At 68.1% G+C, this 42,111-nt stretch carries 40 protein-coding genes and 1 pseudogene; 29 read left to right on the top strand and 12 right to left on the bottom strand.

All coding sequences use genetic code 11. The features are described from left to right. From A5624_RS16145 to A5624_RS16080, 15 genes are all read left to right on the top strand, one after another. On the top strand, nucleotides 1–650 hold a 650-nt coding region (locus tag A5624_RS16145; protein ID WP_156749046.1), incomplete at its 5' end, for an amino acid permease. 102 nt (nucleotides 651–752) lie between these two features. After that, complete coding sequence (locus A5624_RS16140; RefSeq protein WP_066868082.1) at nucleotides 753–1,985, top strand: alkane 1-monooxygenase; 1,233 nt, start codon at nucleotides 753–755, stop codon at nucleotides 1,983–1,985. Beyond that, nucleotides 1,982–2,155, top strand: a complete 174-nt coding sequence (locus tag A5624_RS27490) for a rubredoxin (protein WP_082990585.1) — start codon at nucleotides 1,982–1,984, stop codon at nucleotides 2,153–2,155. Before A5624_RS16140 ends, A5624_RS27490 begins: the two co-directional genes overlap by 4 nt. Further along, the gene (locus A5624_RS16135) at nucleotides 2,152–2,337 is read left to right on the top strand and encodes a rubredoxin (protein ID WP_066868080.1); all 186 of its coding nucleotides are present in this window, start codon (nucleotides 2,152–2,154) and stop codon (nucleotides 2,335–2,337) included. The genes A5624_RS27490 and A5624_RS16135 overlap by 4 nt, the downstream gene beginning before the upstream one ends. Before the next feature lie 50 nt (nucleotides 2,338–2,387). After that, nucleotides 2,388–2,984, top strand: coding sequence for a TetR family transcriptional regulator (locus tag A5624_RS16130; protein ID WP_066868098.1), 597 nt, complete (start codon nucleotides 2,388–2,390; stop codon nucleotides 2,982–2,984). Between the two features lie 125 nt (nucleotides 2,985–3,109). Beyond that, nucleotides 3,110–4,597, top strand: coding sequence for an adenosylhomocysteinase (ahcY, locus tag A5624_RS16125; RefSeq protein ID WP_066868077.1), 1,488 nt, complete (start codon nucleotides 3,110–3,112; stop codon nucleotides 4,595–4,597). A 61-nt stretch (nucleotides 4,598–4,658) separates the two neighbouring features. Beyond that, on the top strand, nucleotides 4,659–5,291 hold the full coding sequence (locus A5624_RS16120) for a dTMP kinase (protein ID WP_066868074.1): 633 nt from the start codon (nucleotides 4,659–4,661) through the stop codon (nucleotides 5,289–5,291). A gap of 80 nt (nucleotides 5,292–5,371) precedes the next feature. Next, nucleotides 5,372–6,058 carry a two-component system response regulator MtrA gene (mtrA, locus tag A5624_RS16115; protein ID WP_007168097.1) on the top strand — a complete coding sequence of 229 codons (687 nt, stop codon included), beginning with the start codon at nucleotides 5,372–5,374 and terminating at the stop codon, nucleotides 6,056–6,058. A gap of 13 nt (nucleotides 6,059–6,071) precedes the next feature. Then, entirely contained in the window at nucleotides 6,072–7,748 is a 1,677-nt protein-coding gene (gene mtrB / locus A5624_RS16110; RefSeq protein WP_082976000.1) for an MtrAB system histidine kinase MtrB, read from the top strand. Beyond that, entirely contained in the window at nucleotides 7,748–9,502 is a 1,755-nt protein-coding gene (lpqB, locus tag A5624_RS16105) for an MtrAB system accessory lipoprotein LpqB (RefSeq protein WP_156748944.1), read from the top strand. The genes mtrB and lpqB overlap by 1 nt, the downstream gene beginning before the upstream one ends. Before the next feature lie 41 nt (nucleotides 9,503–9,543). After that, nucleotides 9,544–10,176, top strand: coding sequence for a ComF family protein (locus A5624_RS16100; RefSeq protein ID WP_066868068.1), 633 nt, complete (start codon nucleotides 9,544–9,546; stop codon nucleotides 10,174–10,176). 333 nt (nucleotides 10,177–10,509) lie between these two features. After that, entirely contained in the window at nucleotides 10,510–11,175 is a 666-nt protein-coding gene (gene hpf, locus A5624_RS16095; protein WP_066868063.1) for a ribosome hibernation-promoting factor, HPF/YfiA family, read from the top strand. Nucleotides 11,176–11,326: 151 nt separating this feature from the next. Further along, on the top strand, nucleotides 11,327–14,155 hold the full coding sequence (gene secA / locus A5624_RS16090) for a preprotein translocase subunit SecA (RefSeq protein ID WP_066868061.1): 2,829 nt from the start codon (nucleotides 11,327–11,329) through the stop codon (nucleotides 14,153–14,155). A gap of 131 nt (nucleotides 14,156–14,286) precedes the next feature. Further along, entirely contained in the window at nucleotides 14,287–15,837 is a 1,551-nt protein-coding gene (locus A5624_RS16085) for an HD domain-containing phosphohydrolase (protein ID WP_066868058.1), read from the top strand. Between the two features lie 65 nt (nucleotides 15,838–15,902). Continuing rightward, nucleotides 15,903–16,712 (top strand): adenylate/guanylate cyclase domain-containing protein, encoded by an 810-nt coding sequence (locus A5624_RS16080; protein WP_066868053.1) that lies wholly within the window; start codon nucleotides 15,903–15,905, stop codon nucleotides 16,710–16,712. A 92-nt stretch (nucleotides 16,713–16,804) separates the two neighbouring features. On the opposite strand, the gene A5624_RS16075 is transcribed toward A5624_RS16080, so the two are convergent. Next, complete coding sequence (locus tag A5624_RS16075; RefSeq protein ID WP_082990584.1) at nucleotides 16,805–18,526, bottom strand: ATP-binding cassette domain-containing protein; 1,722 nt, start codon at nucleotides 18,524–18,526, stop codon at nucleotides 16,805–16,807. Nucleotides 18,527–18,689: 163 nt separating this feature from the next. Between A5624_RS16075 and mddA the strand changes: the two genes are divergently transcribed. The 3 genes from mddA to A5624_RS16060 all read left to right on the top strand — a co-directional run bounded on the left by mddA (nucleotide 18,690) and on the right by A5624_RS16060 (nucleotide 21,163). Continuing rightward, on the top strand, nucleotides 18,690–19,454 hold the full coding sequence (gene mddA / locus A5624_RS16070) for a methanethiol S-methyltransferase (RefSeq protein ID WP_066868050.1): 765 nt from the start codon (nucleotides 18,690–18,692) through the stop codon (nucleotides 19,452–19,454). Nucleotides 19,455–19,521: 67 nt separating this feature from the next. After that, nucleotides 19,522–20,004, top strand: coding sequence for a cation:proton antiporter regulatory subunit (locus tag A5624_RS16065; RefSeq protein ID WP_066868047.1), 483 nt, complete (start codon nucleotides 19,522–19,524; stop codon nucleotides 20,002–20,004). Between the two features lie 4 nt (nucleotides 20,005–20,008). Further along, a complete protein-coding gene (locus A5624_RS16060) occupies nucleotides 20,009–21,163 on the top strand; it encodes a cation:proton antiporter (RefSeq protein ID WP_066868044.1) in 1,155 nt (384 codons plus the stop codon). Between the two features lie 63 nt (nucleotides 21,164–21,226). On the opposite strand, the gene A5624_RS29525 is transcribed toward A5624_RS16060, so the two are convergent. Beyond that, nucleotides 21,227–21,796, bottom strand: coding sequence for an Rv3235 family protein (locus A5624_RS29525; RefSeq protein ID WP_066868040.1), 570 nt, complete (start codon nucleotides 21,794–21,796; stop codon nucleotides 21,227–21,229). Nucleotides 21,797–22,005: 209 nt separating this feature from the next. Here A5624_RS29525 and A5624_RS16050 point away from each other — a divergent pair, with 209 nt between their 5' ends. The 5 genes from A5624_RS16050 (at nucleotide 22,006) to A5624_RS16030 (ending at nucleotide 27,523) form a co-directional block, all read left to right on the top strand. Continuing rightward, a complete protein-coding gene (locus A5624_RS16050) occupies nucleotides 22,006–23,427 on the top strand; it encodes a wax ester/triacylglycerol synthase family O-acyltransferase (protein ID WP_066868037.1) in 1,422 nt (473 codons plus the stop codon). Nucleotides 23,428–23,468: 41 nt separating this feature from the next. Further along, entirely contained in the window at nucleotides 23,469–24,329 is an 861-nt protein-coding gene (ppk2, locus tag A5624_RS16045) for a polyphosphate kinase 2 (RefSeq protein ID WP_066868034.1), read from the top strand. Between the two features lie 5 nt (nucleotides 24,330–24,334). Further along, nucleotides 24,335–24,847 carry a hypothetical protein gene (locus A5624_RS16040; RefSeq protein ID WP_066868031.1) on the top strand — a complete coding sequence of 171 codons (513 nt, stop codon included), beginning with the start codon at nucleotides 24,335–24,337 and terminating at the stop codon, nucleotides 24,845–24,847. A gap of 110 nt (nucleotides 24,848–24,957) precedes the next feature. Continuing rightward, nucleotides 24,958–26,145 carry a ferredoxin reductase gene (locus A5624_RS16035; RefSeq protein ID WP_369806940.1) on the top strand — a complete coding sequence of 396 codons (1,188 nt, stop codon included), beginning with the start codon at nucleotides 24,958–24,960 and terminating at the stop codon, nucleotides 26,143–26,145. A 97-nt stretch (nucleotides 26,146–26,242) separates the two neighbouring features. Beyond that, complete coding sequence (locus A5624_RS16030) at nucleotides 26,243–27,523, top strand: fatty acid desaturase (RefSeq protein ID WP_066868026.1); 1,281 nt, start codon at nucleotides 26,243–26,245, stop codon at nucleotides 27,521–27,523. 114 nt (nucleotides 27,524–27,637) lie between these two features. On the opposite strand, the gene A5624_RS16025 is transcribed toward A5624_RS16030, so the two are convergent. Then, nucleotides 27,638–28,501 carry an ABC transporter substrate-binding protein gene (locus A5624_RS16025; RefSeq protein WP_066868024.1) on the bottom strand — a complete coding sequence of 288 codons (864 nt, stop codon included), beginning with the start codon at nucleotides 28,499–28,501 and terminating at the stop codon, nucleotides 27,638–27,640. 29 nt (nucleotides 28,502–28,530) lie between these two features. After that, a complete protein-coding gene (locus tag A5624_RS16020; protein WP_082990587.1) occupies nucleotides 28,531–29,274 on the bottom strand; it encodes an SDR family NAD(P)-dependent oxidoreductase in 744 nt (247 codons plus the stop codon). A gap of 86 nt (nucleotides 29,275–29,360) precedes the next feature. On the opposite strand from A5624_RS16020, the gene A5624_RS16015 reads away from it, so the two are divergent. Then, the gene (locus A5624_RS16015) at nucleotides 29,361–30,434 is read left to right on the top strand and encodes an AraC family transcriptional regulator (protein ID WP_082990586.1); all 1,074 of its coding nucleotides are present in this window, start codon (nucleotides 29,361–29,363) and stop codon (nucleotides 30,432–30,434) included. Nucleotides 30,435–30,552: 118 nt separating this feature from the next. Further along, nucleotides 30,553–32,058 carry an NAD(P)/FAD-dependent oxidoreductase gene (locus A5624_RS16010; protein ID WP_066868021.1) on the top strand — a complete coding sequence of 502 codons (1,506 nt, stop codon included), beginning with the start codon at nucleotides 30,553–30,555 and terminating at the stop codon, nucleotides 32,056–32,058. A gap of 15 nt (nucleotides 32,059–32,073) precedes the next feature. On the opposite strand, the gene A5624_RS16005 is transcribed toward A5624_RS16010, so the two are convergent. Both A5624_RS16005 and A5624_RS16000 read right to left on the bottom strand, forming a co-directional pair. After that, nucleotides 32,074–32,898, bottom strand: a complete 825-nt coding sequence (locus A5624_RS16005) for a hypothetical protein (RefSeq protein ID WP_066868019.1) — start codon at nucleotides 32,896–32,898, stop codon at nucleotides 32,074–32,076. Next, the gene (locus A5624_RS16000; protein WP_066868014.1) at nucleotides 32,895–33,503 is read right to left on the bottom strand and encodes a TetR/AcrR family transcriptional regulator; all 609 of its coding nucleotides are present in this window, start codon (nucleotides 33,501–33,503) and stop codon (nucleotides 32,895–32,897) included. The genes A5624_RS16005 and A5624_RS16000 overlap by 4 nt, the downstream gene beginning before the upstream one ends. Before the next feature lie 150 nt (nucleotides 33,504–33,653). On the opposite strand from A5624_RS16000, the gene A5624_RS15995 reads away from it, so the two are divergent. After that, nucleotides 33,654–34,754 (top strand): hypothetical protein, encoded by a 1,101-nt coding sequence (locus A5624_RS15995; RefSeq protein WP_066868011.1) that lies wholly within the window; start codon nucleotides 33,654–33,656, stop codon nucleotides 34,752–34,754. Nucleotides 34,755–34,760: 6 nt separating this feature from the next. On the opposite strand, the gene A5624_RS15990 is transcribed toward A5624_RS15995, so the two are convergent. From A5624_RS15990 to A5624_RS15980, 3 genes are read right to left on the bottom strand one after another with little or no spacing between them, the layout of a single operon-like run. Continuing rightward, nucleotides 34,761–35,261, bottom strand: coding sequence for a DUF302 domain-containing protein (locus A5624_RS15990; RefSeq protein ID WP_066868007.1), 501 nt, complete (start codon nucleotides 35,259–35,261; stop codon nucleotides 34,761–34,763). 3 nt (nucleotides 35,262–35,264) lie between these two features. Next, a complete protein-coding gene (locus A5624_RS15985) occupies nucleotides 35,265–36,350 on the bottom strand; it encodes an NmrA family NAD(P)-binding protein (protein ID WP_066868086.1) in 1,086 nt (361 codons plus the stop codon). Nucleotides 36,351–36,358: 8 nt separating this feature from the next. Then, nucleotides 36,359–37,531 carry a thiolase family protein gene (locus A5624_RS15980; RefSeq protein ID WP_066868005.1) on the bottom strand — a complete coding sequence of 391 codons (1,173 nt, stop codon included), beginning with the start codon at nucleotides 37,529–37,531 and terminating at the stop codon, nucleotides 36,359–36,361. Nucleotides 37,532–37,628: 97 nt separating this feature from the next. Here A5624_RS15980 and A5624_RS15975 point away from each other — a divergent pair, with 97 nt between their 5' ends. Then, the gene (locus tag A5624_RS15975; protein WP_066868001.1) at nucleotides 37,629–38,105 is read left to right on the top strand and encodes a helix-turn-helix domain-containing protein; all 477 of its coding nucleotides are present in this window, start codon (nucleotides 37,629–37,631) and stop codon (nucleotides 38,103–38,105) included. On the opposite strand, the gene rsgA is transcribed toward A5624_RS15975, so the two are convergent. Next, nucleotides 38,089–39,084, bottom strand: a complete 996-nt coding sequence (gene rsgA, locus A5624_RS15970; protein ID WP_066867998.1) for a ribosome small subunit-dependent GTPase A — start codon at nucleotides 39,082–39,084, stop codon at nucleotides 38,089–38,091. The genes A5624_RS15975 and rsgA overlap by 17 nt on opposite strands. Next, nucleotides 39,081–40,388 (bottom strand): 3-phosphoshikimate 1-carboxyvinyltransferase, encoded by a 1,308-nt coding sequence (gene aroA / locus A5624_RS15965; RefSeq protein WP_066867995.1) that lies wholly within the window; start codon nucleotides 40,386–40,388, stop codon nucleotides 39,081–39,083. The genes rsgA and aroA overlap by 4 nt, the downstream gene beginning before the upstream one ends. A 44-nt stretch (nucleotides 40,389–40,432) precedes the next feature. Here aroA and A5624_RS15960 point away from each other — a divergent pair, with 44 nt between their 5' ends. Together A5624_RS15960 and A5624_RS15955 are read left to right on the top strand one after the other, a co-directional pair. Continuing rightward, complete coding sequence (locus A5624_RS15960) at nucleotides 40,433–41,197, top strand: SOS response-associated peptidase (RefSeq protein WP_066867992.1); 765 nt, start codon at nucleotides 40,433–40,435, stop codon at nucleotides 41,195–41,197. Nucleotides 41,198–41,312: 115 nt separating this feature from the next. After that, the gene (locus A5624_RS15955; protein ID WP_066867989.1) at nucleotides 41,313–41,744 is read left to right on the top strand and encodes a TIGR03618 family F420-dependent PPOX class oxidoreductase; all 432 of its coding nucleotides are present in this window, start codon (nucleotides 41,313–41,315) and stop codon (nucleotides 41,742–41,744) included. Nucleotides 41,745–41,782: 38 nt separating this feature from the next. Here A5624_RS15955 and A5624_RS15950 read toward each other — a convergent pair. Further along, nucleotides 41,783–42,111, bottom strand: a pseudogene (locus A5624_RS15950) (hypothetical protein); the annotation flags it as partial.

The following is a 42,111-nucleotide window of genomic DNA, read 5'->3' as shown; positions in this document are numbered from 1 at the left end:
CGGTGGTGCTGTCGGGCATGGTGTCCTACACCGAACTCAAGACGGTCCGCGGCCGCGGGCAGGCGAACCTGGCCACCGCCTTCACCGCGAACGGCATCCACTGGGCGAGCAAGATCATCTCCATCGGTGCGTTGGCGGGCCTGACCACCGTGGTGATGGTGCTGATGCTCGGCCAGTGCCGGGTCCTGTTCGCGATGGCGCGCGACGGCCTGTTGCCCCGGTCGCTGGCCAAGACGGGTGCGCGGGGCACGCCGGTGCGGATCACCGTGCTGGTCGCGCTGGTGGTGGCCGTGACCGCGTCGGTGTTTCCGATCACCAAGCTCGAGGAGATGGTGAACGTCGGAACCCTGTTCGCCTTCGTGCTGGTCTCGGCCGGCGTGATCGTGCTGCGCCGCACCCGGCCGGACCTGGAACGCGGTTTCAAGGCGCCGTGGGTGCCGTTGCTCCCGATCGCGTCGATCGCCGCCTGCCTGTGGCTGATGCTCAACCTCACCGCGCTCACCTGGGTCCGGTTCGGGGTGTGGCTGGTGGTGGGCACGGCGATCTACGCCGGCTATGGCTACTGGCACTCGGTGCAGGGACGGCGGGAGGAAGGGGAGGCCGAGCCCAGCGACTCGCTCGAGGTCGATCCGCACAGCCCGGTGCCCTAGTCGCAGCTGCTTTACAAAACCGCGGTGTTTGTCTAGACAGAAGACGCAAACAGCGGTATTGTCCAACCTCAACGTGGCGTGACTCACAAGGAGGTTTGGCAGATGACCACATTCGAAGCGCAGCTGGGACAGGAAGCCGACCCGCTCGCCTGGCGGGATAAGAAGCGTCGCCTGTGGCTGATGGGGCTGATCGCGCCGACGGCGCTGTTCGTGATGTTGCCGCTCATCTGGGGCCTCAACACGTTGGGCTGGCACGCCGCCGCGCAGGTGCCGCTGTGGATCGGGCCGATCCTGCTCTGGGTCGTGTTGCCGATCCTCGACCTGCGTTTCGGTCCCGACGGGCAGAACCCGCCCGACGAGGTCATGGAGCGGCTGGAGAACGACAAGTACTACCGCTACTGCACCTACTCCTACATCCCGTTCCAGTACCTCAGCGTGGTGATGGGCGCCTACCTGTTCACCGCCTCGGACCTGGGCTGGCTCGGCTTTGACGGCGCGCTCAGCTGGGCGGGCAAGCTGGGCCTGGCCGTGTCCGTCGGCGTGCTCGGCGGCGTCGGCATCAACACCGCGCACGAGATGGGCCACAAGAAGGACTCGCTGGAGCGCTGGCTGTCCAAGATCACCCTGGCGCAGACCTGCTACGGCCACTTCTACATCGAGCACAACCGCGGCCACCACGTGCGCGTCGCCACCCCGGAGGACCCCGCGTCGGCCCGCTTCGGTGAGACCTTCTGGGAGTTCTTGCCACGCAGCGTCATCGGCAGCCTGCGCTCGTCGCTGAAGTTGGAGGCGCAACGGATTCGCCGGCAGGGCGCCAGCCCCTGGAACCCGAAGACGTACGCGTCCAACGACGTCCTCAATGCGTGGCTGATGTCGGTGGTGCTGTGGGGCGCGCTGATCGCGGTCTTCGGCCCGGGCCTGATCCCCTTCGTCGTGATCCAGGCCGTCTTCGGGTTCAGCCTGCTCGAGTCGGTCAACTACCTGGAGCACTACGGGCTGCTGCGGCAGAAGAATTCGAGCGGCCGCTACGAGCGGTGCACCCCGGCGCACAGCTGGAACTCCGACCACGTGGTGACCAACCTGTTCCTGTATCACCTACAGCGGCACAGCGACCACCACGCCAACCCGACCCGGCGCTACCAGACGCTGCGCAGCATGGCGGGTGCGCCCAACCTGCCGAGCGGGTACGCGTCGATGATCTCGCTCACCTACTTCCCGCCGCTGTGGCGCAAGGTGATGGATCACCGGGTGCTGGCGCACTACGACGGCGACATCACCCGCGTCAACATCGCGCCGCGGCTGCGCGAGAAGCTGCTGGCGAAGTACGCCGCATGACCGCCTACCGCTGCCCGGGTTGTGACTACGTCTACGACGAAGCGAAAGGCGAACCGCGGGAAGGCTTTCGGCCGGGCACGCCCTTCGCCGACATCCCCGAGGACTGGTGCTGCCCCGATTGTGCGGTGCGCGAGAAAGTCGATTTCGAACTATCAGGAGTGACCCGATGAACGAGGACTACAAGCTGTTCGTCTGCGTGCAGTGCGGATTCGAGTACGACGAGGCCAAGGGCTGGCCGGAGGACGGCATCGCCCCGGGGACCCGCTGGGACGACATCCCCGAGGACTGGAGCTGCCCGGATTGCGGTGCGGCGAAGACCGACTTCGAGATGGTGGAGATCGCCCGTTCGTGATCGCCGCCAACGCGGCGGCCAAAGCCGCTATTGTCGCGCCTGTGAAGCGGATGCCGTACGCCGAGGCCTCGCGCGCCCTGCTGCGCGACTCGGTGCTCGACGCGATGCGGGATCTGCTGCTGACCCGCGACTGGTCGGCCATCACGCTGTCGGACGTCGCCCGCGCCGCGGGCATCAGCCGGCAGACGATCTACAACGAGTTCGGCTCGCGCCAAGGCCTGGCGCAGGGGTACGGCCTGCGCCTGGCCGACCGGCTGGTCGACGCCGTCAACGCCGCGCTGGAAGCCAACGTCGGCAACATCTATGAGGCGTTTCTGCGGGGCTTTCGCGACCTGTTCACCGAGCTGTCGGCCGACCCGCTGGTGATCTCGCTGCTCACCGGCGTGGCCAAACCCGACCTGCTGCAGATCATCACCACCGACAGCGCGCCCATCATCAACCGCGCCTCCGAGCGGCTGACCAACGCGCTGACCCACAGCTGGGTGGCCACCAGCGACGAGGACGCCGGCGTGCTGGCGCGGGCCATCGTGCGGCTGGCGCTGAGCTATGTGTCGATGCCGCCCGAGGCGGACCACGACGTGGCGGCCGATCTGGCCCGGTTGATGACGCCGTTCGCCGAGCGGCACGGCGTCGTCAACGTCCCCTGAGCCCTTCCCTGCGCCGAGGTCCGCGCCGACCCGCGACTACAGTGGCGCAAGAACATACCTAAGCTAATTACCGCTTTCATCCGAGCGAGCCACAGGCGAGCGAGCCGAAAAAGGAAGAACACGCTATGACGACGACCGAAAACGCACTCACCCCCGACGTTCGAAACGGCATCGATTTCAAGGTCGCCGATCTGTCGTTGGCGGATTACGGTCGCCGGGACATCGAGCTCTCGGAGCAGGAGATGCCGGGTCTGATGTCGCTGCGCCGCGAGTACCACGACGTGCAGCCGCTCAAGGGCGCGCGCATCTCCGGTTCGCTGCACATGACCGTGCAGACCGCGGTGCTGATCGAGACTCTCGTCGCGCTGGGCGCCGAGGTGCGCTGGGCGTCCTGCAACATCTTCTCCACCCAGGACCACGCCGCCGCCGCGGTGGTCGTCGGCCCGCACGGCACGCCCGAGGAGCCCAAGGGCGTCCCGGTGTACGCGTGGAAGGGCGAGACGCTCGAGGAGTACTGGTGGGCGGCCGAGCAGGTGCTGACGTGGCCCGATAAAGACGGCGCCGCCGCGCCCGCGAACATGATCCTGGACGATGGCGGCGACGCCACCATGCTGGTGCTGCGCGGCGCGCAGTACGAGAAGGCCGGCGTGGTGCCGCCGGACGACGAGGACGACTCGACCGAGCACCGGGTGTTCCTGAACCTGCTGCGCAAGCGCTTCGAAACCGATAAGGACAAGTGGACCAAGATCGCCGCGTCGATCAAGGGTGTCTCGGAGGAGACCACCACCGGCGTGCTGCGGCTCTACCAGTTCGCCGCCGCCGGCGACCTGGCGTTCCCGGCGATCAACGTCAACGACTCGGTCACCAAGAGCAAGTTCGACAACAAGTACGGCTGCCGGCATTCGCTGATCGACGGCATCAACCGCGGCACCGACGTGCTGATCGGTGGCAAGAAGGTGCTGATCTGCGGCTACGGCGACGTCGGTAAGGGTTCGGCCGAGTCGGTGGCGGGCCAGGGCGCGCGGGTGACCGTGACCGAGATCGACCCGATCAACGCCCTGCAGGCGCTGATGGAGGGCTTCGACGTCAAGCGCGTCGAGGATGTGATCGGCGAGGCCGACATCGTCATCACCACCACCGGCAACAAGGACATCATCACCCTCGAGCACATGAAGGCGATGAAGGACAAGGCGATCCTGGGCAACATCGGCCACTTCGACAACGAGATCCAGGTGGCGCGGCTGGAGAAGTCGGGCGCCACCAAGACCAACATCCGCCCGCAGGTCGACCTGTGGACGTTCCCGGACACCGGCAAGTCGATCATCCTGCTGTCCGAGGGCCGGTTGCTGAACCTGGGTAACGCCACCGGGCACCCGTCGTTCGTGATGAGCAACAGCTTCTCCAACCAGGTCATCGCCCAGATCGAGCTGTGGACCAAGAACGACGAGTACGACAACGAGGTCTACCGGCTGCCCAAGCACCTCGACGAGAAGGTGGCCCGCATCCACGTCGAGGCACTCGGCGGCAAGCTGACCAAGCTCACCAAGGAGCAGGCCGAGTACATCGGCGTCGACGTCGACGGCCCCTACAAGGCCGACCACTACCGCTACTGAGCCGGCGCTTCGGCCGAACGCCCGGCCAGCCGGGCGCTCGACAACGGGCTAGGCTCGCGCCGTGCTGATCGCGATCGAGGGCATCGACGGCGCCGGCAAGCGGACGCTGACCGACAAGCTGCGCAAGCTGTTCGAGGCGGACGGCAAGTCGGTGGCCTTGCTGGCCTTCCCGCGGTACGGGCAGTCGGTGACCGCCGACATCGCGGCCGAGGCCCTGCACGGCGAGCACGGCGATCTCGCGTCGTCGGTGTACGCGATGGCGATGCTGTTCGCGCTGGATCGCGCGGGGGCCGTCGGCGACATCGAGGCGCTGCGCCGCGAGCACGACGTGGTGATCATGGACCGCTACGTCGCCTCCAACGCGGCCTACACCGCCGCCCGTCTGCATCAGGACGCGGCCGGGCCGGCCGTGGCATGGATACACGCGCTGGAATACGGGCGCCTCGGCCTGCCCGCGCCCGACTGGCAGGTGCTGCTCGCGGTGCCGGCCGAGCTGGCCGGGCAGCGGGCCCGCAGCCGGGCCGAGTCCGATCCGGGCCGCGCGCGGGACAGCTACGAACGCGACGACGGGCTGCAGCAGCGCACCGGCGCGGTGTACGCCGAACTGGCCGCCGCGGCTTGGGGCGGCCCGTGGCTGGCCGTCGACGCGGACGTCGATCCGGCCCGGCTGGCCGCCGATTTGGCCGCCGACTAGCACAGATTTGTCACGATTCGGCCCTTTCGAAGAAGAAACGCCCGTGTGATGTCCGAGTTTTGTCCCGATCTGGTGACACCATGGACTCCATGAGGCAAAGGATTCTCGTCGTCGATGACGACGCTTCGCTCGCCGAGATGTTGACCATCGTGTTGCGGGGTGAGGGTTTCGACACTGCGGTCATCGGTGACGGCACCCAGGCCCTGACGGCGGTGCGCGAACTGCGCCCCGATCTGGTGCTGTTGGACCTGATGCTGCCCGGGATGAACGGCATCGACGTGTGCCGGGTGTTGCGCGCCGACTCCGGCGTGCCGATCGTCATGCTGACCGCCAAGACCGACACCGTCGACGTGGTCCTGGGCCTCGAGTCGGGCGCCGACGACTACATCATGAAGCCGTTCAAGCCCAAGGAGCTGGTGGCGCGGGTGCGGGCGCGGCTGCGGCGCAACGACGACGAGCCCGCCGAGATGCTGTCCATCGCCGACGTGGAGATCGACGTGCCGGCGCACAAGGTCACCCGCAACGGCGAGCAGATCTCGCTGACACCGCTGGAATTCGACTTGCTGGTGGCGTTGGCGCGCAAACCGCGGCAGGTGTTTACTCGTGATGTGCTGCTCGAACAGGTGTGGGGCTATCGTCACCCGGCGGATACCCGTCTGGTGAACGTGCACGTCCAGCGTCTGCGCGCCAAGGTTGAGAAGGATCCCGAAAACCCGACCGTAGTGTTGACCGTTCGAGGAGTTGGGTACAAGGCCGGACCTCCGTGACCGGTAGGGACACGTGATCTGGGGCTCTCGGCGACGCACTCGGAGCCGTTGGGGACGCTCCGGTCCCATGACTCGTGGCATGGGCGCGGTGAGTCGCGCCGTGGCCATCGCCTGGCGGCGCTCGCTGCAACTGCGGGTTGTGGCGCTGACCCTGGGGTTGTCGCTCGCGGTCATCCTGGCGCTCGGTTTCGTGTTGACTTCTCAGGTCACCAACCGGGTGCTCGACGTCAAGGTCAAGGCCGCCATCGAGCAGATCGAGCGGGCGCGCACCACCGTCGGCGGGATCGTCAACGGCGAAGAGGCGCGATCCCTGGACAGCAGCCTGCAGCTGGCGCGCAACACGCTGACCTCCAAGACCGACCCGGCCTCGGGCGCGGGGATGGCGGGGGCCTTTGACGCGGTGTTGATGGTGCCGGGCGACGGCCCGCGCGCGGCGACCACCGCCGGGCCCGTCGACCAGGTGCCCGCTTCGCTGCGCGGCTTCGTCAAGGCCGGGCAGGCGTCCTACCAGTACGCCACCGTCCACACCGACGGGTTCTCCGGACCGGCGCTGGTCATCGGCACGCCGGCGTCGTCTCAGGTGGCCAACCTGGAGCTCTACCTGATCTTTCCGCTCAAGAACGAGCAGGCCACCATCCAGCTGGTGCGCGGCACCATGATCACCGGCGGCGCGGTGCTGCTGGTGCTGCTGGCCGGGATCGCGCTGCTGGTGTCGCGGCAGGTGGTGGTGCCGGTGCGGTCGGCGTCGCGCATCGCCGAACGCTTCGCCGAAGGGCATCTGTCCGAACGCATGCCGGTGCGCGGCGAGGACGACATGGCCCGGCTGGCGATGTCCTTCAACGACATGGCCGAGAGCCTGTCGCGCCAGATCACCCAGCTGGAGGAGTTCGGTAATCTGCAGCGCCGCTTCACTTCCGACGTGAGCCACGAGCTGCGCACCCCGCTGACCACCGTGCGGATGGCCGCCGACCTGATCTATGACCACAGCGCCGACCTGGACCCCACGCTGGCGCGCTCCACCGAGCTGATGGTCAACGAGCTGGACCGGTTCGAGTCGCTGCTCAACGACTTGCTGGAAATCTCGCGGCACGACGCCGGCGTCGCGGAGCTGTCCGTCGAGGCGGTCGATCTGCGCACCACGGTGCGCAGCGCGCTGAGCAACGTCGGGCATCTGGCCGAGGACGCCGGCATCGAGCTGAAGGTCGACCTGCCGACCGAGGAGGTGATCGCCGAGGTCGACACCCGACGGGTGGAGCGCATCCTGCGCAACCTGATCGCCAACGCCATCGACCACGCTGAGCACAAGCCGGTCAAGATCCGGATGGCCGCCGACGAGGACACGGTGGCCGTCACCGTGCGCGACTACGGCGTCGGGCTGCGGCCCGGCGAGGAGAAGCTGGTGTTCAGCCGGTTCTGGCGGGCCGACCCTTCGCGGGTCCGGCGGTCCGGGGGCACCGGGCTGGGCCTGGCCATCAGCATCGAGGACGCGCGACTGCACCAGGGCCGGCTGGAGGCGTGGGGCGAACCCGGCGACGGCTCGTGTTTCCGGCTGACGTTGCCGCTGGTGCGTGGCCACAAGGTCACCACCAGCCCGCTGCCCATGAAGCCGATTCCGCAACCCGCTCCCAGCGGCCCGCAGCACGCGAAAGACCGTCCGCGCCAGCGTGAGCACGCCGAGAGGACCCTGTGATGCGGCGGCTGTTGGGCCTGCTGATGCTGGCCGCGCTGCTCGCCGGCTGCGCGGGGGTGCCCAGCTCGTCGGCGCCGCAAGCCATCGGCACCGTCGAGCGGCCGGCGCCGTCGAACCTGCCCAAGCCGACGCCGGGCATGGACCCGGACGTGCTGCTGCGCGAATTCTTCAAGGCCACAGCCGATCCCGCCAACCGCCACCTGGCCGCGCGGCAGTTCCTCACCCAGTCGGCGTCCAACGCCTGGGACGACGCCGGTAGCGCGCTGCTGATCGACCACGTGGTGTTCGTCGAAACCCGTGCGGCCGAGCGGGTTTCGGCCACCATGCGGGCCGACATCCTGGGTTCGCTGTCCGACGTGGGGGTGTTCGAAACCGCCGAGGGGGTGCTGCCCGACCCCGGGCCGATCGAATTGGTCAAGACCTCCGGCGGTTGGCGCATCGACCGGTTGCCCAATGGGGTGTTCCTGGACTGGCAGCAGTTCCAGTCCACCTACAAGCGCAACACCCTGTACTTCGCCGACCCGACCGGCAAGACGGTCGTCCCCGACCCGCGTTACGTCGCGGTGCCCGACCACGACCAGTTGGCCACCGAGCTGATCTCGAAGGTGATCGCCGGGCCGCGGCCGGAGATGGCGCACACCGTGCGCAACCTGCTCGCCCCGCCGCTGCGGTTGCGCGGGCCGGTGACCCGCGCCGACGGCGGCAAGAACGGCATCGGTCGCGGTTACGGCGGCGCGCGGGTCGAACTCGAGAAGCTGTCCACCACCGATCCGCACAGCCGGCAATTGCTTGCGGCGCAGATCATTTGGACGCTGGCCAGGGCCGACATCCGCGGCCCCTATGTGATCAACGCCGACGGCGCGCCGCTGGACGACCGGTTCCGCGACGGGTGGACCACCTCGGATGTCGCGGCCACCGATCCCGGCGCCGCCGACGGCGCGGGCGCGGGGCTGCACGCCCTGGTCAACGGCTCACTGGTGTCGCTGGACGGCCAGCACACCGTCACGGTGCCCGGCGCGTTCGGCCGCGTGGGCGACCAGACCGGCGCCGCGCTGTCGCGCTCCGGCCGGCAGGTGGCCTCGGTGGTGACGCTGCACCGCGGCGCCCCGGACATGGCCGCGTCCCTGTGGATCGGTGATCTGGGTCAGGAGGCCGTGCAGGCCGCCGACGGGCACAGCCTGTCGCGGCCGACGTGGTCGCTGGACGACGTGGTGTGGGTGGTCGTCGACGGCAACAACGTGTTGCGGGCGATTCAGGAGCCGGCCTCCGGGCAGCCCGCCCGGCTGCCGGTGGATTCCGTGGCGGTGGCCACCCGGTTCCCGGGGCCCATCACCGACCTGCAGCTGTCCCGCGACAGCACCCGCGCGGCCATGGTGATCGGCGGCCAGGTGATTCTGGCCAGCGTCGAGCAGACCCAGGCCGGGCAGTACGCCCTGACCTTCCCGCGCCGGCTCGGATTCGGGTTGGGCAATTCGGTGGTGTCGCTGTCGTGGCGCACCGGCGACGACATCGTGGTGACCCGCACCGACGCCAGCCATCCGGTGTCCTACGTGAACATCGACGGGGTGAACTCCGACGCGCCGCCACACGGTCTGCAGATGCCGGTGACCACGGTGGTCGCCAACCCGTCGACGGCCTACGTCGCGGGACCGCAAGGGGTGCTGCAGTATTCGCCGTCGGCCGACGGTCAGCAAGGCTGGTCGGAGGTGCCCGGACTCACGGTGCCCGGGGCGGCACCGGTGCTGCCGGGGTAGCGCACAAGCTCGGTGTCACACCCACCCGCCACACTGACGCCATGCTCGACCTGTTCCTGCCGGCCGAATGCGGCGGTTGCGGGGCGCCGTCGACCCGCTGGTGCGACGCGTGCGCCGCCGAGCTGTCGGTGCCGGCCGACCAGCCGCATGTGGTGACCCCGCGCATCGACCCGGAGGTCCCGGTGTTCGCGCTCGGCCGCTACGCCAACGCGCGCCGGCACGCGATCCTGGCGCTCAAGGAGCGGGGCAGGGCGGACCTGGTCGAACCGCTGGCGCGGCCCCTGGCCGTCGGCGTGCACCGGTTGCTGTCGTGGGGGATCGTGCCCACCCCGCTGACCGTCGTCCCCGCGCCCACCCGGCGCTCGGCCGCGCGGCGGCGCGGCGGTGACCCCGTCGCCCGGCTGGCGCGCGCCGCGGTGGCGCGGCATCCGGAGATCGCCGTCGTCGCGGCGTTGCGGCTCAAGGCGCTGACCCGTGACTCGGTGGGCCTGGGCACGGCCGCGCGCGAGCGCAACATCACCGGCCGGGTGGTGTTGCGCGGCCCACCGCCGCGCACCGAAGTGATGGTCGTCGACGACATCGTCACCACCGGTGCGACCGCGCGCGAGTCGGTGCGCATCCTGCACGCCGCCGGGGTCCGGGTCGCCGCGGTGCTGGCGCTCGCCGCCGTGTGAACCTCACCGCCGCCACGCCGAGCCCGTGAGCCGGCCAAGAGGTTGTGAAGAACTCGCAACAGCCGGACCAAATTAGTGGCTCGGCAGGCGAACACGAGCTAACGTCGAGAACAACGAAGAACGACTCATCGGTCTGACTCACTGGTCGCGATTTTCCAGGTGGGACCCATCCGCGGGAAGGGGTGAGTAATCGACACCTTGCACCGGCGGGCAGCCTGCGGCGGTAGCCAGTCTCGAACCGCTCTCACCTCGTCGGCGCATCAAGCAGCCGGGCACGCAGGGCGCGTGCGACGTGAAAAGAGAAACGAGTTGTCACGTATGTCAAGGCTATCCGTGGATTCCGGTCAGATTCTGGACCAACCGCCCATCATCGATGAGCAAGCCCCACCGACAACCACCGCCGATGTTGTGTTCAAGGGCCGCAACGTTGAAATCCCCGATCATTACCGTCTGTACGTCTCGCAAAAACTCGCCCGGCTCGAGCGGTTCGACCGCTCCATCTATCTCTTCGATGTCGAGCTCAAGCACGCGCCCAACCGGCGCCAGCGCAAATCCTGTCAGCGCGTGGAGATCACCGCCCGCGGCCGCGGCCCGGTGACCCGGGCGGAGGCTTGTGCCAACAGTTTCTACGCCGCGTTCGAGTCCGCTGTCGACAAGCTGGAGAACCGGCTGCGCCGCGTCAAGGACCGGCGCAAGGTCCACTACGGGGACAAGACCCCGGTGTCACTGGCCGCGGCCACCGCGGTGCCACCCGTCCCGCCGGACAGCGCGCCGCAGCCCGCGCCCGCCGAGCGCGACGGCGTGGAACCCGACCACGAGCCCGGACGGATCGTGCGGACCAAGGAGCACCCGGCGACGCCGATGACGGTCGACGACGCGCTCTACGAGATGGAGCTGGTCGGACACGACTTCTTCCTGTTCCACGACAAGCAGACCGAACGGCCCAGCGTGGTCTACCGGCGGCACGCCTACGACTACGGCCTGATCAGGCTGTCCTGACGGGGCTGGTTGGGCGGCGACCCGCTACGCCCGGCGTTGCCGCGCTTGCGATCGCCGCTACGGCGGTACCCACGGGGTCGTCGCCTACCATGGGAGTCGCTCAAGAAAAGACTCCTACCAACAGGGGCACATCCCAAAAGGGGACAACACCGTGCTGTCGAAGTTGCTGCGCCTTGGCGAAGGTCGCATGCTCAAGCGTCTCAAGCGGGTGTCTGACTACGTCAACACCTTGTCCGACGAGATCGAGAAGCTCACCGACGCCGAGTTGCGGGCCAAGACCGACGAGTTCAAGAAGCGGCACGCCGACGGCGAAAGCCTCGACGACCTGCTGCCCGAGGCGTTCGCCGTCGCCCGCGAGGCCGCGTGGCGGGTGCTCGACCAGCGGCACTTCGACGTGCAGGTGATGGGCGGTGCCGCACTGCACTTCGGCAACGTCGCCGAGATGAAGACCGGTGAGGGCAAGACTCTGACCTCGGTGCTGCCGGCCTACCTCAACGCCATTGGCGGTAAGGGTGTGCACGTCGTCACCGTCAACGACTACCTGGCCAAACGTGACAGCGAGTGGATGGGCCGCGTGCACCGCTTCCTCGGCCTCGAGGTCGGGGTGATCCTGGCCCAGATGGCGCCGGACGAACGCCGGGTCGCCTACAACGCCGACATCACCTACGGCACCAACAACGAGTTCGGCTTCGACTACCTGCGCGACAACATGGCGCATTCGCTCGACGACCTGGTCCAGCGCGGGCACAACTTCGCCATCGTCGACGAGGTCGACTCCATCCTGATCGACGAGGCCCGCACCCCGCTGATCATCTCGGGCCCCGCCGACGGCGCCTCCAACTGGTACCTCGAGTTCGCCCGGCTGGCGCCGCTGATGGAGAAGGACGTCCACTACGAGGTGGACCTGCGCAAACGCACCGTCGGCGTGCACGAGCTGGGTGTGGAGTTCGTCGAGGACCAGCTCGGCATCGACAACCTCTACGAGGCCGCCAACTCGCCGCTGGTCAGCTACCTCAACAACGCGCTGAAGGCCAAGGAGCTGTTCAACCGCGACAAGGACTACATCGTGCGCGACGGCGAGGTCCTGATCGTCGACGAGTTCACCGGCCGCGTGCTCTACGGCCGCCGGTACAACGAGGGCATGCATCAGGCCATCGAGGCCAAGGAGCACGTGGAGATCAAGGCCGAGAACCAGACGCTGGCCACCATCACGCTGCAGAACTACTTCCGGCTCTACGACAAGCTCGCCGGCATGACCGGTACCGCCCAGACCGAGGCGGCCGAGCTGCACGAGATCTACAAGCTCGGCGTGGTGCCGATCCCGACCAACAAGCCGATGATCCGCGCCGACCAGTCCGACCTAATCTACAAGACCGAGGAAGCCAAGTACATCGCGGTGGTCGACGACGTCGTCGAGCGCTACGAAAAGGGTCAGCCGGTGCTGATCGGTACCACCAGCGTGGAGCGCTCGGAGTACCTGTCCCGTCAGTTCCAGAAGCGCCGCGTGCCGCACAACGTGCTCAACGCGAAGTTCCACGAGCAGGAGGCGACCATCGTCGCCGTCGCCGGCCGCCGCGGCGGCATCACCGTCGCGACCAACATGGCGGGCCGCGGAACCGACATCGTGCTCGGCGGCAACGCCGACTTCCTCACCGACCAGCGGCTGCGCGAGCGCGGCCTCGACCCGGTCGAGACGCCCGAGGAATACGACGCCGCCTGGCACGAGGAACTGCCGAAGGTCAAGGAGGAGGTCGCCGCCGAGGCCGCCGAGGTGATCGAGGCCGGCGGCCTGTACGTGCTGGGCACCGAGCGGCACGAGTCCCGGCGCATCGACAACCAGCTGCGCGGTCGCTCCGGCCGGCAGGGCGACCCGGGCGAGTCGCGGTTCTACCTGTCGCTGGGCGACGAGCTCATGCGCCGGTTCAACGGCGCCGCGCTGGAGGCGATGCTCAACCGGCTGAACCTGCCCGACGACGTGCCGATCGAGGCCAAGATGGTCACCCGGGCGATCAAGAGCGCCCAGACCCAGGTGGAGCAGCAGAACTTCGAGGTCCGCAAGAACGTCCTGAAGTACGACGAGGTGATGAACCAGCAGCGCAAGGTGATCTACGCCGAGCGCCGCCGCATCCTGGAGGGCGAGAACCTCAAGGAGCAGGCGCTGGACATGGTGCGCGACGTGGTCACCGCCTACGTCAACGGCGCCACCTCTGAGGGCTACGCCGAGGATTGGGACTTGGAAGCGCTGTGGACGGCGCTCAAGACGCTGTACCCGGTGGGCATCGACCATGCGACGCTAACGCGCCGCGACGCCGACGCCGACCTCGACGACCTCACCCGCGAGGAGCTGCTCGAGGCGCTGCTCAAAGACGCCGAAAACGCTTATGCCATAAGGGAAGCCGAGCTCGAGGAGATCGCCGGCGAGGGCGCGATGCGCCAGCTGGAGCGCAACGTGCTGCTCAACGTGATCGACCGCAAGTGGCGCGAGCACCTCTACGAGATGGACTACCTCAAGGAGGGCATCGGGCTGCGCGCGATGGCCCAGCGCGACCCGCTCGTCGAGTATCAGCGCGAGGGCTACGACATGTTCATGGCGATGCTCGACGGCATGAAGGAAGAGTCGGTCGGGTTCCTGTTCAATGTCACCGTCGAGGCGGTGCCCAGCCCGCAGGTCGCGCCGGTACAAGCCCCGGAGGGGCTGGGTGAATTCGCCACCGCCGCGGCCGGCAAGCAGGGCGGCGCGGCGACGGCCGTGCGCGAAGAGGCCCCAACCCAATTGCGCGCCAAGGGCATTGACAACGAAGCGCCGGCCATGACCTACTCCGGACCGGCGGAGGACGGCTCGGCGGCGGTCCAGCGCAACGGCGGCGATTCCAAGACGCCGGCCGGGGTTCCCGGGGGTGCCAGCCGGCGCGAGCGGCGCGCCGCGGCGCGGCAACAGGGTCGCGGCGCCAAGCCACCCAAGTCGGTCAAGCGCCGCTAGCCGCGCGCCCAACCTCGCCAAAACGTTTCTCGGCCCGGCAGCAACGCCAATGCCCTAGGCTTAGCAGGCATCGGCTTGTGTGTGGCTACAGTGACGCCGCGCCGGTGAGGGTCGGGAAAGGGGCGAGTTCCATGCCCTTCGACGGAGCCGTGTCCCGGACGGACATTCTGGCCGCGCTATCTCTGGCGATCGACCTCGGGCTCGGGCAGCCGATGGATCACATGCTGCGGTCGGCGGCGATGGGCTCGCGATTGGCGATGCGGCTCGGACTCGACGAGCGCGAGCGCGGGACGGTTTTTTACACGGCCCTGGTGATGTGGATCGGCTGTCACGCCGACTCGCACGAATATGTGCAGTGGTTCGGCGACGACATCGCGGTGCGACATGACAGCCACTACATCGACTGGTCCGGCGCGCCATACCGCCGCTTCCTGATGAGCAATCTGGGCCGTGGGTCGACGTTGCCGAAACGAGCCCGGTTGGCGGCCAAAGTTTTCTGGGACGCACGCGGGAATCTCGGCGGGTTGGTGCACTCCCATTGCCTCTCGGCGGCATTACTCGCCGAGGAGATCGGCTTGGGCGCCGATGTGTGTCAAGCCCTGCCTTATGCATACGAGCGATGGGACGGCAGCGGTCTTCCCGCCGGGGCCGCGGGAAACCAGATACCGATGGCCATGCGGGTGGCGCAGATTTGCGACATCGCCGAAGTGCACCATCGCGCTTACGGCGCCAGCGCCGCGATCGCCGAGATTCGCCGCCGTAGCGGCAAGCAGTTTGACCCGGATATCGTCGCGGTGTTCACTGCGGCCGCCGACGACCTGCTGCTCGAGCACGAAGATGTCTGGTCGACCGCTGCCGGCTTGGCTCCGGATCCGGGCGAAGCGCTGAGCGGTCCCGCGCTGGACCGGCTGCTGTGCGCGATGGGTGACTTCGCGGATCTGAAATGCCCGTTCACTCTTGGTCATTCACGCGCCGTCGCGCAGCTGGCCGAGAGTGCAGGGAAATGCGCCGGGCTGCCGCAAGACGAAATCGATATCTTGCGTCGGGCCGGCTACGTTCACGATCTCGGTCGCATCGGGGTGTCGAACCGGGTGTGGGAAAAGCCGGGCGCGTTGACCCACGTCGAACGCGAGCGGGTGCATTTGCATCCCTATCTGACCGGCAGGATTTTGGCCCGGGTCGGCGGACTGAAGGCGGTCCGGGAGGTCGCGGTGAACCATCACGAGCGACTGGACGGCTCGGGCTACCCGAACGGTCTGCGCGGTGATGACCTGTCGGTTCGCGACCGGCTGCTCGCTGCCGCCGAAAGCTATTGCTCCTCAATGGAACCGCGTCCGTATCGCGATGCGCGCGACGAAGCCGCCGCGGCCGGGAAACTGCGAGACGAAGCGGTCCGCGGCCACCTGGACGGCGACGCGGTCGAAGCCGTGTTGCAGGCCGCGGGCCATCGGCCGTCGCGCAGAGCCGCCAGGCCGGCGGGGCTGACCCGGCGCGAGGCCGAGGTGTTGCTCCATGTCGCACAGGGACACTCCAACAAGGAGATCGCCTCGGCGCTGTGGATTTCCGAGAAGACGGTTCGTAATCACGTCGAACACATCTACGCCAAGATCGGGGTCTCGAACCGGATCGGGGCCAGCCTGTACGCGACCCGGCACGGCTTGGCCGGCGGGGCACCAAACTGAGCCGCTGCGATGTTTGGGGTGAATGCCCCATGTGCCGGTGAGCGAATCTGGGCGAATATTTCCGCATGATCAGCAATGCCACCGGCCCAGCCGCCACGGCCGTCCCGTTGGAACCGCAACCGGCGCCCTCGTCGGCGCTGTGGAACCGGGTGCTCACCGACGGCCACGCGTCCCTGGTCAGGGCAAGGCACGCGTTTCGCTACCTGCCCTCGGCGCCGCGATGCAAGCTGTGCAACAACCCGTTCGGTGGACCCGTCGGTCGGCTCTTCGCCGTAGCCGGCTTCCGCCCGTCGCGCAAGAATCCCAACCTGTGCATGCGCTGCTGCGATGCACTGCCGCAAGGCGGAGCCGAGGTCGACATCGCGGTGCTGTTCGCTGATGTTCGCGGCTCCACGGCGCTGGGACACTGTAGGGCCGCCGCGGACTTCGCTGCGATGCTCAACCGGTTCTATTGTGCCGCAACGCAAACCCTGCTGCGCCATGACGCGGTGATTGACAAACTCATCGGTGATGAGGTGATGGCGTTTTTCGTGCAAGGCATCAGCGGCCCCACCTATCGTCAACGGGCCGTCGAGGCGGGCGTCGACCTGCTCGAAGCGGTCGGGTACCGCACTGCGGGTGGACCCTGGCTGGACGTCGGCGTCGCCGTGCACGCGGGTGTCGCGTACGTGGGCAACGTCGGCGAGGCCGTCGTCGATTTCACCGCACTCGGTCGTCCGGTCAACGCCGCGGCCCGGATGCAACAACTCGCCGCCGGTGGCGAGTTGTTGATCGCCGGTGGGGTCGCCGACGAAATGACGGCCCACCTGGCGCGGCGCACGCTGAACCTGCGGGGACACGACGAGCCGATCGACGCCTTCGTCCATCAAGCCTGAGCCGGTGCCGAATTCAACCTTGTTGTGCCCCTTGGACTTACAGACAGCCGAGCCCGCGGTCCCGCACCGGGACCGCGGGCCCGGCGTGGCCGTCATCGCGTGGCTGCACCGGGCCGGGATCGCCGGTCCAGCAACCACGCGGTGGCCAGCGTGAGGACGACGGCGAATGAGGCGAGCGCGATGAGGCTGACCGCGTTGCCGCCCGCAAAGGTCTGCCGGTAGGCGGACATGGCGGGCAACGTGGCGGTGTAACGGTCGAGTTGCAGGTCGCGGCCCAACGCATCGAAGGCGTGCCGGTTGGACAGCACGAGGCTCATCAGGCGCCCGGGCGTGGCCATCTGGTCGACGGGGACGATGGCGCCACCGAACAGCACCTGCGGGAAGCACAGCATCGGCAGGGCAAGGGCCGCCTGCGCGGCGTTGGAGACCGCGGCCGAGGCGAAAAGGCCAAGCGCCAGTGCCGAAATCGCTTCGATCACAATCGTGGTGAACAGCAAGGCGTACACGTGCCACCCGAGCGCGGGGAGCCGACCAAGCGCGCGCAGCACTATCAGCAACACCGCGCTCACTCCGGCCAGAAGCGGAAGCAGCGCCGCCACCTTCGACCCCACATAGGCGCTCACGCTGAGGCCGGCCAGGCGCTCGCGCCGGAAGACGGCCATCTCGCCGACGAGCTGAAGTAGACCGTAGGTCAGCCCGAAGAAGAAGCCGTCGAACGCAATCCAGAACACGATCTGGGCCGGGCCGACGCCGGCGGCGTCACCCGGATCGAAGGCGCCCCGTTTGAACAAGGTCGCCATCATTGCGGTCACCAGCACCGGCGAGCCGAGCAGGATCGCCAGGGTGAGCCGATTACGGACGAGAACATCGACGTTGCGCCGGGTCAGCAGCCACCATTGTCGGATCATGCCCGTGCCGTTGGCATTAGGCGCCGCGGCGGCGACTGCCGGAAGAGTGAAGCCGGGCCGGGCGTCTATTGCCTTGCGGCTCTGCGCGAATCGCTCCGCCCAGGTCCGCGGCGCGCGCTCGGCCGCCAGGCGCTCGTACACCTCGGTGAGGTTTTGCACGCCGAAATAGCGGCGGGCCGCGTCCGGGCTGCCGGTGAAGGCCAGATGGCCGTCGCGGGCCAGGAAGACCACCCGGTCGCACTGGTCGATGGCGGCCGGTTCGTGGGTGGTGAGGACGACGGTGACACCGCGCTGGCTGAGCCGGCGCAGCAGCCGCATCACCTCAGCGGCGGTCGAGGGATCGAGCCCGGAGGTGGGTTCGTCGAGGAAGAACAGGCGTGGCCGGGTCAGCAACTCCACCGCGATGCTGGCCCGCTTGCGCTGACCGCCGGACAGCTGACGTACCGGCACGTCGGCTCGATCGGCCAGGTCGAGGCTGTGCAGCGTCTCCTCGACGATCCGTTCCGCTTCCCGTGCGGTGGTGCCGCCGGGAAGCCGCAGTAGCGCCGCGTAACGCAGGGTGCGGCGCAGCGGCATTTCGAGATGGATGATGTCGTCTTGGGGCACGTAGCCGACTTTCGCGACGGCCCCCACGCCGGCGCGACGCGCGACGCCGCCGTGGCGAAGTTCTCCGGTCGACGGAGGTTGCAGCCCGGCGAGGACCTCCAACAAAGTGGTTTTGCCCGCTCCGCTGCCGCCGGCGATGGCGACCAGTTCGCCCGGCTCCACCGACAGCGACATGTTGTGCAGCAGTTGGCGGCCACTGACGCGCCGGCTGACGTCCACGGCGTCGATCCGTGCGCCATCCGGCACCCGCTCCGGTTGATCACCCAGCAGCGCGATCGCTGGGCATGTCGATTCGCTCATGATCTGGTCTCCGTACTTTCTCGAGGTTGGCCTGTCACCGGTAATCGTCGGTCCACCGCGTGCGCCGCCACATGAGGCGTTTGCCCCAAATGGAGGGCACTATGGCTGAAATTGAGGCAAATGCCCTATATGTGTGGGCGTCGACTAGGCGCACAATCAGCTAATGAGGCGTTACCTGACGGTCGGCTACGGCGCCGCCGCTTATCTGCTCTTTCTCGCCGTATTCCTCTATCTCGTCGCGTTCCTGGGCAACTTCTGGGTGCCGCGAACGGTCGATCACGGGCTCTCGGCGCCCGTCGGCCAGGCGGTGTTGGTCAACATGATCCTGCTCGGCGTGTTCGGCCTCCAGCACAGCGTCATGGCGCGGCCGGGGTTCAAGGCGAGGTGGACGCGGCTGGTGCCGCCGTCGATAGAGCGCAGCACCTACGTGATGCTGTCCAACGTCGTGCTGGTGCTGCTCTATTGGCAATGGCGGACGATGCCGGCCGTCCTCTGGAAGGTGGAGCTGCCGGCCGGGCGCCTGGCGCTGTGGACGCTGTTCTGGCTCGGCTGGGCCATCGCGCTGGCGTCGACGTTCATGATCAACCATTTCGACCTGTTCGGGCTCCGGCAGGTCTATTTGGCTTGGCGCGCAAGGCCTTACACCAACCTCGAATTCCGCGTCAGGTTCTTCTACCGCCTGGTGCGCCACCCGCTGATGCTCGGCTTCGTCCTCGCGTTCTGGGCGGTACCCACCATGACCGCCGGACATCTGCTCTTCTCCATCGTGATGACGGGCTACATCCTGATCGCCACGCAATTCGAAGAGCGCGACCTGGTGGCCGCGCTGGGCGATGACTACCGCGACTACCGCCGACAGGTGCCGATGCTGCTGCCGCTGGGGCGCCGGTCGCGCGGTGGCCCCACCCAACCGGCCGAGCTGCACTAACTTTCGGGCGGCAAAAAGATCCGCGCCCGGCGACACCGGCGGCGCGCGACCTGTCAGGATTGACGGTATGGACGTCAAGGAGGTGCTGCTCCCCGGGGTCGGTCTGCGCTACGAGTTCACCGACCAGAAGGGCGACCGCATCGGCATCATCGCGCGGCGCAGCGGCGATTTCGACGTTGTCGTCTATGCCCGTGACGACCCGGACGAAGCCAGGCCGCTGCTGCACCTCAGCGACCAGGAGGCCGAAGCCGTGGCCCAGATCCTGGGGGCGCCGCGGATCGCCGAACGGTTCACCGAGCTGGCCCGCGAGATCCCCGGGCTCGAGACGGGCCAGGTGCACATCCTGGCCGACAGCCCGTTCGTCGATCACCCGCTGGGCGACACCCGGGCGCGCACCCGCACCGGGGCATCCATCGTGGCGATCGTGCGCAACGAGGAGGTGCTCGCCTCACCCGGGCCCTCCGAAATGCTGCACGTCCAAGACGTTCTGATAGTCATCGGCACCGAAGACGGAATCGCGGGCGTCGAGAAGATTATCGACAAAGGCTGAGCCGGTGCAGATTTCGGGGACGCTGCTGCTCCAACTCGGCGCCCTCCTGGCCACCCTGGCCGTATTGGGCGCCGCCGCACGCCGATTCGCGTTGTCGCCCATCCCGGTGTACCTGCTGGCCGGCCTGGCCCTGGGCAACGGCGGCATCCTGCCGGTGGCGGCCGGCGGGCAGTTCATCACGACCAGCGCGCCCATCGGCGTCGTGTTGCTGCTGCTGACCCTGGGCTGCGAGTTCTCGGCGGCCGAATTCTCTGCCAGCATGCGCCACCATCTGCCGTCGGCGGCCGTCGACATCGTTCTCAACGCCGCGCCCGGCGCGATCGCCGGCTGGCTGCTGGGGCTCGACGGCGTGGCGATCCTGTGCCTGGCCGGCGTCACCTACATCTCCTCGTCGGGCGTCATCGCGCGGCTGCTCGAGGACCTGCACCGGCTCGGCAACCGGGAGACGCCGGCCGTGCTGTCGGTGCTGGTGCTCGAGGATTTCGCGATGGCCGCCTACCTTCCGCTGTTCGCGGTCCTGGCATCCGGCGGCGGGTGGCTGCACGCCGTCGGCGGCATGGTCGTGGCGGTGGGCGCCCTGGTGGCCGCGTTCGCCGCGTCCTACCGGTGGGGCCACCACGTCGACCGGCTGGTGGAGCACCCGGACTCCGAACAGCTCATGCTGCGGGTGCTGGGCATCACCCTGATCGTGGCGGCCATGGCCGAGTCCCTGCACGCCTCGGCCGCCGTCGGCGCGTTTTTGGTGGGCCTGACCCTGACCGGTGAGACGGCCGAGCGGGCCCGCCAGGTGCTGGGCCCGCTGCGGGATCTGTTCGCCGCCATCTTCTTCCTGGCCATCGGGTTCTCGGTGGACCCGCACGAGTTGGTTCCGATGCTTCCGGCGGCGCTGATCCTGGCCGTGGTGACCGCGGCGACCAAGGTGGCCACCGGGGTGTTCGCGGCCCGGCACGACGGCGTAGCGCGGCGCGGGCAGCTGCGCGCGGGCACCGCGCTGATCGCCCGGGGCGAATTCTCGCTGATCATCATCGGTTTGGCCGGCAAGTCGTTGCCCGCGGTCGCCGCGCTGGCGACGTCCTACGTGTTCATCATGGCGATCGTGGGGCCGGTGCTCACCCGCTACGTCGGCGGCCCGCGGCCGGCCGGCGCCGCACCGGCCTGACCCCGGCCGGGTCAACCCATCCGGTCAGCCCCTCCAGTCAGGCCCTCCAGTCAGCCCCTCCAGTCAGCCGATGTGCAGGGCCACCACCATCCACCGGGTGCTTCCCGCCGCGCTGACCTGTTCGACGCGGCAGGCGATGGCATGGATTCGGTTGCCGCGGCTATAGGAACCGAAGACTTCGGCCGCCGAGTCCGGGTCCCGGTGACCGGCCGCCTGCAGCCGCGTGCGGCGCAGCACCGCCGCACCGCGCCGAGCGCCCGCCTGGCCCGCCGCCGAGCGGGCGACCGCGGCCACGGAATCCACCAGGCTCGGGGCCAGCAGCGGATTCAGCTGGACGGCCGGACGGCGCCGGTCGATGACTTCCAGCACCCGGCGCAGCGCGGCGTCGGCGAAGACGGCCGCCTGACGCAGCCGCGCGGACATGACCGGGTCGCGATCCGGTGCGGCCGCCCTGCTGGGCGGGCCGGTATAGGGCCGCGGCGCTGCGTGGCTGCTGCGGCGGCGCAACGGGGGCCGCGAGGGTTGACGGCACTGCGGGGCGGGGTGCGACACGTCCTGCGTCGGCGGTTCGTAATCGACGACTGGTATGACGGTGAAAGCGTCAGCTGGATTAGCAACCGGATTGGTGTTCAACGCGCACTCTCCAAGTCTTCGGCCGGACCGCAAGCCTGCTGGAGAGGGGCAGACAGTGGTTAGTCAGTGGTCATCATGGCACAACTCGTCCGCACGCGTACCCACGCGGAGTTAGCGCGGCGGCGCCCGGTTACCGTGGGCGGGACGGGGCCCCCAGGGCCCGGGGCCCCCGCACACGGGCGACGAACTGACCAGGAGGACAGCGCCGCATGGTGAGTCGCTTGTCCCCGCCGGACGCATCGTTTTTTCGGCTGGAGAACACCGCCACCCCCATGTACGTCGGATCGCTGGCGATCCTGCGCCGCCCCCGTTCGGGCTTGAGCTACGAAACGCTGCTCGCCACCGTCGAGCAGCGGCTGCCGCAGATACCGCGCTACCGGCAGAAGGTGCGGGAAGTGCGGGTCGGCACGGCCCGGCCGGTGTGGCTCGACGACAACGACTTCGACATCACCTATCACGTCCGGCGTTCGGCGTTGCCCTCGCCGGGCAGCGACGAGCAGCTGCACGAGCTGATCGCGCGCCTGGCCGCGCGGCCGCTGGACAAGTCGCGCCCGCTCTGGGAGATGTACCTGGTCGAGGGCCTGTCCAAGAACCGGGTGGCCCTGTACACCAAGTCGCATCAGGCGCTGATCAACGGCATGTCCGCGCTGGAGATCAACCACGTGATCGCCGACCGGACGAAACGCCCGCCACCGTTTCCCGAGGACATCTGGGTACCGGAGCGCGATCCCGGCGACACCCGGCTGATGTTGGGCGCGGTCAGCGAGTGGGTCACCGGCCCGGGCGCCCAGCTGCAGGCCGTCGGCTCGATGATCGGTGGCCTGGTGACCAGCCACACCGAGCTGCTCGACGCCGGTCGCCGGGCCGTCGACTTCGTACGCACCGCGGCCCGACGCGCCGCGCCCAGCAGCCCGCTCAACGCCACCGTGTCACGGCATCGGCGCTTCACCGTCGCCCGCGGCAGCCTCGAGGACTACCGCGCCGTGCGCGCGCGTTACGACTGCGACGTCAACGACGTGGTGCTCGCCGTGATCGCCGGCGCCCTGGGTAACTGGCTGATGTCGCGCGGGGTGGCGGTGTCGCCGACCGCGACCGTGCGGGCGATGGCGCCGCTGCCGGTGTATGACGACGGCGACCTCGACGCCAGCGGCCCCGGTCAGGCGATCAGCCAGGTGATGCCCTTCCTCGTCGACCTTCCGGTGGGCGAGCCCAACGCCGTGGTGCGACTGTCGCAGATCGCCCACGCCACCGAGTCGAACCCGACGGCCGCGCATCTGGTGGACGCCCGGACCATCGTCACGCTGTCGGGTTTTGCCCCACCGACGTTGCACGCCATGGGCATTCGGGTGGCGACCGGTTTCCCGAGCTTCTCCAGGCGAACGTTCAACCTGCTGATCACCAACGCGCCCGGCGCCCAGTCGCAGATGTACATCGCCGGCACCAAATTGCTCGAGACGTACGCGGTGCCCCCGCTGTTGCACAACCAGGCGCTGGCCATCGGGGTGACGTCCTACAACGGCGAGCTGTACTACGGAATCAACGCCGACCGCGAGGCCATGAGCGATGTCGAGCTGCTGCCCGGCCTGCTGCACCAAGCGCTCGAAGAACTGCTGGAGGCTTCCCGGTCCTAGTCTGCGGTGAAAACCCCTGCGTGGGGCTATCATTCGTTGCTGTGAGCACCGCGAAAAGCGACGGAGCGCCGTCGAAGCCGAACAAGAAGAAGTCGGCTTCCCCGCCCGTGCGCAAGATCACCGACGAGGTCTACGAAGCCGAATTATTCCGGCTGCAAACGGAATTGGTGAAGCTGCAGGAATGGGTGCGCTATTCCGGGGCGCGGGTGGTGGTGCTCTTCGAGGGCCGCGACGCCGCGGGCAAGGGCGGTGCCATCAAACGGATTACCGAGTACCTCAGCCCACGGATCGCCCGCATCGCCGCGCTGCCGGTGCCCTCGGATCGCGAACGCGGCCAGTGGTATTACCAGCGCTACATCGCCCACCTGCCCACCAAGGGCGAGATCGTGCTGTTCGACCGGTCCTGGTACAACCGGGCGGGCATCGAGAAGGTCATGGGTTTCTGCACGCCGCAGGAGTACGCGTTGTTCATGCGGCAGACGCCGATCTTCGAGCAGATGCTCATCGACGACGGGATATTGCTGCGCAAGTACTGGTTCTCGGTGTCGGAGGCCGAGCAGCTGCGCCGGTTCAAAGCGCGACTGAACGACCCCGTCCGGCGCTGGAAGCTGTCCCCGATCGATTTGGAATCGGTATACCGGTGGGAGGATTATTCACGCGCCAAGGACGAGATGATGGTGCACACCGACACCCCGGAGAGTCCGTGGTACGTGGTGGAATCCGATATCAAGAAACACGCGCGACTGAACATGATGGCCCATCTGTTGTCCACGATTCCCTACCGCGAGGTCGAGACGCCCAAGGTCAAGCTGCCCCGGCGTCCCGTCGTCAGCGGCAACTACCAGCGCCCGCCGCGTGAGCTGTCGACGTACGTCGCCGACTACGCGGCCACGCTGATCTAGCCCCCATGACCGTCGTCTATATCCCGGCCACGGTGCCGATGCTGCAGCAGCTGGTCGCCGACGGCTCGTTGTGGCCGGTCAATGGCACGGCGTTCGCGCTGACGCCGACCCTGCGGGAGGCCTACGCCGAGGGCGACGACGACGAGCTCGCCGACGTCGCACTGCGCGAGGCGGCGCTGGCCTCCCTGCGCCTGCTGGCGGCCCAGGGGGCCGAAGCGCCGTCGGAGTCGCCGCCGCCGCGCCGAGCCGTGCTGGCCGCCGACGTCGAGGGCGTCACGTACCGTCCCGACCTCGACGACGCCGTGGTCAGGCTGGCCGGCCCGGTTGCGATCGATCACGTGATCGCCGCCTACGTCGACAACGCCGCCGCCGAATCGGCGGTGGTGCGGGCGATCGAGGCCGTCGACGCCGCCGACCTGGGCGACGAGGATGCCGACCTGATCGTCGGCGACGCCCAGGACCACGATCTGGCCTGGTACGCCAACCAGGAACTGCCATTTCTGCTGGAGCTGATGTGACGCCGAATGTGAGGCAGTCCTCGCCGCAGCGCTAGCTACGACACCGTAGGTTACGGTACCGTAGGTTTCGTGAAGCACACAGAATCGATCACAATGTGAGCGTCAGTCAGATGCCGCGTAGTGAGCAGGAGCTTCCCCTGGGCAGACGTAACCCATCGATCACGGGCAACGTCGTCGACACCAAGCGACCTGTTGTCGCCGGCGCGGACCGGCATCCCGGCTGGCATGCGCTGCGCAAGCTCGCCGCGCGTATCACCACGCCGCTGTTGCCCGACGATTACCTGCATCTGGCCAATCCGCTGTGGTCGGCGCGCGAACTGCGGGGCCGCATCCTGCAGGTGCGCCGCGAGACGGAGGACTCCGCGACCCTGGTGATCAAGCCGGGCTGGGGCTTCAACTTCGACTACCAGCCGGGCCAGTACATCGGCATCGGACTGCTGATGGACGGGCGCTGGCGCTGGCGGTCGTATTCGCTCACCTCGGCCCCGGCCGGCAAGACCCCGCGCTCGGCGGCCGATCCGGCCCGCACGGTGACGATCACGGTCAAGGCGATGCCCGAGGGATTCCTGTCGTCGCACCTGGTGGCCGGTGTCGAGCCGGGCACCATCGTGCGGCTGGCCGCGCCGCAGGGCAACTTCGTGCTGCCCGACCCCGCGCCGCCATCGATCCTGTTCCTCACCGCGGGCTCCGGGATCACGCCGGTGATGTCCATGCTGCGAACACTGGTGCGCCGCAACCAGATTGGGGACATCGTCCACCTGCACTCGGCGCCCACCGAATCCGACGTGATGTTTCGCGCCGAATTGGCCGCCCTGGCCGACGAGCACCCCGGCTATCGGATGCGGCTGCGCGAGACCCGCAGCCAGGGCAGGCTCGACCTCTCCGTGCTGGACCGCGAGGTGCCGGACTGGCGCGAACGCCAGACCTGGGCCTGCGGTCCGGAAGGCATGCTCACCGAGGCCGAGCGGACATGGTCGGCCGCGGGCATCGGCGAGCAGCTGCACCTCGAGCGGTTCGCGGTGTCCAAGGCCGCACCCAGCGGCGCCGGCGGCACCGTCACCTTCGCCCGCAGCGGGCGCACCGTCGGTGCCGACGCCGCGACGTCGTTGATGGATGCGGGGGAGAGCGCCGGCGTGCAGATGCCCTTTGGATGCCGCATGGGGATCTGCCAATCGTGCGTCGTCGGCCTGGTGGAGGGTCACGTCCGCGATCTGCGGACCGGCCAGGAGCACGACCCGGGGACCAGGGTGCAGACCTGCGTGTCCGCCGCTTCCGGCGATTGCGTGCTCGACATATAAAGGCTACTCACTGGTAACCTACGGCTTCGTAGGTTACGATAGCGTAGGTCTGGAACACGATTACGACCGAACAAACCACCGCAGGGAGCTGACGACGATGGCGATCACAGACGTCGACGTATTCGCCCATTTGACGGACGCCGACATCGAAAACCTGGCCGTTGAGCTCGATGCCATCCGCCAGGACGTGGAAGACTCGCGCGGCGAGCGGGACGCCCGCTACATTCGCCGCACCATCGCGGCCCAGCGCGCGCTGGAGGTGACCGGCCGGCTGCTGCTGGCCGCCAGCTCGCGGCGCTCGGCCTGGTGGGCGGGGACGGTGACCCTGGGCGTGGCCAAGATCGTCGAGAACATGGAGATCGGCCACAACGTCATGCACGGCCAGTGGGACTGGATGAACGACCCCGAGATTCACTCCTCGACGTGGGAGTGGGACATGAGCGGGTCGTCCAAGCACTGGCGCTACACCCACAACTTCGTGCACCACAAGTACACGAACATCCTTGGGATGGACGACGACGTGGGCTACGGCCTGCTACGCGTAACCCGCGACCAGCGCTGGAAGCGCTTCAACCTCTTCAACCTGGTGTACAACACCCTGCTTGCGCTGCTCTTCGAATGGGGAGTCGGCCTGCAGCATGTGGAGCTCGGCAAGATCGCCAAGCGGCGGATGGACAACGACGAGGCTCGCCAACGGGTCGACGAGTTCTTGGCCAAGGCCGGTCGACAGGTGCTCAAGGACTATGTCGCGTTCCCGGCGCTGACCTCGCTGTCGCCCGGAGCCACCTACATGTCCACGCTGAAGGCCAACGCCGTTGCCAACGTGATCCGCAACGTGTGGGCCAACGCGGTGATCTTCTGCGGCCATTTCCCCGACGGCGCAGAGAAATTCACCAAGACCGACATGATCGGTGAGACCAAGGGGCAGTGGTATCTGCGTCAGATGCTGGGCAGCGCCAACTTCGAGGCCGGCCCCGCGCTGCGCTTCATGAGCGGCAACCTGTGCCACCAGATCGAGCACCACCTGTATCCCGACCTGCCGAGCAACCGGTTGCACGAGATCTCGGTGCGGGTGCGCCAGGTGTGCGACAAGTACGACTTGCCTTACACCACAGGCTCTTTCCTGTTGCAGTACGCCAAGACGTGGCGCACGCTGGCCAAGCTCTCGCTGCCGAACAAGTACCTGCGTGACGACGCCGACAACGCCCCGGAGACCCGCAGCGAGCGGATGTTCGACGAACTCGAACCCGGGTTCCTGGGCACCGATCCGGCCACCGGGCGCCGTCGCGGCCTCAAGTCAGCGATCGCGGCCGTGCGCGGCTGGCGGAGCGGGAAGCGGGCGGCCGCCGGCCGGCGCGCCGACGACCTGGCAGCCTAGCCGCCGCCGGTCGGGGCGTCCGACCGCGGCAACTGCGGCGCGCCGAACGTGTTCTCACGGTGAAGATTTCGCTGATTTGCCGCCAGGAATGCACGCTCGGCGCGACCGTTGTGACTAGCCGGTCCGGTAGAAGTCGGCTGCCGCGACCGGGGCAATGCCGAGTTCGCGTGCGACCGCGTCGATCGACTGCTGCGCGACGCGCAGGTCCACCCGGTAGTCGGGGGTGAAGTAGGGCCCGACGTAGCGCTCGTAGTGTCGTTGCGCTTCTTGCGGCGTGAGCCGATCGAGGAACCAGTTGACGTATTCGACTGCGCGGCTTGGGTGTTCGGCGAGCAGTCGCAGCGCGCGCTGATTGGCCCGGACGAGGGCCCCCAGCGCAGGGCTATCCGGTGGAATGTGGACCGGGTCGACCGCGACGCCCACCGTGGGGATCTGGAAGTGATCGCCGACCCAGGCCAGCAGGTGAAAGCCCTCTTCGGCGGCGACCTGTTCGGGGGACAGCGTGCTGCCCACGTAGGCGGCATCGATCGAACCGTCGCGCAGCCGGCGCAGGTCCATCTGGTAGTCACCGGGATGCCGCACCACGCACTGCAAGTCGCGGTCGGGGTCCAAGCCGTGTTTGCGCAACACGATCCGGGCGAAAGCGCCCGGCGGGTTATCGGCGGCGTGCACGGCCAGGCGGCGCCCGCGAAGATCGCTCATGGTCTTCACCTCGGCGTTGCCGAGGAACCAGAACAGTGGTCGATCGGTGTTGACGCTCAACGCCTTCCAGCCGATCCCGTCGGCGAGTCGGGACAGCAAGGCCCGACCCAGGCCGATCACCGCGACGTGGCGCAGCCGCTGTGCTTGCCAGCCGACCCCGTCGCGGATGGCGACGTGCACACCTTCGTCCTGGTAATAGCCCTCTTGATCGGCGACGTGGGCGATCAGCTCCTCGTGAATGCCACGCCCGACGTATGCCAGGTCGATCGTGTGCACGCCGCACCCCTTTCCCGACGGATCCGCCGTCAATCCATGGCGAGGCCGCCATTGACCTCCAGGCAGTGGCCGGTGATGAAACCGGCGTCCTCGCCGGCCAAAAACGCCACTGTCTTGGCCACCTCTTCCGGCGTGACGAGCCGCCCCATGGGACTTGCCGCCCCGAGCTGGCCTACTTCTTCCGCCGTCAACAGCGAGTTCGCCGTCGGGTCGGCGACCGTGGCGGGCGAAACGAGGTTGGCGGTGATCTGGTGTGGAGCCAGCTCGAGTGCGACGTACCGCACGAACTGATCCATTGCCGCCTTGGCGGTTCCCAACGTGATCATGCCTTGCCGGGGACGGCGGGACAGCACCGTAGTGAGATAGATCAACCTGCCATAACCGTGCGAAATCATCTGGGGTGCAACGGCTTTTGTTAGCAGAAAGGTGGCATGCAGCTCGCGGTCCAGTTTGCCGCCGAGCTGCTCCCAGCTCAGATCGGCGAACGAGGTGACGTCGTAGGGGATCAGTGCATTGTGCACGAGCACATCGATGCCGCCCCACCTCTCGTTGGTTTCGTCGACCATTGCGGCGACGTCGTCGGGCTGCGTGACATCGGCCCGGATCGCGGCGGCCACGCCACCGGCATCGGTCACAGCCACCACCACCCGGTCTGCCTCGTCGGCGCTGGACCGGTAGTTGACGACCACCCGGAATCCCTGCTCCGCCATGACCAATGCGGTTGCCGCCCCGATGCCCCGGCTAGCTCCGGTGATCACCGCGACACGACCCACCGACGTCACCTCCGACCGTGCTCACCGAGTGGCTGGCACGCGGGAACGATACTCCCGATCCAGGGCTGTTCGCCATACTGGAGGACGTGCAGGTGTTCGTCGGTTCCCAGGTGTCGCACTGGGATTTCCCGCGGAGCACGGCCAGCGTCGCGTTGATGACCGAATTCGGTTGCAGGAAAGGGCTTGCGGCCGAGGACGTGCTCAACAGGTCCGGATTGTCGGAGGCCGACCTGCACGATCACGATCGGATGATCGTCGGGCGCCAGGAGTTGGCGGTCGCGGCGAATCTGGTGGACCTGCTGGGGGAGGCGGCCGGGGCGGCCAACCTGGGCATGCAGGTGGGCGGCAGCTATCACGTGGGATCGCTCGGCATCTTCGGCTTCGCGTGCCTGACCAGTTCGACGCTGGGCGACGCCGTCCGGTTCGCGGCCCGTTTCTACGAGCTCAGCTACGGGTTCTGCCTGCCGACCGTCACCGTGGAGGGACCGGTCGCGGCGCTGCGGCTCGACCTGCCCGACCTGACCGGACCGGTCGCGGAGTTTCTGGTGCGACGTGATCTCACGGCGATCGCCCGCGTCATGGCGGAGTTGCTCGGCGGCCGGGTCCCGTTCACCGCGATCGAATTCAGCGGCCCGGCGCCGTCGGAGGGGGACGACGCGGCCCGCGAGGTGTTCGGCGTGGCACCGCAATACGACTCGCCGGCCAACGTCGCGCGCCTGCCGGTTGCGCTGCTGGACACACGCCTGCCCCGGGCCAGCGAGCCGAGCGTGGCCATGTGCGAGCAGCAGTGCAGCGCCCTGCTGGAACGCCGCCGGGCCCGTACCGGCGTCGCCCTGCGGGTGCGGGAGCGCCTGGCGTCGATCGACGGCGAACCGCACACGATCGCGGCCGTCGCCCGGCAGTTGGCGATGAGCGAGCGGACGCTGCGCCGGCGGCTGGCCGAGGAGAACACGACCTTTCGGGAGCTTGCCGAGGAGGTGCATCGGGTCCTGGCCGAGGAGCTGTTGGCGACCGGCGCGCTCTCGGTGGAGGATGTCGCGTTGCGGCTGGGCTATGCGGAGGCGACCAGCTTCATCGCCGCGTTCAAACGGTGGACGGGCACCACACCGGCGCGCTATCAGCGCTCGGTGGCGCCCCGCACGCGGTCGCTGGCCGTCTGAGTCGCCCGCCGTCTGGCCAGCCCACCGTCCGCGCGCCCGCCGGTCGTGGCCGCAATCATGGATTTCTCGACCGCAATCGGCTGTGGGGGCGGGGCGGTGCGCCCATACCGTTTGAGGCATGACTTCGACCCATCGCCCTCGCGTGCTGGTCATCGGGGCCGGCTTCGGCGGACTCGCCGCCGCCTACGAACTGTCCAAGGACGGCCTGGCCGACGTGACCGTGCTGGAGAAGGCCGACGACGTCGGCGGCGTTTGGCGGGAGAACACCTACCCGGGCGCGGCATGCGACGTCCCGTCCAACCTGTACTCCTACTCCTTCGCCCGCAAAACGAACTGGGGCCGGCGCTACGCCGAGCAGCCCGACATCCTCGGCTACATCCGTGACACCGCCGACCGGTTCGGCCTGCGCGACCTGGTGCGCACCGGCGTGGAGGTCACCTCCGCCGCGTACGACGACGGCACCGCCACCTGGCGGGTGACGACCTCGGGCGGCGAGGTCGTCGAGGCCGACGTCCTGGTGCCGGCGGTGGGCCAGCTGTCGCGGCCGGCGCTGCCGGCTATCCCGGGGCTCGACCTGTTCGAGGGCCCGTCGTTCCACTCGGCGCAATGGCGCCACGACGTCGACCTGACCGGCAAGCGCGTCGCCGTCCTGGGCACCGGCGCGTCGGCGATCCAGTTCGTTCCGCGCATCCGCGAGGCCGCGCGGCACGTCACCGTCTTTCAGCGTTCCGCGCCGTACGTCATCCCGAAACCGGATCGCGCCTATACCGCTGCGCACCACGCCGCCTTCCGGAGGGTGCCCGGCTTCGCCGCCGCCATGCGCCAATTGATCTGGGAGATCTCGGAATTCTTCGGCCTCGCGCTGACCAAGGTCGCCCCACTCGCCCGACTGATAGGCGTGGTCGCGTCGCTGAACATCAAGCGGCACATCAAGGATCGCGCGCTGCGCGCGAAGGTCACGCCCGACTATCCGATCGGCTGCAAGCGGGTGCTGTTCAGCAGCGAGTGGTATCCGGCGCTGGCCCGTGACAACGTCTCGGTGGAGACCGGCGCGATCACCGAGGTGACGGCGACGGGGGTGCGCACCGCCGACGGGTCGCTGCACGAGGCCGATGTCATCATCTACGGCACCGGGTTCAAGGCCACCGAATTCCTTGTGCCCATGACGATCACCGGCCGCGACGGGCGCGACCTGCATGCGCAGTGGGCCCGGGGGGCGCGCGCCCACCTCGGCATGGCCGTGCCCGGCTTCCCCAACATGTTCCTGATCTACGGCCCGAACACCAATCTCGGCAGCAGTTCGATCATCCTGATGATGGAACAGCAGGCCCGCTACATCCGCCAGATCACCGAGCACCTCGCGCGCGCCGGCACGGGTCGCGCGTTCGAAGTGTGGCGCAGCGTCGAGCAGGCCTACGACACCGAGATCCAGTCCCGTCTCGACAACGGCGTGTGGACCACCTGCGACTCCTGGTACCGCACCGCCTCCGGCCGGGTCACCACCAACTGGCCCGGCCTGGTTCGCGAATATCAGCGCCGCGCAAGGACGGTCGCGTTCTCCGACTACATGGAGGTGCTGCCCCGATCCATTCTCGCGGCGGAAGCCGAGGAAATCGGCGCATGACGTCGTTCGACTACGTCAGGGGTGGGTGACCAGGTAGGTCTCGTTGCCCAGGCCGGCGGTGAGTTCCTCGACATCGAAGGGGCGATCGAGGCGTGCGTGCAGCGCCTTCGGATCGATGAGCAGGCTGATTTCCGCGGTTTGACGGGCGAAGAGCCGCCCGATGATGGGATAGATTCGACGCATCACCGCCCGCTCGGCGGAGGTGCAGCGCGAGGCGCAGTAGCCGACGTGGCCGATCTCATCGGTGAGAATTTCGCTGTAAAGCAGTTCGATTCGTTCGGCGACGTGCGGTTCGTCGGCGAAAAGCCTTGTGCCGGCCCGGCGTAATTCATCGAACAGGATGCAGCCCGCCATCTCCGCGGCTCCGACGAACATGAAGCCGAGCCGTTCGGGCAAAAATACGTTCACTTTGACGAACTGGCGGATGACGAAGGGTGGTGGGACAACCTGGAAGGTCAAGTCGAACGCATCGAGAGCGTACGCCAGCAGTCGGGTGTGGTAGTGCTCTTCCAACTCGAGGTAGACCCGTTCGGGCGGCACGCTCTCGTCGCTGTTGCGCCCGTAGGTTTCACCCAGACCCACGCCGAATCGCTCCGCCTGATTCAGCTTTGCGGTGGCCAGCAGGAAGAGCATCTTGTCGTCCAGGCCGGCTTCGGGTCGCCGGCGTCGCAGGTTGCGCAGGAAGATGTCACGGTCGGCGGGATGGGCCGACCGGACGGGATTGGCTTCCAGATCGCTGAAGAACCGCTCGCGATTGGCCAGCCGCCTATTGAGCAGATCGGCCTCGCCGTCGCGCCTGGCCAGGAAATTCCGATAGCCCTCGATGCCGGTTTGATTCATCGCTTCTCCATTCCCTCGACAATCGTTGTGACGTAACGGTTTAACAACGCGGCATCATGGGCCCCGGTGGCCAGCAGCGCGAAGAGTCCGGTGAGGAAGAACGTCGCGAGTTCGGCCGCGTCCACCTCGGCGACCACCTGGCCCGCGTCCTGGGCTCGACCGATGACGCCGACCAGAAATTGTCCGAGCGGGTGCTGGGCAAGCTCGTCTTCTACCGGACGGGTCGAGGAGAAATGCAATCCGAGCATGTCCCGGAAAACCGCTGCGCCCAGACGACTTTCGGCGCTGAGCACGTGATGCACCAGATGGGAGAGCACCGACGCCAGGTCCCCGTTGGCGTCGCCGAGTTCGCTGATGATGCGGGTCTCCTCGACGCGCTCCGCCTCGATGAGCACGTGCTCCTTGGTCGGGAAGTGGAAATAGAACGTCCCCCGAGCCACGCCCGCGTCGGCGACGATCGCGCTGACGTCGGCAGCGGCCAGCCCGCGCCGCGCAATCTCGGCCAGCGCCGCGTCGAACAACCGCGCGCGAGTTTCCAGCCGGCGCGTTTCGCGGACGCTCGTACCCGGTGATCCGCTCGCAGATGGCGCGCGTCGTGACACCATGGTGGCACCGTACGCCAGGTGACTGACGGTCGTCAATGACGGGCGTCAGCGAGTGCCGGTCTTCGGGGCTGCGGAGCCCGCTTGCCAGACATGTATCGTCAAGCTTCCGGTAAGCACTTCTGTCCGCGCAGGAACTAGAGGACCCACCACATGAGCGGTCAATGCAGCGACGACATCGAACGCATCGCCAACCGGCTGGGATTCAGCTGCGAGCACGCGTCGCCGTGGTTGACGCTGCGCAATCCGTTCGGGTTGGCGAATTGGACGCTGCCGGTGCTCGAGCTGCTGATCGTCGCGGGTGCCGGGCTGGCGCTCTGGTGGGCGATCCGCCGACTGCGCCGCGATAGGGACCCCGTCAACATCGTGATCTGGTTCGCCACGGTGATCTACCTGCTCATCGTCGAGCCGCCGCTGTATTTTCCCACCGTCTTCGGCGTCGACGGCTCCCTCGGTGCGGTGTTCGCGCACAACGTCTTCACGGTCCAGTTCATGTACGACCGGCTGCCGCTCTACATCGTCGCCCTGTACCCCGCCATGATGACGCTGGCCTACGAGGTGGTGCGCGGCCTCGGCGTTTTCCGGGACTGGGGCGCGGTCGTCGGCGCGGTGTGCGCGGGATTCGTGCACAACTGCTTCTACGAAATCTTCGATCAGTTGGGTCCGCAGCTGCGCTGGTGGGCGTGGAACACCGACAACGCGATCAACCGTCCGATGCTGGCCTCCGTGCCGATGAGCAGCGTCCTGCTCTTCGCCACCGTCGGGCCGGCCTGCGTCGCACTGTTCAGCCAGCTCCTGATCACCGGTCCCATTGAGCGCGGGCGATATCTGAGCCGGATTACATTGATCGGCCGCGCCTTTGGGATCGCGGTGCTGGTGCCGGTTTGCCTCGTCATCGCCAATGTTCCGATCCTGCTGGCCGGTGGCGAGCATCCCGACAGCGCACTGCGCCGGGCGCTGTACTACATCATTCTCGGGGCGTTCGCCGTGGTGGCCGTCCCTATCCTGGTGCGGCAGTGGCGCAACACCGCGTTCACGCCCGGGGCGCGCAACGCCTTCGTCGCCGTCTTCGGGTCGGCATTTCTGATCGTGCTCGGGGGTTTGTGGTTGTCGGCCGACGGAACACCCACCGGCAACCCGGTCTACGTGGGGGCGTGTTACCTGCTCGCCGTCGCCCTGACGCTATCGGTGACCGTGTGCGCCGGTCGACCGTCGGCTCTCATCCGCCGAAAACAGCTGACCGGCACGGGGTAACGCCGGTCACGCGGTGACCTTCTCGGCCAGCGCCGCCAGCTTCGCATCGAGTCCTTCTGCGGCGCTGAGCAATTCGGCGTTCGGCTCGACGACGATCAGCGACGACGGCTTGACGTAGGTCAGGCTGCTGCCCGAACCCTCCTCGAGCAACAGCAGCTCGACCGGGGCGAACAGCCCGGCCGTCACGTCGTGGCGCAGCATCGTGATCGCGATCAGCGGATTGCCGAGAATGACGCGCAACGCCCTGCGGTCGATGCCGGCCTTGGTGATCCAGGCGCCGTGGTCGACCAGACCGAACAACATGAATCCGCTTGGCCCGACGCGGGATTCGACGCGCTCCCGGTACGAATCCCAGTCGCCGGTGGAAGTGGCGATGTCGTTGATCGGCACGGGTTGCTCGCCGATGTCGGCCAGTAGGGCGGCGACGAGTTCCTCGTAGCTCTTCTCGCTGTGATACCGCACGCGCACGCCGTCGAAGGGGATTTCGTATGGGTCGGAGGTAGACATCGGCTACAGCCTCCCTTGCCGCTTGTCCTCGCCGATTTTGAGTATCGGAGTTCGATTCTCCGGTTGGATCCGCTCCCAAAGGCCGCCACCACTGCGCTGCCGCGCAAGGTGATCTTGACGCCGGAACCACTCCTCGGCACTCCTGATCCGGTTCGGGTGGATCTCGTCGAGGAGCGCATAATCCCGTTTGACCACGCGGTGCTTCCAGAGATTCCAGAACCCGGTGAAGTTGTCGCGGACGTTCATGGTGCTCTTGTCCTTCCGGTCGGCGTTGTACCCCGCGGGCGCGTCGGCGATGACGCCGAGTGGACCGTTTCGCCAGTACGTGTCCAGGTCGGTGTCGACGTACCGCGCCGGATGCCCAGTGACCTTCTCGAACGCCGCGGCGAGATCGGCGTAGGCGATGTCGTCGACAGCCACCTCGAGATCCATGCCGTTCGCGCGCTCGGGATGGTCGAAAAGCCAACGGACGTAGTAACCGCAGTCCTCGAGTGACACGTGCGGCACGGCCCCGTCTCCGAGTGGAACACGCCACGTCAGGACGCCGTCCTCGACGGTGGGCGTCATCGGCGTACCCGGCGAGATCACCATCTCGAAGTAGGGGCCCGAGGTGAACAGCGCCGCGCCCATCCGATCGCGATTCACCTGATTCTGGAACAGAATCCACTCGCCAACGCGCCCCTTGCCGTCGTAGTGACCGGTGCGGAACCGAGAGTCGTATCCCGCCTTCTTCAGCCCGTAGTCGAGGTTTCCGTACACGAAGAATCTGATTCCTTCTTCGATGGCGATCTCGTAACTGCGGATCGCCCAGTAAATCTCGGCCTTCTCGCCGGTGTTGAACCCGTCGATGTTGACGAAGGCTCCGTCACAACCGCGGAATCCCTCTCGCAGCGTCGCTTCGTCAGCGAACGATCCCTCCACGGCGGAGACGTTTTCGAGCTCCAACAGTTCCCTGGCTCGCCGGCTGCCTGCGTCGCGAGTGAGAAACCGAACCGAGTATCTCTTATCGGCGACGAGCGCGCGGATGATGGGCATGCCCTGGGCTCCGGTGCCGCCGACGACGAAGAGGTTCGAGGTGGCCTGCGACATCGACCGGCTCACAGTCGCTCGATGATGGTGGCGTTGGCCATGCCGCCGCCCTCGCACATCGTCTGCAGACCGTACCGACCGCCGCGCTGCTCGAGAGCGTTGACCAGTGTCGTCATCAGCCGAGCGCCGCTGGCGCCCAACGGGTGACCGATCGCGATCGCCCCGCCGTTGACGTTGGTCTTGGCCAGGTCCGCCCCGGTGTCCTGCGCCCAGGCCAGCACGACGGGCGCAAACGCCTCGTTCACCTCGAACAGGTCGATGTCGGCCAGCGTCAGGCCGGCCCGCTGTAGCACCTTCTCGGTGGCCGGAATGACGCCGGTCAGCATGTAGAGCGGGTCGGAGCCCACCACGGTGGTGGTGTGGATCCGGGCCAGCGGGCGCAGCCCCAGTTTCTTGGCGGCCTCGCCGCTGGTGATCAGCACCGCGGCGCTGCCGTCCGACAGCGGCGAGGAGTTGCCGGGCGTGATCTCCCAATTGATCTGCGGGAAGCGGGCTTTGGCCGCGTCGCTGTAGAACGCCGGCTGCAATCCGGCCAACGTCTCGACCGTCGTGCCGGGTCGGATGATCTCGTCGGTGGCCAGCCCGGCGATCGGAATGAGCTCGTTGTCGAACAGCCCTTCCTTGGTGGCGCGGGCGGCCTTCTCGTGGCTGCCGGCGGAGAACTCGTCGAGCTGGGCGCGCGAAAAGCCCCACTTCGCGGCGATCAGTTCCGCGCTGATGCCCTGTGGCACCAGGCCGTCGGGGTAGCGGCGCGTCATGTCCGCGCCCATCGGGTTGCTGCCCGGTGACACCTGGGAGCCCATCGGCACGCGACTCATCGACTCCACGCCACCGGCGATGACGATGTCGTAGGCGCCGGCGATCACGCCCTGCGCGGCGAAGCTGATGGCCTGCTGGCTGCTGCCGCACTGGCGGTCGATCGTCACGCCGGGGACCGACTCCGGGAACCCCGCGCCCAGCAGGGCATTACGGGCGATGTTGGCCGCCTGGTCGCCCACCTGGGTGACGGCGCCGGCGATGACGTCGTCGACCTGGGCCGGATCGACGCCGGTGCGTGCGAGCAGTTCGCGCAGGCTGTGCGCCAGCAGATCGGCGGGCAGCACGTCGTGCAGCGCGCCACTGGCCTTGCCCTTGCCGATGGGGGTGCGGACGGCTCCGACGATGACGGCGTCGCGGTTCATGACTCCTCCTCGAGTCCAGATCATCTAGGTATAGATCGCTGTACCCAGATAAACACCTCGGTATGCTTAAAGCAACCCAGCTGCGGAGGTGATTTAGATGACACTGCTGCAAGGACCGCTGGCCGACCGCGACTCGTGGTCGGCGGTGGGACAGTGCGCGATCGAGAAGACGATGGCGGTCGTCGGAACCAAGTCCGCGATGCTGATCATGCGCGAGGCGTACTACGGCACCACCCGATTCGACGACTTCGCCCGCCGGGTGGGCATCACCAAGGCCGCCACCTCGGCGCGGCTGAGCGAACTGGTCGAGTTGGGCCTGCTGCGCCGCCAGCCCTATCGCGAACCCGGGCAGCGCAGCCGCGACGAGTACGTGCTCACCCAGGCCGGCATCGACTTCATGCCGGTGGTGTGGGCGATGTTCGAGTGGGGGAGGCGCCATCTGCCGGGGCACAACCGGCTGCGGCTGACCCATTTGGGCTGCGGCGCCGAGGCGACGGTCGAAATCCGTTGCGCCCAAGGCCATCTGGTGCCGCCCGACGAGCTCGGCATGCGGCTGGCTAAGAAGTCTGGTTGAGCGCGGCCAGCAGCCGCCGCGCCGCGGCGACGCGGCGCACGGCCGGCCCGGTCAGGGTGTCCAGCGCGCACTCGGGGTCGGCCGGCGGACCCATGTGCCCGCAGCCGCGCGGGCAGTCGGCGATGGCCTCGGCCAGGTCGGAAAACGCCATCATGACGTCGTCGGGCTGGATGTGGGCGAGCCCGAAGGAACGGATGCCCGGCGTGTCGATCACCCAGCCGGTGGTGCCCAGCGGCTCGGTCAACGGCAGCGCCACCGACTGCGTCGAGGTGTGCCGCCCCCGGCCGATGTCGGTCACGTCGCCGACGGCGCGGTCCGCGTCGGGCACCAGGCGGTTCACCAGGGTGGACTTGCCGACGCCGGAATGGCCGAGCAACACGGTGATCTTCCCCGCGAGCAGGTCCGCCACCGCGAGCAGGGGATCGTCGCGGCCGGCCTCGACCACCGTGAGGTCCAGGTCGACGAATTGCCGGGCGAACGGCTCCGGCGGGGCGAGATCGGTTTTGGTCAGGCACAGGATCGGCCTGAGCCCGCCGGCGTAGGCGGCGATCAGCGTTCGGTCCACCAGGCCGGTGCGCGGCGGCGGGTCGGCCAGCGCGACGACGATCAGCAGCTGATCGGCGTTGGCGACCACCACCCGCTCGGTGGGATCGGTGTCATCGGCGGTGCGCCGCAACACCGTTCGGCGCTCTCCGCGACGCACGATCCGGGCCAGCGTGTCGGGGCGCCCGGACAGATCGCCCACCACGTCGACGTCGTCGCCCACCACGATCGGGGTGCGGCCCAGCTCACGGGCCCGCATGGCGGTGACCCGGCGATCGACGTCGCCGCCCAGCACGCACCCCCAGCGGCCGCGGTCGACGCTGACCACCATGGCCGCCTCGGCGTCCGCGTGCTCGGGACGGGTCTTGGTCCGCGGTCGCGAGCCCCGGCCGGAGCGGATTTTGACGTCGGACTCGTCGTAGTCGCCGGGCCTCACATGCCGGGCTCTTTCCCGGGCTCCAGCATCCGGGCCCACAGCCGCGGGAAGTCCGGCAGCGTCTTGGCGGTGGAGCCGATGTCGTCGACCTCGACCCCGGGCACCCGCAGCCCGATGATGGCGCCGGCCATCGCCATCCGGTGGTCGGCATAGGCGCGCCAGGTTCCCGACTGCAACGGGGTCGCGGTGATCACCAGGCCGTCGGGGCTCTCGGTGCAGTCGCCGCCCAGCCGGTTGATCTCCTTGCGCAGCGCGGCCAGCCGATCGGTCTCATGCCCGCGCAGATGCGCGATGCCGGACAGCCGCGACACCGATCCCGGCGTCGCCAGCGCCGCCAGGGCGGCCACCGACGGCGTCAGCTCGCCGACCGCGCGCAGGTCGACGTCGAAACCGTCGTAGTCGCCGGATCCGCGCGCCTCCAGGAACGAATCAGTGTGCTGCACAACGGCATTGAGCTTGGCCAGCACGCTCAGGATGTTGTCGGCCGGCTGCACACTGCTCGACGGCCAGCCGGTGATGCGCACCGCACCACCGGTGACCACCGCCGCGGCCAGGAAGGGCACGGCGTTCGTCAGGTCCGGCTCCACCTCCCAGTGCCGGGCGGCGACGTTTCCCGGCGCCACTTGCCAGCGGTTGGGGACGGAGTCGTCGACGTCGACGCCGGCCTGGCGCAGCATTGTCACCGTCATGGCGATGTGCGGCGCCGACGGCAGCGCCCCGCCGGTGTGTTGCACGGTCAGCCCCTCGGCGAACGATGCCGCGCACAACAGCAGGCCCGACACGAACTGCGACGAGGCCGAGGCGTCGATGTTCACGGTCCCGCCGATGACCGAGCCGGTGCCCAGCACCCGGAAGGGGAGGCCGGAGCCGTCGATCCGCACGCCGAGCCCGCGCAGGGCGTCCAGCAGCGGGACGATGGGCCGCGCCCGGGCCTGCTCGTCGCCGTCGAACTCGACGATCGATTCGGCCAGCGCCGCCAGCGGCGGGACGAACCGCAACACCGTGCCGGCCAGCCCGCAGTCGACCTGGGCCATCGGTTCGGGCGACACGCGACCGCCGACGGTCAGTTCGGTCCCGTCACCGTCCTCGTCGCCGTCGATGTCCAGACCCAGGGTGTGCAGCGCCCCGATCATCAGGTCGGTATCGCGGCTGCGCAGCGCGCCGGTGATGGTCGGGGTGCCTTGCCCCTGGGCGGCGGCCAGGGCCGCCAGCACCAGGGCGCGGTTGGTCTGCGATTTCGATCCCGGAACGGTCACGGTCGCGCGCACCGGTTGCGCCGCCACGGGGGCCTGCCACGTACTCACCGCTCCATCATCGCCTGTCACCGGTTTCTGCCACCATGGGTGTTATGTGCGGAAGGTTCGCGGTCACCACCGATCCGGCTTTGCTGGCCCAGAAGATCAAGGCGATCGACGAGGCCACCGGCGCCGACGCCGGATCGACGGGCCCCAACTACAACGTGGCCCCGACCTCGACCATCGCGACCGTGGTCAGCCGGCATTCCGAGCCCGAAGACCAGCCGACGCGCCGGGTGCGGCTGATGCGCTGGGGTTTGGTGCCGCCGTGGGCCAAGGCCGGTTCCGACGGCGCGCCCGACACCAAGGGGCCGATGCTGATCAACGCGCGCGCGGACAAGGTCACCACCTCGCCCGCCTTCCGGACCAGCGCGAAGTCCAAGCGCTGCCTGATCCCGATGGATGGCTACTACGAGTGGCGCGTCAACTCCGCCGACGCGGCCGGCAAGAAGACCCGCAAGACGCCGTTCTTCATGTACCGCGAGGACGGGGAGCCGCTGTTCATGGCGGGCCTGTGGTCGGTGTGGAAACCGGCCAAGGATGCTTCGCCGCTGCTGAGTTGCACGATCATCACCACCGACGCGCCCGGCGAGCTTGCGCAGATTCACGATCGGATGCCGCTGGTGGTGCCCGAACGTGACTGGGACCGGTGGCTCGACCCGGACGCCGAGATCGATCAGGACCTGCTGGACCGCACGCCCGACGTGCGCGCCATCCGGATGCGTGAGGTCTCGACGCTGGTCAACAACGTCCGCAACAACGGCCCGCAGCTGCTCGAGCCGGCCGAGCCGCAACCCGAGCAGATGCAAATCCTTTAGCGCTCGGCCGGCGCGATCTCGCGCCGGGCTTCGGGCTGTCGGATTGCGTACAGCCTCTTCGTCGTATGGATAGGCAACCGAATTGCCCGGAGCCACGACGCATCAGGAGAACGCAATGAACACAACGAGACTCAGTGACAGCGCGCGCCAACTCATCGGGTCCGACCCGGCCACGCTCGTCACGATCAATCGCGACGGCAGCCCGCAAGTCAGCCTGGTCTGGATGACGGTGCGCAGTACAGCCGACGGCGGTGATGAGTTGGTCACCGCTCATCTGCAGGAGCATCAGAAGATCCGCAACATCCGGCGTGATCCCCGCGTGGCGGTGACCATCGCGTCCACCGACCGCAGCGGGCCGCAGACGCCGTATCTGTCGATCAGGGGCACCGCCCGCGTCGAGGAGGGCGGTGCGCCCGAACTGCTCGACGAGATCGCCACGACCATCTTCGGCCCCGGCACGGGGTTCCCACCGCCGGACGCACCCGCCGGCTACCTGACTCACATCACGATCGAGAAGGTCGGCGGTGTGGGCCCATGGGCGGCCTGAACGTCCCGCTCGCCACTCGGCCGTCTGGAGATCGCCGTTCAGTTTCCGGAAATGGGACCGTTTGAGCTAGCCGCCTCATCGTCGTCTCCGTCACCCAGCAGTTTTTCGGGGTGGTGGAAGGTGTTGGTGCGGGGTTGGCCGGTGTCGAGGTGTGGGGGTGGTTTCCATTGGGTGTCGCCGTGGGTGTTTTTGCGGGTGGTCCAGCCGCCGGGGCGTAGTAGGCGGTGGTGGGGGCCGCAGGCGAAGGTGAGGTTGTTGACGTCGGTGGTGTGGCACTTGCTGTAGTCGGTGACGTGGATGCTCCTATGCAGCGTCAAGTGTGTCGAGTGATGGGTTGAGGTCGGCTTGGAGGGCTCGGTAGAGCTCG

The sequence above is a fragment of the Mycobacterium sp. 1482292.6 genome (assembly GCF_001672995.1).
Taxonomy (GTDB): Bacteria; Actinomycetota; Actinomycetes; order Mycobacteriales; family Mycobacteriaceae; genus Mycobacterium; species Mycobacterium europaeum_A.
This window is presented reverse-complemented; position numbering and strand designations above follow the sequence as displayed.

Coding starts and splice junctions, on each gene's coding strand:
- A5624_RS16085 (WP_066868058.1), top strand. CDS start 14,287: ATGCCCTTCGACGGAGCCGTGTCCCGGACGGACATTCTGGCCGCGCTA.
- mtrA (WP_007168097.1), top strand. CDS start 5,372: ATGGACTCCATGAGGCAAAGGATTCTCGTCGTCGATGACGACGCTTCG.
- A5624_RS16005 (WP_066868019.1), bottom strand. CDS start 32,898: ATGAATCAAACCGGCATCGAGGGCTATCGGAATTTCCTGGCCAGGCGC.
- A5624_RS16040 (WP_066868031.1), top strand. CDS start 24,335: ATGACCGTCGTCTATATCCCGGCCACGGTGCCGATGCTGCAGCAGCTG.
- A5624_RS15975 (WP_066868001.1), top strand. CDS start 37,629: ATGACACTGCTGCAAGGACCGCTGGCCGACCGCGACTCGTGGTCGGCG.
- A5624_RS16130 (WP_066868098.1), top strand. CDS start 2,388: ATGCCGTACGCCGAGGCCTCGCGCGCCCTGCTGCGCGACTCGGTGCTC.
- A5624_RS15995 (WP_066868011.1), top strand. CDS start 33,654: ATGAGCGGTCAATGCAGCGACGACATCGAACGCATCGCCAACCGGCTG.
- ahcY (WP_066868077.1), top strand. CDS start 3,110: ATGACGACGACCGAAAACGCACTCACCCCCGACGTTCGAAACGGCATC.
- A5624_RS15985 (WP_066868086.1), bottom strand. CDS start 36,350: ATGTCGCAGGCCACCTCGAACCTCTTCGTCGTCGGCGGCACCGGAGCC.
- A5624_RS15960 (WP_066867992.1), top strand. CDS start 40,433: ATGTGCGGAAGGTTCGCGGTCACCACCGATCCGGCTTTGCTGGCCCAG.
- A5624_RS16065 (WP_066868047.1), top strand. CDS start 19,522: ATGGACGTCAAGGAGGTGCTGCTCCCCGGGGTCGGTCTGCGCTACGAG.
- A5624_RS16030 (WP_066868026.1), top strand. CDS start 26,243: ATGGCGATCACAGACGTCGACGTATTCGCCCATTTGACGGACGCCGAC.
- A5624_RS16010 (WP_066868021.1), top strand. CDS start 30,553: ATGACTTCGACCCATCGCCCTCGCGTGCTGGTCATCGGGGCCGGCTTC.
- A5624_RS16100 (WP_066868068.1), top strand. CDS start 9,544: ATGCTCGACCTGTTCCTGCCGGCCGAATGCGGCGGTTGCGGGGCGCCG.
- A5624_RS16140 (WP_066868082.1), top strand. CDS start 753: ATGACCACATTCGAAGCGCAGCTGGGACAGGAAGCCGACCCGCTCGCC.
- A5624_RS16075 (WP_082990584.1), bottom strand. CDS start 18,526: ATGAGCGAATCGACATGCCCAGCGATCGCGCTGCTGGGTGATCAACCG.
- A5624_RS16080 (WP_066868053.1), top strand. CDS start 15,903: ATGATCAGCAATGCCACCGGCCCAGCCGCCACGGCCGTCCCGTTGGAA.
- A5624_RS16135 (WP_066868080.1), top strand. CDS start 2,152: ATGAACGAGGACTACAAGCTGTTCGTCTGCGTGCAGTGCGGATTCGAG.
- A5624_RS27490 (WP_082990585.1), top strand. CDS start 1,982: ATGACCGCCTACCGCTGCCCGGGTTGTGACTACGTCTACGACGAAGCG.
- A5624_RS16035 (WP_369806940.1), top strand. CDS start 24,958: ATGCCGCGTAGTGAGCAGGAGCTTCCCCTGGGCAGACGTAACCCATCG.
- A5624_RS16050 (WP_066868037.1), top strand. CDS start 22,006: ATGGTGAGTCGCTTGTCCCCGCCGGACGCATCGTTTTTTCGGCTGGAG.
- A5624_RS15955 (WP_066867989.1), top strand. CDS start 41,313: ATGAACACAACGAGACTCAGTGACAGCGCGCGCCAACTCATCGGGTCC.
- A5624_RS15990 (WP_066868007.1), bottom strand. CDS start 35,261: ATGTCTACCTCCGACCCATACGAAATCCCCTTCGACGGCGTGCGCGTG.
- A5624_RS16000 (WP_066868014.1), bottom strand. CDS start 33,503: ATGGTGTCACGACGCGCGCCATCTGCGAGCGGATCACCGGGTACGAGC.
- lpqB (WP_156748944.1), top strand. CDS start 7,748: ATGCGGCGGCTGTTGGGCCTGCTGATGCTGGCCGCGCTGCTCGCCGGC.
- mddA (WP_066868050.1), top strand. CDS start 18,690: ATGAGGCGTTACCTGACGGTCGGCTACGGCGCCGCCGCTTATCTGCTC.
- A5624_RS15980 (WP_066868005.1), bottom strand. CDS start 37,531: ATGAACCGCGACGCCGTCATCGTCGGAGCCGTCCGCACCCCCATCGGC.